This is a genomic window from Pararobbsia silviterrae (assembly GCF_003628125.1).
Lineage (GTDB): Bacteria > Pseudomonadota > Gammaproteobacteria > Burkholderiales > Burkholderiaceae > Pararobbsia > Pararobbsia silviterrae.
Genome location: NZ_RBZU01000008.1, coordinates 1 through 57671, shown reverse-complemented (window position 1 = coordinate 57671; position 57671 = coordinate 1). Strand labels below are relative to the sequence as shown.

At 62.8% G+C, this 57671-nt stretch carries 47 protein-coding genes (1 of these 47 running past the window's edge); 21 read left to right on the top strand and 26 right to left on the bottom strand.

The genetic code is table 11. The annotated features are described in order from the left end of the window. Positions 1-152, bottom strand: partial view of an iron-containing redox enzyme family protein gene (locus tag D7S86_RS17645; protein WP_147432378.1) — the beginning only. 679 nt of this gene lie to the left of the window's left edge; only the first 152 of its 831 coding nucleotides appear in the window; its start codon is at positions 150-152; its stop codon lies off the left edge, out of view. Between the two features lie 229 nt (positions 153-381). Here D7S86_RS17645 and D7S86_RS17640 point away from each other — a divergent pair, with 229 nt between their 5' ends. The 7 genes from D7S86_RS17640 to D7S86_RS17610 all read left to right on the top strand — a co-directional run bounded on the left by D7S86_RS17640 (position 382) and on the right by D7S86_RS17610 (position 8768). Continuing rightward, complete coding sequence (locus tag D7S86_RS17640; RefSeq protein ID WP_121088188.1) at positions 382-1368, top strand: helix-turn-helix domain-containing protein; 987 nt, start codon at positions 382-384, stop codon at positions 1366-1368. 221 nt (positions 1369-1589) lie between these two features. Beyond that, entirely contained in the window at positions 1590-2324 is a 735-nt protein-coding gene (locus D7S86_RS17635; protein WP_121088187.1) for a FadR/GntR family transcriptional regulator, read from the top strand. Positions 2325-2964: 640 nt separating this feature from the next. Next, a complete protein-coding gene (locus D7S86_RS17630; protein WP_121088186.1) occupies positions 2965-4062 on the top strand; it encodes a BMP family ABC transporter substrate-binding protein in 1098 nt (365 codons plus the stop codon). A gap of 70 nt (positions 4063-4132) precedes the next feature. Further along, a complete protein-coding gene (locus tag D7S86_RS17625; RefSeq protein WP_121088185.1) occupies positions 4133-5248 on the top strand; it encodes an ABC transporter permease in 1116 nt (371 codons plus the stop codon). Beyond that, positions 5241-6167, top strand: coding sequence for an ABC transporter permease (locus tag D7S86_RS17620; protein WP_121088184.1), 927 nt, complete (start codon positions 5241-5243; stop codon positions 6165-6167). Before D7S86_RS17625 ends, D7S86_RS17620 begins: the two co-directional genes overlap by 8 nt. A gap of 121 nt (positions 6168-6288) precedes the next feature. Continuing rightward, on the top strand, positions 6289-7893 hold the full coding sequence (locus D7S86_RS17615) for an ABC transporter ATP-binding protein (RefSeq protein ID WP_166444138.1): 1605 nt from the start codon (positions 6289-6291) through the stop codon (positions 7891-7893). Positions 7894-8006: 113 nt separating this feature from the next. Continuing rightward, complete coding sequence (locus tag D7S86_RS17610; RefSeq protein WP_121088182.1) at positions 8007-8768, top strand: GntR family transcriptional regulator; 762 nt, start codon at positions 8007-8009, stop codon at positions 8766-8768. Between the two features lie 17 nt (positions 8769-8785). Here the strand turns inward: D7S86_RS17610 and D7S86_RS17605 are convergent, their stop codons facing one another. Beyond that, positions 8786-10645 carry a beta-propeller fold lactonase family protein gene (locus D7S86_RS17605; RefSeq protein ID WP_158602013.1) on the bottom strand — a complete coding sequence of 620 codons (1860 nt, stop codon included), beginning with the start codon at positions 10643-10645 and terminating at the stop codon, positions 8786-8788. 754 nt (positions 10646-11399) lie between these two features. Here D7S86_RS17605 and D7S86_RS17595 point away from each other — a divergent pair. Continuing rightward, positions 11400-12209, top strand: coding sequence for an alpha/beta fold hydrolase (locus D7S86_RS17595; RefSeq protein ID WP_121088368.1), 810 nt, complete (start codon positions 11400-11402; stop codon positions 12207-12209). A 38-nt stretch (positions 12210-12247) separates the two neighbouring features. Here D7S86_RS17595 and D7S86_RS17590 read toward each other — a convergent pair whose 3' ends face one another. Continuing rightward, positions 12248-13630 carry a tetratricopeptide repeat protein gene (locus tag D7S86_RS17590; protein WP_158602012.1) on the bottom strand — a complete coding sequence of 461 codons (1383 nt, stop codon included), beginning with the start codon at positions 13628-13630 and terminating at the stop codon, positions 12248-12250. Between the two features lie 1108 nt (positions 13631-14738). On the opposite strand from D7S86_RS17590, the gene D7S86_RS17585 reads away from it, so the two are divergent. Further along, positions 14739-15359 (top strand): TIR domain-containing protein, encoded by a 621-nt coding sequence (locus D7S86_RS17585; protein WP_158602011.1) that lies wholly within the window; start codon positions 14739-14741, stop codon positions 15357-15359. A 26-nt stretch (positions 15360-15385) separates the two neighbouring features. Next, positions 15386-15676 carry a hypothetical protein gene (locus tag D7S86_RS17580; protein ID WP_121088177.1) on the top strand — a complete coding sequence of 97 codons (291 nt, stop codon included), beginning with the start codon at positions 15386-15388 and terminating at the stop codon, positions 15674-15676. Positions 15677-15722: 46 nt separating this feature from the next. Here D7S86_RS17580 and D7S86_RS17575 read toward each other — a convergent pair whose 3' ends face one another. Then, positions 15723-16127, bottom strand: coding sequence for a helix-turn-helix domain-containing protein (locus D7S86_RS17575; protein WP_121088367.1), 405 nt, complete (start codon positions 16125-16127; stop codon positions 15723-15725). 297 nt (positions 16128-16424) lie between these two features. On the opposite strand from D7S86_RS17575, the gene D7S86_RS17570 reads away from it, so the two are divergent. Next, the gene (locus D7S86_RS17570; RefSeq protein WP_121088176.1) at positions 16425-16712 is read left to right on the top strand and encodes a hypothetical protein; all 288 of its coding nucleotides are present in this window, start codon (positions 16425-16427) and stop codon (positions 16710-16712) included. 31 nt (positions 16713-16743) lie between these two features. On the opposite strand, the gene yfiB is transcribed toward D7S86_RS17570, so the two are convergent. The 4 genes from yfiB to D7S86_RS17545 all read right to left on the bottom strand — a co-directional run bounded on the left by yfiB (position 16744) and on the right by D7S86_RS17545 (position 20344). Further along, a complete protein-coding gene (gene yfiB, locus D7S86_RS17565; protein ID WP_121088175.1) occupies positions 16744-17277 on the bottom strand; it encodes an outer membrane lipoprotein YfiB in 534 nt (177 codons plus the stop codon). A gap of 130 nt (positions 17278-17407) precedes the next feature. After that, complete coding sequence (gene dgcN / locus D7S86_RS17560) at positions 17408-18697, bottom strand: diguanylate cyclase DgcN/YfiN (RefSeq protein ID WP_121088174.1); 1290 nt, start codon at positions 18695-18697, stop codon at positions 17408-17410. Next, positions 18694-19239 carry a regulatory sequestration protein YfiR gene (gene yfiR, locus D7S86_RS17555; protein WP_158602010.1) on the bottom strand — a complete coding sequence of 182 codons (546 nt, stop codon included), beginning with the start codon at positions 19237-19239 and terminating at the stop codon, positions 18694-18696. The genes dgcN and yfiR overlap by 4 nt, the downstream gene beginning before the upstream one ends. A gap of 505 nt (positions 19240-19744) precedes the next feature. Then, a complete protein-coding gene (locus D7S86_RS17545; RefSeq protein WP_121088171.1) occupies positions 19745-20344 on the bottom strand; it encodes a transglycosylase SLT domain-containing protein in 600 nt (199 codons plus the stop codon). Positions 20345-20656: 312 nt separating this feature from the next. On the opposite strand from D7S86_RS17545, the gene trhA reads away from it, so the two are divergent. Further along, the gene (trhA, locus tag D7S86_RS17540; protein WP_121088170.1) at positions 20657-21319 is read left to right on the top strand and encodes a PAQR family membrane homeostasis protein TrhA; all 663 of its coding nucleotides are present in this window, start codon (positions 20657-20659) and stop codon (positions 21317-21319) included. 64 nt (positions 21320-21383) lie between these two features. Here trhA and D7S86_RS17535 read toward each other — a convergent pair whose 3' ends face one another. The 3 genes from D7S86_RS17535 to D7S86_RS17525 all read right to left on the bottom strand — a co-directional run bounded on the left by D7S86_RS17535 (position 21384) and on the right by D7S86_RS17525 (position 28046). Beyond that, positions 21384-22622, bottom strand: coding sequence for an MFS transporter (locus D7S86_RS17535; RefSeq protein WP_121088169.1), 1239 nt, complete (start codon positions 22620-22622; stop codon positions 21384-21386). Positions 22623-22625: 3 nt separating this feature from the next. After that, on the bottom strand, positions 22626-23579 hold the full coding sequence (locus tag D7S86_RS17530) for a PRC-barrel domain-containing protein (RefSeq protein WP_240648247.1): 954 nt from the start codon (positions 23577-23579) through the stop codon (positions 22626-22628). A gap of 435 nt (positions 23580-24014) precedes the next feature. Then, on the bottom strand, positions 24015-28046 hold the full coding sequence (locus D7S86_RS17525; RefSeq protein WP_147432377.1) for an autotransporter outer membrane beta-barrel domain-containing protein: 4032 nt from the start codon (positions 28044-28046) through the stop codon (positions 24015-24017). Positions 28047-29156: 1110 nt separating this feature from the next. Between D7S86_RS17525 and D7S86_RS17520 the strand changes: the two genes are divergently transcribed. From D7S86_RS17520 to D7S86_RS17495, 6 genes are read left to right on the top strand one after another with little or no spacing between them, the layout of a single operon-like run. Further along, positions 29157-30590: an LLM class flavin-dependent oxidoreductase gene (locus tag D7S86_RS17520; protein ID WP_121088166.1), complete on the top strand. Its 1434-nt coding sequence runs from the start codon at positions 29157-29159 to the stop codon at positions 30588-30590. 9 nt (positions 30591-30599) lie between these two features. Then, entirely contained in the window at positions 30600-31370 is a 771-nt protein-coding gene (locus D7S86_RS17515; protein ID WP_121088165.1) for an ABC transporter ATP-binding protein, read from the top strand. A gap of 13 nt (positions 31371-31383) precedes the next feature. Next, the gene (locus D7S86_RS17510) at positions 31384-32265 is read left to right on the top strand and encodes a branched-chain amino acid ABC transporter permease (RefSeq protein ID WP_121088164.1); all 882 of its coding nucleotides are present in this window, start codon (positions 31384-31386) and stop codon (positions 32263-32265) included. Position 32266: 1 nt separating this feature from the next. Then, positions 32267-33391 carry a branched-chain amino acid ABC transporter permease gene (locus D7S86_RS17505; RefSeq protein WP_121088163.1) on the top strand — a complete coding sequence of 375 codons (1125 nt, stop codon included), beginning with the start codon at positions 32267-32269 and terminating at the stop codon, positions 33389-33391. Continuing rightward, positions 33388-34731 carry an ABC transporter substrate-binding protein gene (locus tag D7S86_RS17500; RefSeq protein WP_121088162.1) on the top strand — a complete coding sequence of 448 codons (1344 nt, stop codon included), beginning with the start codon at positions 33388-33390 and terminating at the stop codon, positions 34729-34731. Before D7S86_RS17505 ends, D7S86_RS17500 begins: the two co-directional genes overlap by 4 nt. Before the next feature lie 31 nt (positions 34732-34762). Then, entirely contained in the window at positions 34763-35596 is an 834-nt protein-coding gene (locus tag D7S86_RS17495; protein WP_121088161.1) for an ABC transporter ATP-binding protein, read from the top strand. 69 nt (positions 35597-35665) lie between these two features. Here the strand turns inward: D7S86_RS17495 and D7S86_RS17490 are convergent, their stop codons facing one another. Both D7S86_RS17490 and D7S86_RS17485 read right to left on the bottom strand, forming a co-directional pair. After that, positions 35666-39157, bottom strand: a complete 3492-nt coding sequence (locus D7S86_RS17490) for an ATP-binding protein (protein WP_121088160.1) — start codon at positions 39155-39157, stop codon at positions 35666-35668. A 13-nt stretch (positions 39158-39170) separates the two neighbouring features. Beyond that, a complete protein-coding gene (locus tag D7S86_RS17485; RefSeq protein ID WP_276313478.1) occupies positions 39171-39692 on the bottom strand; it encodes a response regulator transcription factor in 522 nt (173 codons plus the stop codon). A 1639-nt stretch (positions 39693-41331) separates the two neighbouring features. Between D7S86_RS17485 and D7S86_RS17480 the strand changes: the two genes are divergently transcribed. Further along, complete coding sequence (locus D7S86_RS17480; RefSeq protein ID WP_121088158.1) at positions 41332-41718, top strand: helix-turn-helix domain-containing protein; 387 nt, start codon at positions 41332-41334, stop codon at positions 41716-41718. Between the two features lie 306 nt (positions 41719-42024). Here the strand turns inward: D7S86_RS17480 and D7S86_RS17475 are convergent, their stop codons facing one another. From D7S86_RS17475 to D7S86_RS17420, 12 genes are all read right to left on the bottom strand, one after another. Beyond that, positions 42025-42948: a LysR family transcriptional regulator gene (locus D7S86_RS17475; RefSeq protein WP_121088157.1), complete on the bottom strand. Its 924-nt coding sequence runs from the start codon at positions 42946-42948 to the stop codon at positions 42025-42027. Positions 42949-43002: 54 nt separating this feature from the next. After that, on the bottom strand, positions 43003-43755 hold the full coding sequence (locus D7S86_RS17470; RefSeq protein ID WP_240648245.1) for an ABC transporter ATP-binding protein: 753 nt from the start codon (positions 43753-43755) through the stop codon (positions 43003-43005). Further along, positions 43718-44473: an ABC transporter ATP-binding protein gene (locus D7S86_RS17465; RefSeq protein WP_121088155.1), complete on the bottom strand. Its 756-nt coding sequence runs from the start codon at positions 44471-44473 to the stop codon at positions 43718-43720. The genes D7S86_RS17470 and D7S86_RS17465 overlap by 38 nt, the downstream gene beginning before the upstream one ends. Continuing rightward, the gene (locus D7S86_RS17460) at positions 44463-45464 is read right to left on the bottom strand and encodes a branched-chain amino acid ABC transporter permease (protein ID WP_205962837.1); all 1002 of its coding nucleotides are present in this window, start codon (positions 45462-45464) and stop codon (positions 44463-44465) included. Before D7S86_RS17460 ends, D7S86_RS17465 begins: the two co-directional genes overlap by 11 nt. A gap of 8 nt (positions 45465-45472) precedes the next feature. Further along, complete coding sequence (locus D7S86_RS17455; protein ID WP_240648244.1) at positions 45473-46330, bottom strand: branched-chain amino acid ABC transporter permease; 858 nt, start codon at positions 46328-46330, stop codon at positions 45473-45475. Positions 46331-46369: 39 nt separating this feature from the next. Then, positions 46370-47557, bottom strand: a complete 1188-nt coding sequence (locus D7S86_RS17450; protein WP_158602009.1) for an ABC transporter substrate-binding protein — start codon at positions 47555-47557, stop codon at positions 46370-46372. 107 nt (positions 47558-47664) lie between these two features. Continuing rightward, the gene (locus tag D7S86_RS17445; RefSeq protein ID WP_121088152.1) at positions 47665-48525 is read right to left on the bottom strand and encodes an SDR family NAD(P)-dependent oxidoreductase; all 861 of its coding nucleotides are present in this window, start codon (positions 48523-48525) and stop codon (positions 47665-47667) included. Beyond that, positions 48522-49478, bottom strand: coding sequence for an SMP-30/gluconolactonase/LRE family protein (locus D7S86_RS17440; RefSeq protein WP_121088151.1), 957 nt, complete (start codon positions 49476-49478; stop codon positions 48522-48524). The genes D7S86_RS17445 and D7S86_RS17440 overlap by 4 nt, the downstream gene beginning before the upstream one ends. Positions 49479-49491: 13 nt before the next feature. Beyond that, entirely contained in the window at positions 49492-51186 is a 1695-nt protein-coding gene (gene ilvD, locus D7S86_RS17435) for a dihydroxy-acid dehydratase (protein ID WP_121088150.1), read from the bottom strand. Positions 51187-51211: 25 nt separating this feature from the next. Then, on the bottom strand, positions 51212-52564 hold the full coding sequence (locus D7S86_RS17430; protein ID WP_121088149.1) for an FAD-dependent oxidoreductase: 1353 nt from the start codon (positions 52562-52564) through the stop codon (positions 51212-51214). 30 nt (positions 52565-52594) lie between these two features. Continuing rightward, the gene (locus tag D7S86_RS17425; protein ID WP_121088148.1) at positions 52595-54202 is read right to left on the bottom strand and encodes a GMC family oxidoreductase; all 1608 of its coding nucleotides are present in this window, start codon (positions 54200-54202) and stop codon (positions 52595-52597) included. Between the two features lie 395 nt (positions 54203-54597). Then, on the bottom strand, positions 54598-55275 hold the full coding sequence (locus D7S86_RS17420; protein WP_121088147.1) for a DUF3313 domain-containing protein: 678 nt from the start codon (positions 55273-55275) through the stop codon (positions 54598-54600). A gap of 358 nt (positions 55276-55633) precedes the next feature. Between D7S86_RS17420 and D7S86_RS17415 the strand changes: the two genes are divergently transcribed. Then, positions 55634-56218: a TetR/AcrR family transcriptional regulator gene (locus D7S86_RS17415; protein ID WP_121088146.1), complete on the top strand. Its 585-nt coding sequence runs from the start codon at positions 55634-55636 to the stop codon at positions 56216-56218. A 282-nt stretch (positions 56219-56500) separates the two neighbouring features. Continuing rightward, a complete protein-coding gene (locus tag D7S86_RS17410; RefSeq protein WP_121088145.1) occupies positions 56501-57169 on the top strand; it encodes a DUF3313 domain-containing protein in 669 nt (222 codons plus the stop codon). 109 nt (positions 57170-57278) lie between these two features. Here the strand turns inward: D7S86_RS17410 and D7S86_RS29205 are convergent, their stop codons facing one another. After that, the gene (locus D7S86_RS29205; RefSeq protein WP_147432375.1) at positions 57279-57554 is read right to left on the bottom strand and encodes a hypothetical protein; all 276 of its coding nucleotides are present in this window, start codon (positions 57552-57554) and stop codon (positions 57279-57281) included. Between the last annotated feature and the right edge of the window lie 117 nt (positions 57555-57671).

Sequence of the window (57671 nt, the reverse complement as noted above, 5' to 3'; positions counted from 1 at the left end):
CGCGTAATCAATTCCTCACGCAGTTTCAACAGGGCGAGCGTGTTGGCCGGGAGCGCCGGGCCGGCCGCGGGAGCCGCGGTGGACGCCGACGCGGCGGACGCGGCAGCGCGCATTTCGATATCTGACGGCCGGTTCAGGGCAAGGGTAGTCAAAATCTTCTCCTCGAAAAGCGAATCAGTAATGCCGGGCCAAAAAAAATCCGGCGGCCATGGAACAATGCTTGCAAATCGGCATTAAACCGCCGTTTGAAAGTGTTCAGTTCCAGCTTATCTATTCCGTTGCACCCTGATTTGCCTGAGCGTGCAGGCAATTGTTTTCTGACGCTGAAACCCATTCGCCATCCGTTTGAAATCGGGAGAGGCTGAATTTCGGGGGAATCCGATGGCTGAATCCGATACGAACGTCGTACCCGGATTACCCGAGTATCTGCGCGAGCGCTCGACCGACCTCGCGAGTTGGCAGTCTTTGTTGACCGATTCGATGCTGCCGGGTCACGTGCAGACATCGACCGCGCTAGCGATCGGCGAGCTCGGCGTTTCGCGCCTGCTCGGCGGCGGCGCGATCGCGTTTCTGTCGGTCGCGCCCCAGGAGATCGTGCATCGGCACGATCATCTGCCGCGCGACAAGCAGGAAGGCCTGTTGATTCATATCGTGCTCGACGGCATCGGCGAGATCGAACAGGACGGCGTACGCCTGCGTTTCGGGCCCGGCGACATTTCGTTCCGGAGCACGGCGCGGCCGTCGAGCGTGCGGTTCGACGAAGCCGCGCGCCTCGTCGCGCTGCGCGTGCCGCGCGAGCGGCTCGACGGACAGATGGGCATCATCGGCGCGATCGGTCCGCGCGTGTGCGCGCACGATTCGCGATTCGCGCGCGTCGTTCACACATTTGTCGAACAGCTCGTGCCATGCTTCTTCGAAGCGTCGTTCGAGCCGGTCGCGGCGCTCGAACAATCGCTGCTGATGTTGCTCGCGACGACGTATTGCGTGACGCGCGCGCCGGCGCTTCCCGCCGCGCCACGACGGCTCGCGACGGAGCGGCGCTGGCAAACGCTCGTTGCGCATATCGACGCGCAGCTCTCGCAGACCGAACTGTCGCCCGCGAGTTGCGCGCGCGCGCTGAACCTGTCCACTCGGTCCGTTTACGCTTTATTCGCCGAGCGGCAACTGCGTTTCTCGCATTACGTGCTCGACAAGCGCCTCGAACTCGGACGCATGCAGCTCGAAGACGCGCGGCTGGCGCGGATGAGCATCGCGGCGCTCGCGTACCGGTGCGGGTTCGCCAACGCGGCGCATTTCAGTCGCGTGTTTACACATCGATACGGAATGCCGCCGGGGCAATGGCGGAGAATGTCGCGCGCCGGCACCTAGTGCGCAAACACCTTGCGCACGATACTCGTGACATGCACAATCCGGCGGGTTCTCGAACAACACGATCCCGGATCGTTCAAGTCGGGCGTTTACCCTTCTAAGGCTCAGGAGCGTTGACGACCGCTGGCGCGCACGATTGAATGGACGCCATGGGGAACACAGTTGGCATCGCCTTAAGCGAGACTGCATTGCATCGCTCGAATTTAGTGATCGTTTAAACAATGACTCCGTACTCCGAAGCGCCTTCAACGCACCGCGTCGAACGGCCCGCCTCGCTCGTCGAACAGACCGTTCAGCGGCTAGCACGCAACATTGTCTCGGGTCTCTACTCGGGCGAGACCCTACCGACGCAGGACGAACTCGCACGCGACTTCGATGTCAGCCGAACGGTCATGCGCGAAGCGCTTTCGATGCTCGTGTCGCGCGGCATGCTCGACGTCAGGACCAAAACCGGCACGCGCGCGCGCCCGATGCGCGAATGGCAGGTGCTCAATCGCGACGTCGTCGAGTGGCGCTTCCTGCGCACGCCCGAAGACGCGTTCATGCGCGATCTCGTCGACTTCCGGATCGAGATCGAGGTCCGCGCCGCGCGGCTCGCGGCCGAACGCGCGACCGAAGAGGGTCTCAACCTGATTCGCGAAGCGTATGCGATCTACTCGCAGTGCTCGATCGACGATCCGCAGTTCATGGTGCTCGACGAGCAACTGCACATGGCGATCCTCAAGGCGAGCAACAACCGCTTCTTCGATCAGATGGCGCCGATCGTGCGCGCCGCGCTGTCGCTCGTCACGAAAGCCCAGCGCGCCTTGCCCCTGATGCGCGATCAGGTCATCGACGCGCACCGCAAGGTCGTCGACGCGATCCTCGAACGCAATGCGGATACCGCCGAACTCGCGATGCGCACGCTGCTCTCGCATATGGCCGACGACGTCGAATATCTGATCGCGAACCGCTGACGCGGTCGCGTCCGGCGCGCTTTACGCCTCGTTTTGCGGTTTGTTTTACGCCTTATTTCGCGCCTCGTCCGCACACCCTGCCTCTTCCTTCCGCGCGACGCCGGAATCGATTCCGACGCATAAGCCGAGCTCCCTGCACACGCATCTCCCGTCTCCCTCCTCCAGACTCCGGCACCGTCACTCACTGATTCATTAAGCACGCTTATGATTCTTCCGCGAATCGTATGCGTCACAGACACGATTCCGGCGTCTCGATCGCAAGCGACGTGATCCGACCCTGACTGACCGATCGGTTCGCACCCGCATCGCTGTCCATCGCCGCTCATCGACGCCCTGTTCTGGGGATCGATGCACAACCATCCATCACGCGCCGCCTGACGCTTGCGCGTCCGTCTCCGCAGTGCGACACGCCCCGAACACGCGCAAAGGCGCGCCGGACAACGCGGACAGACCTAGTCGGCGCGATCGGCGCGCGGGTTGGCATTCGTTGTGCTTTGAGCGTCGCATCTTGTATTCAAGATTGAACGCATCGGTGCACGCCTCGCGCGCGCCGTGGATCGTGTCGTGCCCGCGATTCGCAAGCCGTCGTCCGCGGACCCGTCGCACCCGTTCCCCACTCACTGACCATACGGATCTCGCCATGACGAATCGCCGCAATTTCCTCAAGCAAGCAGGATGGTTGACGCTCGGAACGGCCCTGCCGTTCGAGTCGTTATTCGCCGCAACGCCGCTGACGGTCGGCGTGATCTACGTCGGCGCGCGCAGCGACTACGGCTACAACCAGGCGCAGGCCGCCGCCGCGAACGTCATCAAGAAGCTGCCGGGCGTCAAGGTCGTCGAGGAAGAAAATGTGCCCGAGACGATTGCAGTTCAGAAAACGATGGAAGCCATGATCGAGCAGGACGGCGCGACACTGATCTTCGCGACGTCGTTCGGCTATTTCGATCCGCACGTGCTCAAGATGGCCGCGAAGTATCCGAACGTGCGCTTCGCGCATTGCGGCGGCCTGTGGAAACAGGGCAATCCGTCGAATATCGCGAGCTATTTCGGCTATATCGACGAATGCCAGTATCTGAACGGCGTCGTCGCGGGCCATGCGAGCAAGACCAAGAAACTCGGCTTCGTCGCAGCCAAACCGATTCCCCAGGTCCTGCGCAATATCAACTCGTTCACGCTCGGCGCGCAATCCGTCGACCCGTCGATCACGACACACGTGATTTTCACGGGCGACTGGTCGATGCCGGTCAAGGAAGCCGAAGCGACGAACAGCCTCGTCGATCAAGGGTGCGATGTGCTGACCTGCCATGTCGACGGTCCGAAGGTCGTCATCGAAACCGCCGAGAAACGCGGCGTGATGAGCTGCGGTTATCACGCGAGCCAGGCCGTGCTTGCGCCCAACGGGTATCTGACCGGCGCCGAATGGGACTGGGCGACGCCGTACAAGGAACTGGTCGCCGATGCGCAATCGGGCCAGCCGCAACCGAACGTCCTGCGCGGGGGCCTCAAGGAAGGCTTCGTCAAGATGTCGCCGTACGGAGCGAAGGTCAGCGCGGACGCGAAGGCAAGCGCCGATGCGATCAAGGCGAAGATGATCGCGGGCGACTTCGTGATCTTCAAGGGCCCGCTCAAGGACAACAAGGGCGGCATCGCGATCGCGAGCGGCACGACCCATGTGCAGACCGATTTCACGCTCGAAAGCATGAACTATCTCGTCGACGGCGTCGTCGGGCAGATCTGATCGTGCCTGATCGGGCGCCGCGCGATGCGTGCGGCGCGTCGTCGCGAAGTCCATTCGTCAAGGAGTCGCCATGCGTCCTGGCCCCACCACCGCGCGCTTGATCCTCGGCGTGCTGCCCGCGGTGCCGACCGTTCTCGCGCTCGCGGGCACATTGCTGCTGTTCTCGATCTTTCCGCTGCTGCAGGGCGCGTCGGCGACCGACGCGATCGGTCTGATCTTCAAGGGTGCGTTCGGCTCGTCGTTCGCCTGGCAGAGCACGCTGTTGCGCGCGGCGCCGCTCATGCTGACCGCGCTCTGCGTCGCTCTGCCCGCGCAGGTCGGCCTCATCGTGATCGGCGGCGAGGGTGCGCTCGCGCTCGGCGGCCTCGCGGCGGCCGTCGTGCCGCAACTGTTGCCTTCGGGCGTCTCGTGGCTCGTCGCGACGCCGTTGATGGCTATTGCCGGCATCGTCGCGGGCGCGGTCTGGATCGGCGCGGTCGGCGCGCTGCGTCAGTTCCGCGGCGTCAACGAGACGATCAGCAGCTTGCTGATGTCGTATATCGCGATCGCGCTGTTCAAGCATCTCGTCGAAGGTCCGTTGCGCGATCCCGCGAGTCTGAACAAGCCCTCGACGCTGCCGGTTCCCGATGCGCTGACGATCGGTCCGCTGCCGGGCCTCGAAATGCATTGGGGCTTGTTCTGGGGCGTGCTGACCTGCATCGCCGCATGGGTCTTCGTGCGTCACAGCACGCGCGGGTTCGCGATGCGCATCGTCGGCGGCAATGCGCGCGCCGCGCGGCTCGTCGGTCTGCCCGTGAGCCGGCTCGCGCTGCTCGCGTGCGCGCTCGGCGGCGGCGCGGCCGGGCTCTCCGGCATGTTCGAAGTCGCCGCCGTACAAGGCAGCGCGAACGCATCGCTGCTCGCCGGCTACGGCTACAGCGGGATTCTCGTCGCGTTCGCGGCGCGCCAGAATCCGCTCGCGATCATTGTCTGCGCGGTCATCATCGGCGGCATCGAAGCCAGCGGCAGCCTGCTCCAGCGTCGGCTCGGCCTGCCCGATGCGACGACGCTCGTGCTGCAGGGATTGCTGTTCGCGAACCTGCTCGCCTGGGAAGCGCTCGGCGGCCGCATCGCCGCATGGCGCATCCGGCTCCAGGCCATCGCCGCGACGGCGATGCCGATCCAGTTGGAGAAGACTCATGCCTGATATGCAATCGCCGCTCGTCGTGCTCGTGCTCTCGTTGTTCGCGGGTGCGATCCGCGTGAGCACACCCTATCTGTTCGTGAGCCTAGGCGAATGTCTGACCGAGAAAGGCGGCCGCGTGAACCTCGGCCTCGAAGGCATCCTCGTATCGGGCGCGATGACCGGGTATGCAGCGAGTTATCTGCTCGGCTCGCCCTGGCTCGGCGTCCTCGCGGCCGGCTTCGCGGGCCTGCTGTTCGGATGCCTGCATGGGCTCGTGTGCTCGTTGCCGCGCGTATCGGATATCGCGTTCGGCATCGCATTGATGCTGCTCGGCACGGGCATCGCATTCTTTCTCGGCAAGCCGTTCATCGAACCGCAAGCGCCGATGCTGACGTCGATCGACCTCGGCGCCTGGTCGAGTTCGCCGCAGCTTCATAACGCGCTGCATATCAACCCGCTGTTCGTGATCGGCATCGTGCTCGCGATCGCGCTGCAATGGGGACTGCGCAGCACGCGCTGGGGCATGACGCTGCGGCTCGTCGGCGATCACGCCGAGACTGCGCGCGCGATGGGCTATCCGCTCACGAAGATCCGCATCGCGGCGACGGCCGTCGGCGGCTTTTTCGCGGGCGTCGGCGGTGCGTATCTGTCGCTCGTCTATCCGGGCAGCTGGAACGAGGGACTCTCGAGCGGCCAGGGCCTCATGGCCGTCGCGCTCGTGATCTTCGCGCGCTGGCAACCGATCCGCTGCCTCTACGCGGCGCTGCTGTTCGGCGCGGCGGGCGCGTTGGGTCCCGCGCTGCAGGCGATCGGCGTCACGCATGGCTACTACCTGTACAACGCGGCGCCGTATGTGCTGACCCTCGCGCTCATGATCGTCAACTGCCGTCCCGACCGCACGCTCGCGGGCGCACCCGGCGAATTGAGCCTGACTCGCTGAGAGGAACCTCATCATGTCGACTGTCGCATCCGAATCCTCGTCGAATCCCGCATCCGCGGCACCGGTCGCAGGCCCATCCGTCGACGCCTCGGCGCGCGGCGGCCCGGACACGCCGCGCGCATTGCGCGCTTTGGGCATCGAAGTGTTCGGCGCCACCAAGCGCTTCGGCACGTTCACCGCGCTCGACAACGTGACGTTCAAGGTCGCGCCTGGCACGATCCACGCCCTGCTCGGCGAGAACGGCGCGGGCAAGAGCACGCTCGTCAAGGGCCTCGTCGGCTATGGCCTGCTCGATGAAGGTCAGATCACGGCCGACAAGCGCGAGGTGCACATCCATTCGCCTCGCGACGCGCAAGCGCTCGGCATCGGCATGGTCTATCAGCACTTCACGCTCGCGACGGGCTTGTCGGTCGAAGAGAATCTGCTGCTCACGCGCGGCACGTTGCCCTGGCGAATCGACTGGGCGGCCGAACGCAAGGCGTTGACGGAATTCATGACGCGCATGCCGTTCAGACTGCCGCTCGACGTCCCCGTCTCGACGCTCGCGGCGGGCGAGAAGCAGAAACTCGAAATTCTCAAGCAGCTCTATCTGCAGCAGCGCTTCCTGATTCTCGACGAACCGACATCCGTGCTGACGCCGCAGGAAGCCGACGAAGTTCTCGGCCTCATGCGCGACCTGACATCGCGCGGCGAGCTGACCGTGCTCATGATCACGCACAAATTTCGCGAAGTCATGGAATATGCCGACGGCGTGACCGTGCTCCGTAAAGGCCGGCATGTCGGAACGACGACCGTCGCACAGACCGATCGGCATGAACTCGCGAGCTGGATGATGGGCACCGCGAGCGCCGATGCGCAACCGGCGACCGCCGTGCTCGCGGAAGTCGCATCCGAGCGCGCCGCGCGTCGCGCGTTCGATCCCTCGGCCCCCGTGCGACTCGCGCTCGAAGACGTGTCGATCGAGGACGATCGCGGACACACCGCGGTCAAGCATGCGTCGCTGACGGTGCGGTCCGGCGAGATCGTCGGACTCGCGGGCGTCTCCGGCAACGGACAGAAGGAGCTCGTCGAGGCGATCGTCGGACAGCGCAAGCTCGCGGGCGGCGCGATGCGCGTCGCGGGCGCGCCCTACCACGCCACGCGTGCCGAGATGACCGCGCGCAAGTTGTTCGCGATCCCCGAAGAACCGCTGCGCAATGCATGCGTCGCGAGCATGAGCGTCGCGGAGAACATGGCGCTGCGCGACTTCGATCTCGCGCCGGCGCGGGCGGGCGGATGGCGGCTCGATCGCCGCGCGATCAAGGCGCGCGCCGTCGGGTTGATTCGCGACTTCAATGTCAGGCCGCCCGTTCCCGAGCGCGCGATCGGCACGCTCTCGGGCGGCAACGTCCAGCGTGCGGTGCTCGCGCGCGAACTCGGCCAGCCCGTCGATGTGCTCGTCGTCGCGAACCCGGTGTTCGGACTCGATTTCGCCTCGGTCGCCGATATCCACGCGCGGCTCGTCGCCGCGCGTGACGCGGGCGCCGCCGTGTTGCTCGTCAGCGAGGACCTCGATGAAATCCTCGAGCTCGCCGATCGCGTGCTCGTGATCGCCGAAGGGCGCATCGTCTTCGAGACCGCGGCCGAGCGCGCCGAACGCGCCGTGCTCGGACGACATATGGCCGGACACGGCGAAGACACGTCCGAACGCGAACATCATGCGGAGCCCGTCGGCACGCCTGCATAGCGCGGCCGCGCGCTACGCGTCACAGCGCGTCGCGCACATTCGAATGCGGTACGCGAGGACGACCACCACAACGACATCTACAACGACATCGACATCAGACCAGGGACCGATCCATGAGCCCAACCGATCTCGCCGAAGACGAGACAGGCGACACCCGACTCGGCGCGGCAGCGCTCTCGTCGACGTTGTCGAACCCGGCGAATCCGCTTGCCGAACAGGTCTATCAGCAGCTCAAGAACGACATCTTCAGCTTCCGGCTGCTACCCGGCGATCGATTCTCGGAAAACGGCATCGCGCAGCACTACGGCGTGTCGCGCACGCCGATGCGCGACGGTCTGTTTCGCCTGCAGCGCGAGGGCTATCTCGAAGTCGGTTTCCGGCGCGGCTGGAAGGTCTCGCAGATCAACTTCGACCAACTCGATCAGCTCTACGATCTGCGCATCGTGCTCGAACTCGCGGCATTCGACCGCATCGCGGCCGGCGACGCGCCGCATGCCGCGATCGACACGCTCAAGACGATCTGGTGCGTCGAGCCCGGCCTGCGCGAGAGCGATCCGGTCACGATGTTCGGCATGGACGAGAATTTCCATCGGCAACTCGTCGCCGCGACGGGCAACAACGAGATGCTGCGCGTTCATAACGAAGTGACCGAGCGGATCCGCATCGTGCGTCGGCTCGACTTCGTCAAACCGCATCGCACGAGCGCGACCTACGACGAGCACGCGAAGATGCTCTATCTGCTCGAACGCAGCCGGCTTCATGAAGCCGGCATCCTGCTGCGCGCGCATATCACGCAGAGCAAACTCGAAGTCCGCCGGATCACGCTGTCGATGCTCGCGGCCGCGCGAGACCGCAAGCTGCCGTTCGTTTCCTAGCAGGCGACGATCAAGGTCTAGTCATGCACATTGGACAGCGCGATGTCCGTGATCGCGCCTTCGGTACGCATCTCGCCCGCGTTCGCGAATGCCCGCGTGATCGGATCGATCGCAAAGATGCGGATCACATTGCGCTCCGTCGCGACGTAAGCAAAGGTCTGCGATGCGTTGATGACGGTCTTCATGGGCACGACACCCGTCCAGAACGGCGCCCCCGCAACGGGCGTCAAGGCCCCGTTTGAGGGATCGATGCGATAGGCGTCGATCTCGAACGAGCGTTCGGAGCCGAAATAGACGACCTCGCCGTCGTGGCTCATCGTGATCTTGCTCAACGGATCGTTGATCTCGAACGGGCTGCCTTCGACCGGACTCAGGATGCCGTGATCGTCAATGCGAAACACGTGCACGAAATTCTGGAAGCGATGTGTGGCGAACAGCAGCGTGCCTTGCGGATTGATTTCGATGTCGGCGAGATACGCGTCGAGTCCCGTGACGTTGAAGGTCTGCTCGAACGGCGAGAAGCGCCCGCTATTGCGATCGATGCTGAAGCTCAGGAGCTTGTACCCCGTGATGTTGTTGCACACCAATTGATAGGCATGGCGTCCGTCCGGCGTGATGCGCAAGGCTTCGAGGCCCTCGCGCGGCTGATGCCCGAACGGCGCGAACGGGCCCGCCATGCATTGATCGCTATTGCGCCCGATCCATGCGTCGAATTGCGGGATCGCCATCTCCAGGAGACTGAAGTTGCTCGACGTCGGGACCCCGCTTACCACGCCGTGCCGCCCCGATTGTTCGACGACGAAGAAGCGATCGGCGGTCGGATCCAGCACATAGTCGAACGGCCGGCTCCTCACCTGCCAGTTGGCGCCCGTCACGCGCAGAAGCGCGCCCGTCGACCGATCGACACGAAACGTTCGCACGCCCTCGCCCAGGCCCAGGTTCGTCGCCCGTTCATGCAGAAACGATCCGATGTAGTAGCCGCCTTCTCCGTTTCGCGTCATCCGCAGATGACGCGCGGGACGGTCGAGCTCGAAGCGCCCGCTCGGGGTCACGTTCATCGCGCCCGTCTCGGCATCGAGCGTGAACGACATGAATCCATCCGGATGGATGAGTGCCGTGATCGCGACATCCTTGCTCCGCATGCACTGGACGGTCACAGAAGGCCGAGGTGTGTTCCGCAGATCGCCCGTTCCGCCTGCCACATGACAGACCTGCCCGCGCGGCTGAACGGCGACGGACACGTGGTACGCGTTGTCCTTGAACTCGGATGGGTCGAATTCGAAGTCGCCGTTCGAGCGGATCGTCAGCAACTGACGGCGTCGATTGAAAAGCTTGAGCGTGGTACGAACGGCAAGGCCCTCGACGGTACCCCGGACGCGCGGCGTCCCGCCCGAATCCGCCGTGACGTGCGCGGGGTCCTTGCCGGTCGATCCGAACCCGGGCGGCATGCTGATCTCTGCGTTCGAACCTGGTTTCGAGTCCGTGTGTCCGCCGGCGCTTGAACCACCGCTGACATCACCGCTTGCGGCGTGCGTTGCGTCGTGGTTCGAGCCATGGTCCGAAATGGTGTTGGGTCCGGTTTCCTGCGTGTCGCTCAAGGCATTGCCTGGAACATGGCTTGAACCGTTGTTCGTGCCGGTGTTCGAGGGATGGCGCGCGCCAGTGCCTGCAACGTCGCTTAAGCCGTTATCCGGCGCCGTATGCGCACTTCCATCGAGCCCGCTGCCCGCGGTGCCGTCCACGTGCTGGCCCGCGCCGTCGATCGGCGCGAGGTTCGTGTTGCCGCTCGGAATCGGCGCGCCGCTGCCGCCGTTCGACTCGCCATGCGCGGGGTCGTTCGAACCGCCGTTGGTCTGACCGCCCGTCGCGACGTTCAAGCCCCCACCCGACACATCGACAGCGATGCCCGGCCCGGCACCGGAACCCGTGCCCCCCGCGTGGCCCGAATCGGCACCTGCGCCGTGGCTCGCGCTTCCGCTCGAATCGGCGTCTTGGCCCGGACTTGCGACATCATGCGTCGGCGCAGAGACGGCGGCGTCATTGGATTTCGCAGGCGAAGATTCGCCCTCGCCGCCGCATGCGGAAACGACACCGGCGATCCACCACACCATCCAATAACATCGGAAGCGTTTGCTCATTGAACTGTCCTCGTTTGCGAAAACGAACGCCGTCGATCGCCGCTCGACGACGCGTGCGTTCGTGGGAGTGAATCGAATGGAGCGCGGACTTCGCGACGCGCAAACATCGCGATGCGGATCGATCGTCATGCAACGGCACGGCGATCGAACGGACGATCGAAGTCGATCTGTATCGACGGCGGATACTATGAAGATCGATTCGAAATGGCAACGCAAAAAAAGACTCGGCCGACGATTTCAGATCTATCCGAAATGGAACCCATGACAACTCCGTCGGATTTACACGCCGTCATTCGGCGCGATGACGCGCGACCTGATGCACGTCGCACATCGCGTTTGAATCAGGGTGCCGCCGCGCATACGAAGGCGATGGAAATCTTCATGCACAAGCATTTGAACTATGATTTGAAGCACGCTCGGCACGCGCGACGTGCATGACATGGCGCAGACGCCGAACGGCTCCATCCTCGCCTCGATCGATCCGGTGACCCCCATGCTTATCGATGACGACGACCTGACCCATTTCGAAGCGCACGGACTCGCGTTGCCCGACGACGTCGAGCGCGGCCACGTCGACACCGACGGCGCGCGGATCGCCTACGCCGCGACGGGGTCGGGCGCATCGGTCATCCTGCTTCACGGCGGCCTCGGACACGGCGGCAACTGGGGCAAGCAAGTGCCCGCGCTGCGCGATGCAGGGTACCGGCCGATCGTCATCGACAGCCGCGGACATGGACGCAGTACGCGCGACGCGCGCCCCTATCGTTATGAACACATGGGCGACGACGTGCTCGCCGTCATGAATGCGCTGGGCATCGCAGCCGCGCCGATCATCGGATGGAGCGACGGCGCATGCACGGGCTTGATCCTCGCCGATCGACACCCCGCACGCGTGACACGCGTGCTCTATTTCGGCTGCAATATGGATTCGAGCGGGACGCTGGACATCACGTGGCCGAACGCGCTACTCGAACGCTGCTTCGCGCGTCACAAGCGCGACTATGCGGCGCTGTCCGCGACGCCGGACGAATTCGAGGCATTCGTCGAAGCCGTATCCTTGATGGAACGCACACAGCCCGAGTACAGCGCCGACGCTCTTGCGAACATCGACGTACCCGTGCTCGTCGTGCACAGCGAACATGACGAATTCATCAAGCACGCGCACGCAGCGTATCTCGCGCGGACGTTGCCACGCGCGCGGCTCGCGGTCCTACCCGGCGTCAGTCATTTCGCCCCGCTGCAGCGACCCGCGCTCTTCAATCGTCATGTCCTGGATTTTCTGTCCGGCGCGTCGATTCCGTGATGCGGCTCGAGCAGCCGCGCGACTCAAACTGACAGGACTCAAGCGGCGCGAGTGCGCACGGCCTTGCGTTCGAGCATCGCGTGAAACGCGAGCCGGATGCGCTCGACCGCTTCATGCTTATACGGAAACTCGGCATTTTGCCCATGCACGAGCATGCTCGCGTTGACTTCGAAGACGACGACGCGTCCCTCGCGATCGATCCCGCAATCGACGCCAAAATAATCGAGACCGATACGCGCTTGAATCTCGCGAAGCGCGCCGAGTTGAGCATCGTCGAAAACGTGCCGCGGATCGGCGAGAAACGCGCGTTCCTCGTCGCGCATCCACGCATGATCGGCCATGTCGGTCGTCGCGTGATGGACCTTCCAGGCATTGCCGATCGCGAGGTGATACGGCAGCACCTCGCCATCGACGAACAGGAAGCGGTACTTGCGGAAATAGCCGTCCGGCGAGCGATAGTCGACGAACTGCGTCACGTAGTAGTTCGGCGCATCCGTATGCCGGAGCACGCCTTCGAGGTGCTGGGCATCGAGCACCTTGTAGAAGTCTTTTCCGCCGTGCTTGCCGGTCGGCCGCACGAGACAGGGAAATCGGACGTCGGCGACACTCGACGCCGTGCGCGCCGCCCTGAGTCCATCGGTCGACACGCGTCGAACCCGCGGGACGATGCATCCGGCGATGCCGTCAAGACGCCGCGCAATGCTCTCGCGATCCGTCGGCACGATCCGATCCGGATGATTGACGACCGGACGTCCGATACGCTCGGCGATATGCGCCGCGTTCGGCAACGCCGTCTCGCCGAGATCGACATCGGACACGAGGTTGACGACGACGTCGGTCATCCCGCCGAGGCGCTCGAAGTCATGTTCCGTACCGGACACGACGCTGAGAATCATCGTTTCGAACGACGCGCCGGAGATCAAAAACTCGAACGGCGTGTTGCCCGCGCCGGGCGCGAACAGCATCAGCACGCGGAAGTCCGGCGGATTGCGGCTCGCCGCAATCGGAAACACGGGCTGCAATCGGTGTAAGCGCCTGAACGTGTCGTGCGCCTCGTCGGTCAGTCCCAGTTCCTGTTGAAGATTCGCGACGATCTGAAGCGTCGCGATATCGTCGGGCGCGTGCTCGAGGATTTTGCAAAAGGCGTCGAGCGCGCGCGCATGTTGCTTCGAACTCGCATAGGCGAGTCCGAGAAATCGATAGGTCTCGACATCGCCGGGCGCGTATTCGGCAGCCCATTTGAGCCAGCGAATCGCGTCCTCGAATCCGCCGCGCCGCATCAGCAAGCGTGCGAGGTTGACGCAGGTCGCCGAATGCGTCGGACACGCTTCGATGACCTCGCGATACAGCATTTCCGCGGCATCCAGTCGCCCTTCGCGATGGTGAGTCCGCGCGGCGCTCAACAATGCTTCCATATCCATCCAGCAAGATTCCGATTGCCTCCGGCGCGACGACGCAAACCGGACCACGCCCGGCGCCCCGACATCGCATTGCACGACCGGGCCCCGGATCAAGATGTGGCCACCATAACAGCGCGCGCGACGCGCGAAGCCGCACTCAACGCACATAAAGGTTACGTTGAGTTAATTGAAAGAATCTCGACAGGTCACGCCCCGCAAACACGGCCTTTCGAGATTTCCGCGCCTTTCAACGGTGACGCGCGGTAAGGAGATCGATGCGGCCGGCAACCGAAACCGCGATCACCGAATCGATCGTACGTCCCGACGTCCCGCTCGGCGCTGTCGACCCTGTCAGCCCTTCGAGCGTCGCGATGCGCCCGGCCACCCCGTGCGCCCGGCTGGCACCGGACTGCGTGGTTAAACGTTCGTCTCTATTATCGAACGTGCGATCCAGATTCGATCGATAACTAATACGATGGTATGCAATATCCCCGGAGTTCTGAAATCGGCGTTGAGTCATATCCGAAGTTCGTAAATCACCATTGATCCGTCCTATTTCGGAACGCCTAAAACCACAATCGCAACGATCCAAATATTGAAAAATCGACGATGTCGCCCCGATAAATTCGCTTCAATATGACACATCAACAAATTCGAGACAGATCAAATTTGAAACATTTACAAAATACAAGGAAGTTAGCAAACGCTTTGCAGATCGCCTATATTGCTGAACGCGCGGCCGGTTTTTGCGCAGCATCTGACCACCCTCAATCGATTTCGGAGAAATTTTTTGACTGACGAATCGTGTTCGATGCCATGAAACTCAATGCCGCCCTTTTTTAATTCACAAGTCGTTAGCGCGCACTCGAACACCGTTTTTTTATGGCAATTGTTCTGTTGATTTGTTGTCAAGCATCTCGTTAGATAACATGCATCCCATTCGTTAGCGCACTGACAAACACTTGTATCAACCGGTCGTTGTGTGATTAGACTAAATAAGCGCGTGACGACTCGCTTGGACAGAGTGAATTCATTCGATAAGCGAAATGAACTTGGGCCGTCGATTCGGAAGCCGATATGCGCCACGACATCGCGCGAACCGAACCGCGGAATGACTATGGAGCGCACAATGCACACAGCAATCCAGTTGATATTCGATCCGCAACACGACACGCATCGGGCGCAGGAGGTCGAGCGCGTGTGGCGCATGAAAACCGGCGGCGGTGACGGCACGCAGACCCAGGGCGCATTAGGCTTGCGGCACAGCGACGACAAGGTGCTCGTGCTGCTCAACGGCCCGCACACCGCCTCGCAGCGCTGGATTCAATTCGAAGTCATGCGCGCTTTTATTCGGGGTACGCCAATCGTTGTCGTCGACGTCAGTTGCCTGCGCGACGAACGCAAGCTGCGCGCCATGCGCGGACGCAACCCCCTCGACCTGCTCTCCGCCGAGGCCGAAGCGCAAACGCTATGGCTCAAGGAATTCAATCCCGTCACGCTCAAGTGGCAAGCGGCGCGCGCGTCGTCGTCGGTACCGCGCTACGCGGTGCCGTATCCGATGGACGGTAACGGGCCGTGGCTGCTCTCGTCGATTTTCCCGATCTACCGCTGGACCGAAGATTGGGGCGAACGCAACCTGCTCGCCTGGATCGATGAGGCGCTCTCGGCGACCCAGAGCGCCGCACAGGACGCCCCGCCCGCGCTCGTCGCCGCGGCGGCCTCGTCCCCTGCGCGCTTCGCGGTCGCGTGACCGGAATACTCAAACGGAGTCCAGAGATGAAAGTTCAGATCGCATCCGCCGTGCTGCTCGCATGCAGCGCGCTATCGAATGTCGCGTGGTCCCAGGCCGCATCGGATACGGCCGCGGCGCCGAGCAACGACCCGTTTGTCCAGCGGCGCGATGCCATTGCCGCCGCGAACGACGCGTACAAACAAAAGGTCGCCGCCGCCCGTGACGTTTACAACCAGAAGGTCGACGCGGCAAGCGACGTACTCGACCAGAAGGTCGCACAAGCCGAGGACGAGCGCAAGAAAGCGATCAAGGCCGCGCGAGGCGGCGGAGGCTGACCCTGCGATGCGCGCCACGGCGGTGCGCATCAGACGCGCGTGGCGCTCACCGCTTCGATTTGGTCAGGCAGTGCCCGAGCCCGAGATTGGTCGCGATCTGCCATATGTACACGCGGGAGTAACGCACACCGAATTGGGCTTCGATCACGGCGCGCAGACGCGCATTCGTCCACGCATCGGTATCGAACCCATGAACGCGCGCCGATCCGGTCAGCGCCGCCGCGATCCAGTCGAGCGCATCGCGATCGAGCGCCGATACGCGACCGCCGACGCCAAGCAGTTTCAGCGCGTCGAGACCGCCGGCCTGGACGATGACTTGATACCGGCGCACGGTGCCTGGCGAGATGTGCAGCGCGGCGGCGACATCCCTGACCGTCGCGCCCGCAAGCAGCATGCGGCCCGCTTCCATGCGTCGAACCACGGTGGGCAATTCGTCTGCCGCGTGGGCCATGTGCGTCTCCTTGAGTCGCGCAACGCGTCCGATGCCACGCGATCCATTTGCGTCGATCGCGTCGACCGACGCGGCACATCGCGATCGCCGCGCACGCGCGGCTTGGCGTACACCCATAAAATTTCATGCGGGGTCCGGAATATCAACGGCTTTCTTTCGCAGATGCAAGGGTTCGTTAGCGCGCTTTGAGAAACGGCATCGATTCGAAGAAAACGATTTCTGCAATATCGATCGACCCGCGACAATCCAGGCGCATGAGCATCGATATCGATTCACACGGTCGAGGAGGATCGTCAAATGAGACACGCAGTCTTTACGGCACTCGCACTCGGCGCGACGTATCTCGCGCTTCCGGGCTCGATCCCGCTCGCGTATGCAGCCGACGCAAGCGCGAATGCAGACCCGTTCGTCACGCAACGCAACGCGATCCAGGCCGCGAATCAGGCATACCGGAAGGAAGTCGCGGTCGCCCAGCATGAGTTCGACCGCATCGAGAGCGCGGCCGACGCCGACTACAAGAAAGCCGTGGCACAGGCAAAAGCCGAGCGCAACAGGACCATCGCGCACATCAAGTCAAAAGGCTGATCGTGCGCGCGGTCCGCGTGCGCGATCGGTCTCAGGGTGTCGGGATCACGATCGCCACGCGGCGGTTTTGCGCGCGCCCCTCGGGCGTGCCGTTGTCCGCAACGGGATTGCGCTTGCCTTCGCCGAACGTCGTGATGCCTTCGCGAGGCATGCCGACTTCGGCGAGCGTATCGCCGACCGCGTCGGCACGACGTTTCGATAGCTTGTCGTTGTACTCGTCGCCGCCTGTCGCGTCCGTGTAGCCATAGACACGCACATGCGTGAGATCGACCTTGAGCAGGCTCTGCCCGACACGCTCGATCGTCGCCTTCGCGTCGCTACGCAGTTCGAACTTGTCCGAATCGAACAGCACGCGATCGTTGAGGCCGAGCGCCCATCCGTCGTCGGTCTGACGGAAACCCGCTTGTTCGAGCGCCGCGAGCTGGCTCTGCGACAACCCGACGCGCGGCGGCGCTGTCTGGCACCCCGCGAGCGCGCAGGCAACGAGCACCGCGCCGAACAGCGCACGGCTTGAGAAGCGCCGGATCGCGCAGCGTCCGGACGGCAATACTGAATGCGTGTACATGGTCTTCCCCGCTTGGACGTATCCGCCCCACTCCCGATCGAGACCCGCAATGCTTATCGCATACCGGGGACTCGATCCTCCCCCACCCTCACCACCTTCCCCACCTTCACAACAGGCCCTGCCGACGCGTCTATGCCGCGTCTTCGATATCCACGACACGCCACGCGCCGTCGCCCGCGCGCTTCGCGCGATACATCGCCGTATCGGCCGCACGCAGCAGGCTTGCCACATCGCCGCCGTGATCCGGAAACCACGCGATGCCCAGGCTGATCGACGTCGCGACCGATGAACCGTCGGGCAGCGGAATCGGCGCGCGCGTCGCATCGAGCAGCGCCTTCGCGACGTCGAACGCCGCCGTGCCGTCCTGCATATCGTCGAGCATCACGGCGAATTCGTCGCCGCCCAAACGCGCGACGACATCGCCCCTTCGCAAAGGCCCCCGAAGCCGCATCGCGGTCGCGACGAGCACGGCGTCGCCCGCGTCGTGACCCAGCGTGTCGTTGATCTCCTTGAAGCGATTGCTGTCGATGTAGAGCACGGCGATCTTGCGGTTTCCGGCACGCGCTTTCTCGATCGCGTCGTGCAGAAGAAACTCGAAGTACGCGCGATTGGGCAGGCCGGTCAATGCGTCATGATTGGCCTGATGACTCAGCGTCGCGTTCTGTTCGCGCAGCGAGTGCTGCCAAATCTCCAACTCGTCGAGCAACGCGTTGAAGTCGTCTCCGAGCTCGCGCAATTCGACGATCGGCGTCGGCCCCACGCGTCGGTCGAACGAGCGCTCGCGACGCACCGCGTACGCGACGTCGGCAAGCTCACGCAACGGCGCGACGATGTCGCCATGCATGCGTTTCGCGATCAGGCCGCCGACGCAGATGGTCACGAGCACGCATCCGAGCACGCCCGCGACGCCGCCCCAGACGAACAATGCAAACTGCCGTCCGCGGCCGTGTACCTCGAGATACCCGACCACGGCACCGCCGTGCGTGATCGGCAAAACGACGGGCGGCGGCAGGGCAAGCGACGCGAGGCGCGTCAGAAACGGAATCGAGCCACGCGACGTATCGTCCCATTGCGCGAGCGGGCGGTGATGCAGATCGGTCACGCGGACATGATCGACATCTTCGAGCGGCGCGATCTGCGCGATCGCATCGTGCGCGGCGGCGTTGTCGCCGAACACGACCGCGGCCTCGGCCGTATACGCAAGCGAGCGTGCCACGAGATGCAAGTTGTCGTCCGCATACGCACGCAACGCCATCCATGCGACGAGAATCAGCGGAATCGCCGCCGTGGAAATCGCGAGCACGGCGAAGCGCGCGTAGGTCCGCCGCAACACGCCGCGCAGGGACGTATCGCGTCCTTGCTCAGCGGGGACGGAGCCGCCCTGCCGCAGAACGGAAGCCGATGTCGTGTCCTGATTCATGGCGTGCCCAGCTTGCGCGCGAGTTCCAACACTCTCGGGCTCACGCGGACGCCGCCTCGCGAGATGCTGTCGAGATTGATATCGAACGACACGCGCACGTCGTCGACATGAATGCAGAACATCGCGCCCTTCGTGCAGGCGCGATCGTTTTCATCGATCGTCAGGATCGGGTGGCCTGCGATGCGCGCGAACAGATCGCCGCGCTCGGCGTCGGACAGCGCACCGACATACACCGCATCGCACTGCGTCGGCAAAGCGTCGTCCGTGACAAGGCGTGCCTTGATCGAGGTCGGAGGCGCAAACGGCAGCGTCGTATCGCTCGCCGCGGTCGTCCAGTCGTGCGGCGTCCCGACGACGCACAACCGGACGTTCGACAAGCCGCTCGGCCAGTGCGTATAGCTGACGATCCCCGATACCGCGCGGCGCACCGCGCCATTCGCGTCGTTCGGCGTCGCGGCGTCGGGAGGATTTGGAGAATTGGGCGGCGTCTGTGCGAAAGCGCACGTTGCCGACACGAGCGTCATCGCGAGCGCTGCTCGCACCACCCGCTCAAACGATGCTTTCAAACCGCTGGCAGGGACCCCGTCCGTGATCGCTTTCGACGTTTTCATATTTATGGCGACGCATGAAGCCTGACGATCCGCGCATCCGATGCGTCTTCGATCCGATCGTCGTGCCATTCATCTCAATATGACTTCGGCGCGAGTATAACAGTCGGTCCCTTACGTTTTGGTGTCCAACGTCGAGACGTTGCGTGACGGGATGACGTGTCGGGGCATGACCGAAACACGACGGGGCGCAACGGGATGCGGACGATACGGCGTCGGCCGCGGAGATCCGTTTGCACGCGCCGAACGACGCCTCGAACACACTCATCGAGGCAGTCGACACGCGCACGACATTCGCACGTCATGCACGCTCGGCATCCGATCGGCATCTGTTGTTATGGCAGTTTCAGATACGAGGCAGCAACGATCGTCGCGCGGCTCGATGGTACGTGCGATGCGAACGCTGCGGGCGCTATCGCGCCGGGGACTGCATGAAACGTTAGTGGATATCGATCGAGACGGGCGAACCGACGGTCAACGGCGACGACGTATCGCCCTGGCTGCCCACGGCATCGGGGCTCGACGCTTGCTGCGTTTCACCGAGATTCGCCTCGAAAACCTTGGCCTGATTACTGACCTTCGTCGAGTACTTCTTGCCGCCGCCATAGCTGCGCAAACCCGCCTCGACATCGCCGCCGGCCGAGTCGACGTAGCCGCTCAGGATCTCGGAGCCCGTCTCGATGTTGGTCGTCGGTTCAGTGAGGTCCTTGCCCTTGACCAGTTGCCGATGCGACGACGGAACGATCTGCATGAGTCCCGTCGCGCCATTCGCGCCGTGCGCCTTTTCCCGGAAACGCGATTCGATGGTGATCACGGCAAGCAGCAGCGAGGGCGGGAGCGAATACTTGGACGCCGATTTCATCACTGCATCGGCAATCTCGTCGGCCTTCGCGCGCGCCACGCCGAACCGCTCGGCGAGCAGCGCCGATACCTTCTCGGTTTTCGCGGCCAACGACGATTCGACCGGCTCGGGTTGATCCGCGAGCGCAATCTGATTCAGTCCAAGCGCGAGGGCCATCAGGCAAAGGATGCGTCGCATGACTCGGCGTAGTCCTATGGAGCCGCGATTATAGCGGCATCAATAAATGCCGACACCCGGGGGCGTCCCGAGCCCCAAACGCCCATTAAATGGGACGTTTGTTTGCACACACCCAAACCGGAATCCCTTTGAACAGCGGGCGTCCGCGTGGTATTCACGATCAGGGTCGGTCGATTTGACCGCTCATACCCGACTCTTAAGCAAGGTTATTGAGCCGGCTTGCGTGCGTCCCTGTACTGACAAGCGTACGCGGCTTGGCGACAATTGAGCCCTTACGAATTCGATTCAGACGCACGTTTGACATACCGCACCATGGCTCGCGCACTCCCCCGCCCCCAAACCCGCGGCGAAGAACTCGCCAACAGCATCAGTCACGGCGCAGGTTGCCTGATTGGGATCATCGGACTCGTGCGCGTCGTCTTCGACGACCGCCATGCCGGAACGACGGCCGATCTCGTCGGCCTCGTCATCTATGCGATCACGATGTCGGCGCTCTACATGACGTCGGCGATCTATCACGGACTCGCGGACGGGCGCGCGAAGCAGATTTTCATGAAGCTCGACTACTGCGCGATCTATCTGTTTATCGCGGGCACCTACACGCCGTTCACGCTCGGCGTGCTGCACGGCGACTGGGGATGGGCATTGCTCGTCGCGGTCTGGGCGCTTGCGCTGATCGGCGTCGTCATGCGGGGCTTCGACGTCCTCTCGCATCCGTACATCACGACGGCGCTCTACCTGCTCATGGGCTGGCTTGTGTTGTTCGCGATCCGACCTTTGCTCGCGCATGTGCCGGCGGCCGGCATTGCGTGGCTCGTGGCCGGCGGCGTGGCCTACACGGTCGGCGTCGTGTTCTATCTGCTCGACAGCCGATTCAAGTTCGCCCACCTCGTCTGGCATCTATTCGTCATCGCGGGCTCGGTCTGTCACTTCGCCGCGGTCGCGGGGTATGCATCGATCACGCCGCTGGCGTGATCGATGTTCGCTTGATCGATGCTCGATGCTCGATGCTCGATGCGACTGAAGCGCCCGCGGCGCGTCAGTTCTCAATGGCGGGGTCGGTCTCGGGTGTTTTGATGCCGTTGCCGTTACCGTCGCGCGTCTCGGGCATCGCGGCCCAGACAAGCAGCACGGCCAGCGCACCCGCCGCGGCGAGCCCCATGAACGCCATCCGGTCGCCGAACCGATCGGCCGCGAAGCCCGCGAGCGAGGTGCTCAGCGTGGCGCCGATGCCGGCCGCCAGTCCGAATACGCCGATACAGAGGTTGTAATGCCCGCGCTCGCCGCCGACGTCGACGGCGATCAGCGGGAGCATCACGCCGAACACCGCCGCGCTCAAGCCGTCGAGGAGTTGGACCGGCACGAGCAGATACGGCGTGCTGACCCCCGCGAACAACAGGGCCCGCAACGGCAGCGCGGAAAAGCCGAGCAGCAGGATCGGCCGGCGTCCCCATTTCTGCGCGGAGCGACCGACCCACGGCGACAGCGCGGCGACGACCATCTGCGGCACGATGATGCACGCAGCGATCACGAGCTGCACGTTGTCGCCCATATGGGCAGTCACGTCGCCGGCCGCGAGATTCAGCATCGCCGCGTTCGACAGGTGAAACAGGATCACGCAGAGCGCAAAGACCAGCAGCCGCTTGTCACGCAGAAGTTCGCGCAATGTGTCCCGCGCGGTATGACGCTTTGCATCGGCGGGGTCCTTGGCTGCGGGGATCGGCGCGCGCGCGGGTTCGATCATGGTCAGCGCGATGAGCGCCGGCACGGCGAGCGCGGCCGTAAGCCAGAAGATCGAGCGGATCGACACATACTGTCCGAACAATCCCATGAGCGTCGCGGCGATCGCGCTGCCGATCGATGCGAAGCGCGCATTGCGTCCGAGCCGGTCGCCGAGATTCATGCGGCCGACGAGGGCGAATGAAATTGCCGCGATGGCCGGCGTGATCATGCAACTCGCGAACCCGTGGAAGATTTCGGCGGTCAGCACAGGCAGCCACGTCGGGCTGATGCCGAGCAGCAATGCGCAGAAGATCAGCGCGAGAATCGCGACACCGGCCGCGCCGCGCTTGCCGGGAAGCGCATCGATGAGGATCCCCGCGGGGATCTGACTCGCCATGGCGGTCACGGTGCCGACGCTGAGCATCAGTCCGATTTCGCCTTGCGTCCATTTCTTGGAGGCGAGGTACGACGCGATGAAAGGTCCAAAGCCCGTTTGTACGTCGGCAATGAAGAAATTCAGCCAGTCGAGCGCTCGCAGACTACGTGCATTAGCCATGTTTTATTTAGGCGAGCGTGTTGAGGAAGCCGTATCGACCGCGGAGGCGCCTGCCGGCGGCGCGGCCGCGCTTGCGGGCTGGGCCACGGGCGTGACGGCGTCGACCGGTTTGTCGGCCTGATACGAGGGCGAAGCCTTGATCTGCGCGTCGCTCATATCGAGCCGCAGCGACAGTTCGTGATCCTTATCGACAAACATCAGGGCAGACCACGAGACGGCAATGTTCCTGACGTCATGACCGATCGAATTGCTGACGTCGAGGATGACGGCCTGCGGCTGCGCGGCGCCGTCGATAAGGACATCGACGACACGGCCGACGCGGTCGCCGTCCTTTCGGAGCGCCTTCGAGTCGGACATCGTGAGCGCAAGCGGTCCGGGAGCCTCGGCTTGCGCCTTCGGCTTCGCCTCGGCCGCCGAGGGGGGCGCGCCCGACGGCAGCGTCAGCGTGATCGGCACTTTGCGCGCGACGGTTCCGTTGAACCGGAACGCGGCGAGCGGGAAATTCATCTTGCGGTCGCCGACCCCGAGGAAACCGTTCAAATTGACGACGATCTGATCGGGTTGCCCCTTCGCGTTGACGACCATATCGATGACGCGGCCGATCACCTTGCCGTCAGGACGCTGGACTTCGGTGTCGAGCACGCCGTGCGACTGTTCGGGAGCGAGACGTTTGACGGTCACGAGCGGCGGCGGAGGCGGTGGCGCGGGCGCGACGACGGGCGGCGGAGGCGCCGGTGCCGGTTGCGGCTTGGGCGCGACGCGTCGCGGCTTGCGGGGGTGCTGCGGCGATTCCGGCGGCTCTTCGGACTCGGGGGGCGGCTCGACGACCGCGACGGGCTCGGATGCGGGTTCGGGGACGGTCTCGACGCAGGCGTCCGATGCCGGACATGGCGGCACTTCGACGATCGGTGCGGACGGATGCTCGAACAGGCCGCACCCGGCGAGGACAAACACCATCAGGCACGCCGGGACACACCATCGCGCGACCAGACGCGCTAAACCACCAGTCATCGAAACACACTCCCAATGTCGAGGGCATGCTCTGGATGCCGGCGCGCCGGCATCCAGATGCGGGGGCCGGGCCGGCCGAACGGCGAGCGTGCCGCGCACGCCTCCCATCCTCGTAGCGCGCCGATGGCGCGGAACCGCCAGCAGGCCGCGTGCCACTGCGGCCTGTTCGTTCGCTTCGAACCCCGCATGGTATTCGATTCCGTAGTGACGGCGCTAGTTTGGGGCCGGCCGGCGCAAGGCGAGATCGGACCATTGACGATCCGCCGCATGCCGAACGACGACCCTTATCGCTGTCATCAAGCCCCTGCATGCGAAACGCATCTCATCGAGGGGTTCGGGATATTGGCCGTTAGTTGCGAATATTGAGATAGCCGACTGCGTTCAGAAGCGCCATTGAACGCCCGCGCCGGCTCGCGCGCCCGAGAAACCCCGGCCGAACGCCCGGTTGAATTCGATATCCACATTGAGCAGCGTGAACGCGCCGATGCGCCCCGAGATCCCGAATCCGGCGTTCCAGCCGCTGCCCGCCGGCGACGTCGAATACTGCGTATCGCCGATACGGTGAGCCATCGGCGGACCGCCGCCGATCGTCACGCCCGCCAGCACGTAGGGGACGAGCGTCGTACGCCCGGGTTCGAACGTCTGCGTCGCGCGAACGCTGAAGCGCGCGGCAACCGCGCGCTCGGCCGCAAAACGGCAGGGGTTGCCGTCGCTATCGACTGTGTCGATCATTCGGACATCGACATAGGTCGCCGTGAGTGCGGGCATCAATGTCACGCCATAGGGCAGCGCGAACGACACCCCCGTTTCGGCAAGCATCGACAGGCCCGCACCGCCCGTTGACGCGACCTCCTGCCGCGCGTTCCGCACATCGAAATTCAGAGTGTCGAACTTAACGAGACCGCGCTCGTACAAGCCCTGGAGACTGTCGTCGTGCCGATGCAGGATCTGGAATCCGAGCCCGGCCGTGCGCACGCGCGCGCGATCGCCTCCCCCCGGCGAGACGCCGCTCACGGTGGCCTCGGCGATATCAAAGCCGACGTCGAGGCGTGTCGAGCCGCCCGCCCGCCGCACTTCGACAAGGGGCAGACCGATCAGAACGCCGCGCTCTGTCGTTCTGAAGCCGTAGACGCGGCCCGCATCGCCGACGTCGCCGTGAAAGCGCGCGAGCCCGCCGAAGATCGTCGCGAATCCGCGCGGGCCGGCCGGGGGCATCGCGGCGTCGAGTCGCGACGTCAACGCCACGGACGTGCCCCAATTGAGCAACGCCGAGCGCAGCACGTTCGTTGCGGCCTCAGGCAACGACATGTATGTCATCGCATGAGGCGACTCGGGACGCACGGGCGGTGTAGCCGGCGACGCGACCGATTCGATCGCTTGATCGGCACGCGCATTTTCGGTCGAGCCAAGCTGGGGCTGGGTCTTATCGGCGTTGCCGAGATCATCCTTGGCCGGACGGTCCTCAGTCGATCCGGCCTCGGCCACGCCATCGCTCGTTGGACTCCGATGGACGGGGCGATCGTTTATCGGGCTGTCGTTCGTTGAACCAGCGTGGGTCAGGGCGTCGTTCGCCGAGCTGTCGTTTTTCAGGCTGTCGTTTGCCGGGCCCTCGTTTGCCGGGCTGCCGTTTGTCGAACTGTTGTTTGTCGAGCTGTCGTTCGGCGTGTTGACACTCGCCGGGTCGTCGCTTGCCGGACTGCCGCTCGCTGGACTGTCGTTCGTGGTGCTGTTATTTGCCGAGACCGCCGTGGCATGGTCGTCCTTGGCGAAATCTTTCACCGCAGCGCCATCATGGGTCTCGCCGGCGTCGGACCGCCCCTTCGCCGTCGCCGAAGCGACATGGATGGGCGTGCCACTGGCCGGACCGCCCACGTTCCGGCCATCCTCGGCAGTTTGAGCCCGCGTGTCGTCGATACGCACGTCAACGCCGTCATCGAGATCACGTCTCGGACGCGCCTGCTCGCCCTCCGACGCGCCCTGGCCCGCTTGAGTCTTCGTGCCCTCCGCACTACCGAGCGCATCGGCCGAAAGCACGTCGAACACGGGCCCTTCGGACTTGGACGGCACCGCCTTGGCCGTCGCGTCCGTCGGCATCCCCTCCTCCGTTGACGGATCGATCGACGAATCCTTCCGCTGCGCATCCACCGGTACAGGGCCTTCCAGCGGATCGATCGTCGGCGATGCATCGTGCTGAAGCGCATCCGCGGGACCCGGGATCCTCGCGGGCGCATTGATCGTCACCGCATCCGGCTTCGACAACAGCGTCTCGCCCGTCGATACCTCATCGAGCCCCGCGTTCTTCGGAGGCAACGCTTCGGTCGATACTTCCTTCGGCGGCTGATCCTTCGTTGCCGGATTGTCCGGCGACTCGTCCTTCGGCGAGACATCTTCGGATCGCACAGCATCCTTCGATGACCCATCCTCCGCGTTATTCATCGACGTCCGCGTATCGACGAGACGGTCATCCGGCAAGGTCGTATCGACGACCGGGGCGGCCGGCGGTGTCACGCTCGGATCGGGCGCCTTGCGCGTCGCGAGCCGAAAATCCCAGAATCCTTCGTCGCCGGCCACGAGTCGCTGCTTGCGATCGCTGGTGCCCGGCGCGAACGCCATCAGCTCGTACTGATACTTGGCGCCTGTCAGTGCATGGCCGGCCAGCACGAAACTGCGCGGCGTCGCGCGGCCGCCGACCTGCACGAGCGAAATCCCTTCGTCGGGCTGAATCTCACCGTCCCCGTTGCGATCGGTCTGCGCGCCCAGTTCGATCGGCACGACCTCGATCACGTGAACGCCCGTCACATCGCCCGTGACCAACACACGATCGGTACGTTGGGCATCGAGCGCTCCGCCCTCGTTGATAACCGTGCGCAAACGCAGCGTCGCGACATCCTTGAGGGGCGGCACGTTCTCCGACACGCGGGGCTCGACCTCGTTGGATCCGACGTCATTGGACGCAACGTCATTGGCCTCCGGCCCCGGCTCGTACGTGACCGAATCCACGTCCAAAGGCGTCGACGCCGCGCCGCTTGTCAGGCCCGTACCGGCATGCGAGCTTGCGGCGGCGGGCGACGCGTGCGTGCCGTCGGCGGATTGAACCGGCTCCACCGAGTCACGCTTCGCCGACGCGTCGCGCCCTGCCGCGCCCTCGGCGCCGGCCGCGACCGGCGCCTGTTCGACGTCCGCGTCTCGTCCGGCCACCGCGCCGTCGACGACCAGGATCTGTCCGACACGCGAAGCCGAATTGAACTCGACCACACCTCGATTGTTCAAGGCCGCAATCCGCATCGAACCCTCGAAGGCCGTTCGCGCCTGCACGCCGACATCGAACGAAGCCCGTACGCGTACGGCGTCGACCGATCCTGCCCCCGACGCTGCGCCACCCGCGGTCCGAAATCCTCCGCGGAACACACCGTGGTCGCGCAATTCGAGCCGCACATAGGAATGCGGATCGATACGGATGTCGCCCTCAACCGTCGAATGATCCGAAATGATGATGCGCGCGCCCACCGGTCCCTGCGGCGTGGGCAAAACATTGATCGCGACGGGTGAATGAAGCCGCGCATGCCGCGTCACGATCAGCGTCGAATCCGAATCGACCTCGATCGCAGGTTCGGGCCGTTGTCCCCAATCGAGGTTCATGTCGACGATTTCGAGGACGGAGCCATTGCGAACGGAGACAAGCGATGTTCCCGGCGCTTCGGCCTCCAACGTCGTATCGGTCAGCGACGCGCGCGCATGCTCGAGACGCAGCGCGACCGAGCCCGATCCGATCGTTCGGATATCGACGCCGTGTGCGACGAGTGTCGCGTCGCTCTTCAGGAGTACACCCGGCGTCTGCGCGGCGCGCGTCTCGATCCGCGCACGCTCGCGTGTCCCGTCGGACAAGACGACATCGCCGATATCGAGTGCGCCGTCCTTCATCGCCAATGCGCCGTTTGCTCGTTCGCCGATCGTCGAGACCGTACCGCCTCGGAATGCGAGCGTACCCGACCGTCTGACATGGATTCCGATCGCTTCGTCGCCGTGCGTCTTGACGACACTGCTGTCGGCGCGCAGCGTCGCCGCGTCGCTCACCATGCCGTACGCGCTGGGCTCCAGCGTCACCACCCGAATCCGATGCGCGTCGGCGACCGCGGCGTCGCGCACGTATAGCGCGTAGGCCCGCGCAAAATAGACATACAGTTCGGCGTCGGCAAGGTCGAACACCGCGTCGCGGCCCGCTACCCGGATCGCCGAATGCCCCGGGTCTCGAGCGTCCGAGAAATACCGCCCGCCGCTCTTGCGCAGATTGCCGGCATGCAACATATCGATGAACGGGATCGGCCACGGCGGCAGCTTCGGTAGCGCGTCATCCGCGCGCGAATCGAAAACGAACGCAGCGCTCAGCACGACGGCCACGATTTTCCGACGCATGCGCGGCACATACGCTCGCACACGCGCGGATTGACACGCCCGCGTCGGCGCGTCGACCGGCGTCGGTCGAACAGCCCCTTTGCGGATCCCCTGCACACGCTCTGGCATCGATTGAACCTCGTTCGGATGGCGTCCACCATGTAGATGAATCCTCTGGCGACCGAACGAAATGTGCCAAATCGAGATACATATCTATATCGCTTAACTACGTTGCATTCGTAGGACTTTCCTGAATTATGCGAAACATCCGTCCGTGCTCACGCCTACCCAAAGGCGCGCTTAACGGTCTTTCAAGAAAACGGCACGACCATCAGACGAACGAGTGCCGAAGCCGGCGTCTTCACCCGAGCGCGTGATGCGCCCGCTTCGGACTTCGGCTCAATATCCGTCACACCGGCTTCCGCTTTCCCGAGACGATGAAAGTTCGCACCCTTTCCGGCTCCATTGCTGCTGCACCGTCTGATTCACGTATGCGGCACACACGGCACAACCGAAACGGCTGATATGCCCGTATCGATGCGACAGATCACACCGCACGCCACCGCTTCGATGACGGCCCCTCTCGCGCTCAAAACACATCCCGTTAGCGTCGATTGCCGCTCACCGCTCGTCGACAAGACAATTATTTTCATTAAAAACAAAGACTTGATTTGAAATCAAGAAAACATCATTAGCAAGTGACGATTCGGTTGTAGTCGTGTATCGATCGGCTTGCTTTAATGCCTCACCCTGCGTGCCGTCAGCACGCTCGATCCGTACCGTTCTCTATCAAGGATGCGTGGATGATTTCATTTCGAAGTGATGCCGGGCTCTTGTTTGCTACGCACTACGAAACGCTTACGCATCGTTTTCAAAAGGCATTCGCACGAGTTTCAGAAGATGCGAAAGCGCCGCGTGGTGCGCTAAGTGCCTGCCCAGCGCCCTTATCGCTTCTGCGACGCGCATGACTCACGCGTTCGATCGTCGTTGATTCAAATCACACGGCGCGGCATGCCGCATTCGGCCAGACGACACCGGGAGCGTGATCCTCGGCCGGATGATCGACGTGGCCGACGCCTCGTATGTCCGGCAGATCAATACCGGACTCTCTCGCGATGAAAAGTGACTGCCATGAGCAAACACATTCGCTTTAACGCCTTTGAAATGAATTGCGTGGGTCATCAATCGCCGGGCTTATGGGCCCATCCGCGCGATCGTTCCTGGCAATACAAAGACCTCGATTACTGGACCGATCTCGCACAGGTGCTGGAAAAAGGGATCTTCGACGGCATTTTCATCGCTGACGTCGTCGGCTACTACGACGTCTATAAGGGCAGCAACTACCACGCGATTCATCAGGCGGCGCAAATTCCCGTCAACGATCCGCTGCAGCTCGCGGCGCCGATCGCCATGGTGACCCGACATCTCGGGATCGGCATCACGGCATCGACGACCTTCGAGCATCCGTACACGTTCGCGCGGCGGATATCGACCGCCGACCACCACACCAAGGGACGCGTCGCCTGGAATATCGTCACGTCCTATCTGGAGAGCGGTGCAAAAAATATCAGCGAAGGCGGGTTGCGCGATCACAGCAACCGCTATGAGGTCGCCACCGAATACGTCGAGGTGCTCTACAAGCTGTTCGAGGGCAGTTGGGAAGACGGCGCCGTCGTCCGCGACCGGCATGATCGTGTCTTCACAAACCCCGACAAGGTTCACGAAATCGGCCACAAGGGAAAGTTCTTCGAGGTGCCCGGTTATCACTTATGCGAGCCGTCGCCGCAACGCACGCCCGTCCTGTTTCAGGCGGGCGCATCCGGTCCCGGCAAAGCATTTGCCGCGCGACATGCCGAGTGCGTGTTCGTCGCCGCGCCGACACAGTCGGTGCTCAAGAACTACGTGGCCGATGTGCGCCGCCAAGCCGCCGAAGCCGGACGCGATCCGCGCAAGATCCTGATCTATAACCTCGTCACGGTCATCGTCGACGAGACGGACGCGAAAGCACACGCGAAGTTCGAAGACTACAAACGCTACGTGTCCTACGACGGTTCGCTCGTGTTCATGTCCGGTTGGACGGGGATCGACTTCGGTCAATACGCGCCCACCGATCTCGTCAAGCGCGTGGAGACCAACGCCATCGTATCGGCGGTCGAGCATCTCGCCGGCGGCGACAAAGCCTGGACCATCGAAGAACTCGCGACGTGGGGCGGCATCGGGGGATTGGGGCCCGTGTTTGTCGGCTCGGCGACGACGGTCGCCGACATTCTTCAGCAATGGGTCGAGGCGACGGACGTGGACGGCTTCAACCTCGCCTACGCGGTCGCGCACGAGACCTTCGAAGACGTGGTTCACCATCTCGTTCCCGAGTTACAGCGGCGCGGCGTGTATCCGAGCGCCTATCAGCCGGGAACGCTGCGCGAAAAACTATTCGGCTCGGGTCCATTGTTGCCGCCTGAACACCCTGGGGCGCAGTTTCGCGACATCGAACGCGTCAAGCGTGAAGCCGCCGCCCAGTCCGAGGATATCCCGGCAACGCCGCGCGAATTCGAAACAATCAAGTGAGACGCGACCATGACGAGTGCCTTGCTGAGCCTGCATAACGTTTCACTGTCGTTCGAGGGCGTCCATGCGATTTCGAATATTGGCTTCGAGGTCGCCCAAGGCGAGATCTGTGCATTGATCGGACCGAATGGCGCCGGCAAGAGCTCGTTGTTGAACGTCATCAATGGCATCTACCGCGCCGACGCCGGCGACATTGTCTTCGACGGCACGCACTTCAAGCGAATCTATCCGCGTAAGGCCGCGTTGCTCGGCATCGGACGGACCTTCCAGCACAACGCGCTGTTCGACAGGCTGTCGGTACTCGATAACGTGCTGGCGGGCTTGACACGGCACAGCCGGACCGGCTTCCTCGAGCACGCCTTCCGCGTGGGACGCGACCCTCGCGAGCGGCATGATTTTCGAGCGCGGGCCGACGCGATGATCAGCTTTCTCGAACTGGACGCTTATCGCAACGCGCGTGTCTCGACGTTGCCCTATGGCGTTCAAAAGCGTGTCGATCTCGCCCGCGCGCTTGTCGGTCAACCGAAACTCCTTCTGCTCGATGAACCGATGGCCGGGATGAACCAGCACGAAAAAACGGTGATGAGCCGCTTCATCGCCGCCATCAATCGCCAGTTCGGCACCACCGTCATTCTGATCGAGCACGACATCGGTGTCGTGATGGGTCTGTCGAATCACGTCGTGGTACTCGACTACGGGCGCAAGGTGGGCGACGGCACACCCGATGAAGTGCGGCACAACCCCGAAGTCATCAAGGCCTACCTCGGCACCGTTCACTAAAGCGCGGGCATCCATGAACCTGTTTCTTCAAACGCTTATCGGCGGACTGCTGGCCGGCGTGATGTATTCGCTGGTCGCCATCGGCTTTGTACTCATTTACAAGGCATCGGGCGTATTCAACTACGCACAGGGGGCGATTCTATTGTTCGGCGCACTGAGTTTCGTGACGCTCACGGAACACGGCGCGCCCTTCTGGCTCGCGTTGCCCATCACCGGTGCGGCGATCATCGTCGCCTCGATCCTGATCGAGCGGCTCGTGCTGAGACCGCTGATCAATCGCGATCCGTTGACGCTCTTCATGGCGACACTGGGCCTGAGTTTCGTGATCTACGGACTGGTTCAGCTCTTTTTCGGTTCCGACGTGCACATGCTCGATCTCGGCATCGACGACGTACCGCTCGCGATCGGCGGCATCTCCGTGAGTCAGTTCGATCTCGTGGCGTCGGGCGCGGCGGTCACGCTCGTGCTGGTCCTGTCGATCGCGTTCAGCAAGACGCGCATGGGCATCTCGCTACGCGCGGTCGCCAACGACACGCTCGCCGCACAGTCGATCGGCATTCAACTGCCGCATATCTGGCGCATCGTCTGGAGCGTCGCGGGGCTCGTCTCGCTTGTGGCGGGGCTGCTCTGGGGCGCGCGTCAGGGTGTCCAGTATTCGTTGTCGCTGATCGCGCTCAAGGCCTTGCCGGTGCTGATCATCGGCGGCTTCTCGTCGGTCGGCGGTGCGATCGTGGCGGGCCTCCTCGTCGGCGCCACGGAAAGTCTCGCCGACATCTATATCGGCCCGCTCGTGAACGGCAGCGTATCGACCTGGTTTGCGTACATCCTCTCGGTCGGTTTTCTGCTCGTTCGTCCGACGGGACTCTTTGGCGATCGCGCGATCGAACGGGTGTGACATGACCAGACAAACACAAGGTGCCGAGTTGACGTCGATCCGTCCAATCACGGCGATTCCAGACAGTCCTAGAGACAAGCGCCCTCTTCTACTGTTCTGCGGCTTCGTCGTGCTGGCACTCGTGCCGTTGGCGGCCGGCGACTACCTGCTGAGCTCGATCCTGATTCCCACCGTCGTGATGGCGCTGGCGGCGGTCGGTTTGAATCTGGTCATGGGGTATGCGGGTCTCGTCTCATTGGGCTCGGCGGCCTTCATGTCGATCGGCGCGTTCTCCGCTTACAACTTGTTGCTGCGCGTGCCGATCCTGCCTTTGCCTGTCGTCATCGTGCTCGCGGGGCTGATCTCGGCTGCGGGCGGAGTCGTATTCGGTTTGCCCAGCCTGCGTATCAAGGGCTTTTATCTCGCGGCCTCGACGCTCGGCGCGCAGTTCTTCGTCGAGTGGCTGTTCACCAATTTCAATTGGTTTTCCAACGGCAGCCAGACGCTCACCATCTCGGCCCCGCGCCTCGAACTGTTCGGCCGCGATCTGAGTTCGCCGCAAGGCCGCTATCTGCTGGTGCTCGCAACCACGGCACTGCTGCTCTGGCTTGCGCACAATATCGTGCGCAGCCGCATCGGCCGCGACTGGACGGCCATTCGCGACATGGACACCGCCGCCGCCGTGCTCGGCGTGCAGATCGCGCCCCGAAAGCTGCAGGCTTATGGCGTGAGTTCGTTTATCTGCGGCATCGCCGGAACGCTCTGGGCCTTCGCGTACCTGGGCACGGCCGACGCGCACGCGTTCAGCCTCGACAAATCGTTCGAGGTGCTCTTCATCGTTCTGATCGGCGGCACCGCGAGCCTCGCCGGCAACTTTCTCGGCGCGGTTCTGATCGTTCTGCTGCCCATCGGACTCGAACGGCTCGTGGAAGCAACCGGCTTGGCAGACACCGTGAACATGGGGGCGTTGTCGAACCTGCAAAGCGTCGTGTTCGGCCTCGTGATCATTGTTCTCCTCATCAAGGAACCCGATGGGCTGATCGGACTGTCTCGACGCCTCTTTCGCTCCGCGACGGCGCGTGCCCATCGCGCAAGCCCCGACACGGCCTCAGTTGTCTCATCAAACCTCGAAAAGGATGATTCATGAATATCTCGTTCTCGAAGCGATTGCAGCGAACCGCCGGATTGCTGCTCGCCTGCGCACTGGGCGTCTCCTCGGTCGCCATGGCAGACGGCCATAGCGGCCAGCAACTGGCGCCCATATTCACGTATCGAACCGGACCTTATGCGCCCTCCGGCATTCCCTTCCTGGGCGGCAACCTCGACTACATCCGTTACGTCAATGAGGTCGAAGGCGGCGTGGACGGCGTGAAGATTTATGTTCAGGAATGCGAGACCGCGTATGAGATCGAGCGCGGCATCGAATGCTACGAGCACTACAAGAAGGGATACGACGGAGCGCCGACGGCAGCGATCTTTCCCCATTCCAGCGGATTGGATGTCGCGCTGACCGATCGCTCGCGCGCCGACAAGGTACCGATCGTCTCGCCGGGCGGCGGCCAAAATGTCGCCACCGACGGCCACGTGTTTCCGTATCTCTTTCCGTTACAGTTCGACTACTGGAGCGAAGCGCAAATCGTCGTCGACTATGTCGCGAAACAGGTCGGCGGTTACGACAAGCTGAAGGGCGTCAAGATCGCCACGCTCTATCACGATTCCGGCTATGGGCGCGACACGATCCAACCGCTCGACATCCTGTCGAAGAAGTATGGTTTCGTCGATATCCAGATCCCCGTGCCCCCGCCCGGAGAACAGCAGCAAGCGCAATGGGAAAAGATCAAGCAAGCCAACGCCGATTGGGTCTTCCTGCGCGGCTGGGGCGTCATGACGCCGGTGGCGATCAAGACCGCGGCGCGCGTCGGCTTCCCGGCCAACCGCATCATCGGCGATATCTGGAGCGGTTCCGAGGATGACGTCCGCCCGGCCGGCAGCGCCGCGAAGAATTATCTTTCGGTCTCGTTGTTTCCGTCGGGTACCGACTACCCGCTTCTTCAGGCACTGAAGACGCACATTCTCGACACGGGCAAATCGGACCTGAAGGACAAGAGCAAGTTCGGCTCCGTCTACTACAACTACGGCGTGATCGAAGCCGTCATCTTCGTGGAAGCGCTGCGCACCGGTCACAAGAAATTCGGCAATCGACCGCTCACCACGGAAGAAGGGCAATGGGCGCTCGAACATTTGAACATCGACGAAGCACGCATCAAGGAACTCGGCGCCGAGGGTCTGCTGAGTCCTTTGAAGACCTCCGTCGACAATCACAAGGGCGACGTGGCGGGCAAAATCATCCAGTGGGACGGCACGAAGTGGGTCGCGCAGACCGACTGGATCAAACCGGATCCCGCGCTATTCCACGACATTGTGTTTGCCAAGGCCGCGGCTTACGCGAAGGAAAAGGGCTTGACCGTCGGCTCGGCATCCAATTGAGACGTCAGGTCGCGATCCAACGGAGCACCTCATGAGTGAAACGGTACAGCCTCCCCTGCTCGAGGTCGATGACATCCATGCCCACTACGGTCAGGCAATCGAAGCCGTGCGCGGTGTGTCGCTGACCGTTCCTCAGGCAGGCATCGTCGCCCTGCTCGGCGCGAACGGCGCAGGCAAGACAACCACGCTCAAGGCCATCTCGAACCTACTTGGCCCCGAGCGCGGCACGGTCGGGCGGGGTCGAATTCTGTGGCGCGGCGAACCGGCCAACCGTCTGTCCGCGTCCGATCTCGTCAAACGCGGCATCGTGCAGGTACTTGAGGGGCGACGCTGCTTCGCGCAATTGACGGTCGAGGAGAATCTCCGGAGCGGGGGTTTTCTGCGCAGGCCGTCGTCACAGAAGCTCAAAGCGGATCTCGAACGCGTCTACACCTGGTTTCCGCGCCTGCGCGACAAACGCGCCACGCGGGCCGGGCTCACGTCCGGCGGCGAACAGCAGATGGTCGCCATCGGACGGGCGCTGATGACGCGCCCCTCGCTCGTGCTGCTCGACGAGCCTTCGATGGGCCTCGCGCCCATCATCGTCCAGGAGATATTCGAGATCATCGATGCGCTGCGCCGCGAGCAAGGCGTGAGCTTTCTGATCGCGGAGCAAAACGCGAATCTCGCGTTGCACTACGCCGATCATGGCTACGTGCTCGAGAACGGCGTGGTCGCCACTTCGGGCCGCGCGGCCGATCTGCGATTGCGCGACGACGTGACGGACTTCTATCTCGGCGCGCGCCGCGACCCTCAGGAGAAACCACACGAGCCGCCTCGCGTGCATCTCCCCGCCGGTGTCGCGACGCACGCATTGCCAGGCTGAGCGATACGACGTGCACGGTGGCGACGGCCTTCTCTCGAGCGATGTGCCTGGTTCACCGCGCGCTTACGATCACGCCTCCCGCGCCTCGACAATACTGACTTCGAGATCCGCCTGGAACACGTCGAACTCCGCGCAAAACGTCGCATAGGCGCTTCGGATCGCATCGATCTCGACCGGACGCTTCGAACACGCGGTCTCAAGCGCGGTGCACGCGTCGACAAGCCGCGCTCCCCCGACGAGACGTACTGCCCCTTTGATGCGATGCGCGAGCGCCGCGAGCGCGCGATCGTCCGATCGACTCAGGGCCGCATCCGCGGCGACTTTGTCTTCGATGTTCGTGCCGCGCAACGAACTCAGGAACGGCACGCGTTGCATGCCGAATCGCGCCACCTTCACGCAATCGATTGCCGATTCGATCTTGTGTCGACCCGAGGTCCAAGCGTGCTCGCGCACGTCCGCTCTGCGCGCGAGCAATAACACGCGCACCAGCGTCGGGATATCGACGGGCTTGACCAGACATTCGTCCATGCCCGCGCCCAGGGCACGCTGCCGCGCTTCCGGTTGCGCGTTCGCCGTCGCACCGATGATGACGCACCGATGCGGGGATCCGCCCTCGGCATTTGGATCGATATCCCGCGGCGCGAGCGTGCGCGGCCCTGAGCGCGCCTCGCGCTCGCGAATCTTCGCCGACAATTCCTCGCCGCTCATCAACGGCATCGAACAATCCGTGAGCACGACATCGAACCGCCGCTTCGACCACCGGCCGAGCGCATCACGACCATCGCTCGCCACCGCCGCGACACAGCCGAGCAACTCGACCTGCTGCCGCATGACGAGTCGATTGGCCGGATGATCGTCGACGATCAGTACGCGCAGTCCCGCGAGCGTCGCGCGCGCGAATTCGATATCGAACGGCGTCCCATCCTCTTCCGCGCCACGGTCACGCTCCGGCACGCGTGTGTCTTGCACCGCAAGCGACGCCGCCTCGCCTTCGTCGGTCTCGATGCTTTGCGCGACCGGAACAGCACGCGCAAGCGTCAACGCGATCGTCACACGCGTACCCTTGCCCGGCGTGCTGTCGAGATCAAGCGTCCCATCCATCAGATCGACAAGGCGCTTGCAGATCGACAAGCCGAGACCCGTTCCGCCATACGTGCCGCGCTGCGCGTCGCCGACCTGCGAGAAAGGTTCGAACAGGATCGTCTGATCCGCATGGGCAATACCGACACCGGTATCGAACACGGTCATCGACACGTCGAACACTTCATCTGTACGTTCGACGATTTCATATTCGATGCCGACCGAACCCTGCCTCGTGAACTTGACCGCGTTCGACAGCAGATTTGCGATGATCTGTCGCAATCGCACAGGGTCCGCCATGACGTCGGCACGCGCGCGACGCGTCCCCTTCTCGACAAGCCGGAACGCCAGGCCCCGTTGCGCGGCGAGGTTCTCGTAAAGACGCGCAAGTCCTTCGATCCACGCGTAGAAATCGATGGCTTGCGGCGCGAGTTCAAGTTTGTCCGCGTCCATCTTCGATACGTCGAGCACGTTATCGATCAGCGCGAGCAGATCGTGCGCGGCCTGTTGAATGACCCCGAGGGACGCGCTCCGACGCTGCGCGAGCGTCGACCGTTGAAGCTCGAGTTCGATCAGACCGAGTATCGCGTTCATCGGAGTGCGGATCTCGTGACTCATCGTCGCAAGGAAACTCGACTTCGCGCGATTCGCGGCTTCGGCCTGGTCATGCGCGCGCCGCAATGCATCGAGCAGGGTCAGTTGGAAGGCGAGCTGCTCTTCCAGCGTGCGCTCGGCCACGACACGGCGCCGGATCTGCACACGCATCGACACGCCCCAAACGACGAGCAACACGATCCCGACCCCACCCGCGATCGCCGCAAAGATGATGCGCGGCCGGATTTGTTGCCACTTGGGCTCGGGACTGCCCGCAAGCAGCCAACGGCGTCGGATCGCGTCGATCTCGCCGGGCGGCAGATGCGCAATGACCTTGTCGAGAATCGACGCGAGTTCGGGCTGATCGGCCCGTACGCCGAGATGCACGGGAATCGGCGCGCCGCCGACGGTGCCCGTGATCGAGAACATCCCCTTCGGATACAGGCTCAGCGCGTAATGGGCGACCGAGATTTCCATCAGCGTCGCATCGACGTCGTGATCGCGTACGGCATCGAATGCGCTGAGAACGGATGTCGCGCCGACGAGCTGGACACCGGGCCCGGCGCGCGACAACTGTGCCCAAAGCGCGCTATCCGGCAGCAAGGCCACTTTTTTTCCGGCGAGCGCGTCGATGCTTCGCAACGGCGAACTCGACGTACGCATGACGATGACCCAGAGCGAGCGCATATAAGGAATCCGCGTCGTCATCGCGTGCCGATAGTCTTCGGCATCGGCCATCACGGGCGTCAACAACGCGCGCCCGCTCGCGATATCCTGCACGACCTCCGCGACGTTCGGCCGCAGCACGCCCGAAAACGTCAGCCCGGTTTCGAGCGCGATCGCCTCGAGCACGTCGACGCCGATCCCGGCAGGCTCGCCGCGCGAGTCGGAAAACACGAGCGGGGCGAGATCCGCCAGCGACGTGTACGGCACGATCGGATGGGTACGGATCCACGCGCGCTCGCTCTCGGTAAGGTCAAGCGGCCGGACGAAGCCCGGTTCGCCGACATCGTGCGCCCAGCGGCCTCGGACACCTGTCGCAAACGACGTCGGCAGACTCGCAAGTCCGCGATCGATGAGCTTCACAAGCTCGGACTCGTCGGGACGGAGCGCAAAATCGAATCCGCCGTCCTCGATGGGCGCATAGCCGCTCGGCGCGAGATTGTGCAGTTGCAGCTGGTCGATGAGATAGCTCGCGACAAGCAGATTTCCGATAGCCGCATCAGCCTCGCCGAACGAGACGCCTTCGAGGGCTTCGAGCATGCCCGGAAACGCGACCGGCACGGAATCCGGATAGGCCAGCGCGATGTCATGCGCGCGGCGCGCTTGTCCGATGCCGCCGACGTATGCGATGCGCCGCGGCACGACACCGACGTCGGCATCGCGCGCACGCCGCTCGATCATCGCCATCTGATTCGCGACGTAGGGCCGGCTATGCAGCAGCCCCGGCCCGTCCGCGAACGTCGACGTGGTCATCAGATCGATCCGATGCTCGCGTAACGCCTCGATCATCGTCGCGCGATCGTCGAACGCGCGCCATTGAATCGGCACGCCGAGCCGCGCACCGACCGCCTCGACGAAATCGACCGACATACCGTATACGCCGCCGCGCACATCGGACGCATCGAGCGGAGGAGACAGACTGGGCACGATACCGACGACCAGATGATCGGCGTGGGCCGCGAGCGCGGCGCGTTCCATCGTGTCGAGCGAGAGCGCCGGCAGCGTTGCCGGCGCGCTCCATTCGGAGACGACGGCACGCCCTTCGAATGCGTCCGCGCGTGTCGCCTGACCGGGCGGCGGCGCGGACGCGCACGAAAACGCGGCGCACCCTAAGGTCCCGGTCAGCACGGCGAGATGACAGAACCACTTCGTGATGCGCCGCATCGTCTCGGCCTTGTCAGTCGATCAGGCGATGGGCTTTCGCGAACTCGACCAGATCCACGAGCGTTGCGAGATTGAGCTTGCGAAGCATGCGCGTCTTGTGCGTGCTCACTGTCTTCGGACTCAAATACAAGGTGTCGGCGAGCTGCTTGTTGCTTGCCCCCGCGACGAGCCCCTTGAGAATAGTCAGTTCGCGCGGCGACAATTGTCCGAGCCGGTCGGTCGAAGCGTCGGTCCCCGCGTCGGCAAAGCAGTTATAACCGGCCAGCACGAGACGCGCGGCTGTCACGATGTCGCTGATGTCGCGATCCTTCCCGACAAAACCGTGACCGCCGGCATCACGCGCAGGCCCCGCATGCATGCGCTCGTCCTGCGACGAGAACACGAGAACGCGCGTGGCCGACGCCGCGCGACGCATTTGCCGAATCAGCTCGATCCCGTCGATATCGGGTAGTTTGAGATCCACGATGACGAGTGACGGAGGCGAGCGTCGCACCAACGCCAGGCCCTTTTCTCCGGTACCCGCCTCGCCGACGATTTCGAATTCCCCGGTGTCTGCCAGCTATTGATTGTTATGTATTAATAATCAATAGCTTACGAAAAAACTAAAATTTGCAGCCCGCCATTTGGCCCGCCATTAAAATAGACATTCCTCGACGCAACGGGATCGCGTGCGACGCGTCGCTCTGCAGCGTCACAACCTCTTTCGTTCCTCGACTCTTGATCGGTACCTCGTCGACGCGTGATCGATCGTTCGACCTATCTGATAGGGAAACGAACAGCGGCCATTGAGCGCCGAAGTGCCACCGTCCGTGCATATCGCCGTGGCACGACCTGAAACCATCAAGCAGTACTGGCGCTCGTGACTCGCAGCTTGCCGCGCCTCAACACCAATTCTGAATTCATCCAATGTGATCTCGTCCGAGTGGGAAATAAGCGGGGGCGAGATTTCCATCATAGGACGGAAGCGCACCGTCTCACCGCAGGAGATTCTCAAGAGGGTCGCGCCCGACTTGCTCAAAAAATGGAGCGCCTTTATTCCCAAACGATAGCGTTGCGAGCCGCCGACTCCGGCCCTATCGTACGGACCGCAACCGTGCATTGGGACCTCGCGCGCACCAACCCGTGAGAAAGCGAGATCGAAAGAATCGCAAATTGCTCGGACTTTGCTCGGTTCAGTAATCAATCGCAGGAGTCAACGATCGAGTTCGCGTGCGGCCTTGATCGTTGGAGGTTCCACATGGGAAACACTCACCAACGATCGAAATCCGGCACCGATCGAGATCTCACGTCGTGCTCGTCTCTTCCGAATTCGACTCAAGCGCTTGGCCCGATCGCGCGATACCAAATTCCCCACGCACAAGAATGATCTGCAGCAGCGTCCTCAAGCCCGCTCGTTGTTAATTAGTACCCCCTCCCCCACCGTCACCTCCCGTCGACAACACCCAGCTCTCCCCTCAATTTCTGCACTTTTTTACGTCGTATCTGGGGTTTTTCGCTCCGCCTCCGTCACCCAAGGATCTGCAAATTTTATACAGCGATCCCAGCAGTAAATAAAGAGTAGACCCACAACCTTGAGACGAATATGACAGCCCCATCACGCCTTCCAACTGCAGCAGCAAACACCATCAAAACCATCCTCCATTCAGTAGCCTATTTTGACCTCGTCCACATCCGCTTCGAAGATCCATCGCCGCGTCTCGCGGTCCTCGTCCACGTTATATCGCGTGCAGAACTCACGCACGGATGATCGACGAAGTTGTGCGCGATGTTCAATCAAAAATCGATTCCGGAATCCCCGCGTCCGAGATCGCGATTCTGACGCGGACCAACGCACAGGAGTGAGCCGACGAGCCAGAGCAACCACGCCCAAAAGCCACCAAGAAAGAGAAACCAGACCGCGTTACCAAGCGTGCGCATACCTTCAACTCCGTCCGTTTGAACGATCGATCGCCTACCGTGCGTTGAGCGAGTGGCCTCGACCTTTGCCTATGTCAGTCGCCGATATCTGTGTATACGGTCGATTTTATATCAATCTTTATAGTTGATACACAACTTTATACATCTATTTACTGGATTCATATAGTTGACTTTCAACTATTAAATGTGTTACGAGAAAACAGTTGATAGCCGACCATCTACGTCGTCAAATCAGACGCGTATGGGAGAGGTCGAGCGTGGCTCCATCGAGGCAGGAAGAGCTTGTTAGCCGGAAGATTGGCAAGACGATTGCCAAGAAGCGCAAGGCTGCGGGTTACACCCAGGAGCAAGTGGCCGAACATTTAGGTATCGGCAACGAGGCGTTCTCCCGGATTGAACGAGGGCTTGTGAGTCCGGGGATCTTCAAACTCTACGAACTAGCCGAATTGTTCCAATGCGGCGTCGAAACGTTCCTAATCGAAGGATCAGGACGACCGACCGATCAGGCCGAGCACCTGCAGCTGCTGATGTCTAGGTTGTCAGGCCCCGACAGACAGATGATCGTCGGAATTGTCGAGCGATTGTCCGCCCGGTTGGGGAAAGAACCGAGGAAATCCAAATCCGACGCAGATCTTTCTCCTTAAAACTCAACGCCTGCAATGCTCGGTGAGCATTCGACTTTTGCCAATTTTCCGCAGGCGCTCGGTCCAATCGAGATCATCTCGACGAGCAACAACGTTGCCGAACGCGCCTCGATAAAGCAACCGCAAACACCGAAAATGCAATCCTCGCCGAGGACAGTTCGCCGAGTTCGACGCATCGGAATCATTTCAACGCCGATTGGATCGCCATTCCACGAGATATGGGACAACAAGTGCTGCGAGATGACGTGTAAGCGTGCATCCGCCGGCTCTTGCGATAGCGGACGTCGCCGACAATGCACGCCGTGTCTATTGCTCGATGCGCCCAATCGACGAGGTCGGCAGTACATCGAGCGATGCCTGCTCGGCGCCAACCCGCGATTGAACTAACTCCATCAGGGCCCGAGCGCCGTCTGACAACGGCACGTCCGGGCGACGCAGAATGCCGATAATTCGCATGACGCTCGGCTCGACGAGGTCAAGCACGGCCAAACCGCTGCCGGGCCCGACGGGCAGTCCGATCGACGGCACGATCGTCGCGCCCATGCCGAGCCGCGCCATTTCTATCGCCGTCGAGACATTCTCAGCCTCGTATCGCCAATTGATGATCTCGCCGCTACTGACGAGCACCTCCGCCGAAATGACATTGCGGATCAGACTATGGTGATTCAAGGACGCGAGGGACACCTCGCGTTCGCCCGCGAGCGGATTGTCATCGCGACAGACGACAACGAACCGGTCTTCGAGCAGCGGCTTGAAACTCAGATGCGAATGCGTGGCTCGGCGAATCGTCAAGCCGAATTCGAGTTCGCCGCTGTTGACCTGTTCGGCGATCAGCGATGCATAGCCGTCGAAAACGCGAACCCGATGCTCGGGATGCATCTGCGCAAACTCGGCAAGAATCGGCGTCAACATTGCCACCGCGAGCGTCGGTACACAACCCACTTCAATCTTCGGCTGACGCAACATGCCTTGCATCCGAATGTCATGAAGCGACGTATGCAGTTCGTGAATCAGACGCCGCGCACGTGGCAGGAGCGAAAATCCCTCGCGTGTCAGTGCCACGGTTCTCGTCGTACGCGTGAATAGCGGCACACCGAGCTCCGCCTCGAGCTTGCTCACGCGATGGCTCAACGCGGTCTGCGACAGATGGATCGCATCGGCGGCGGCCTGGAACCCGCCATGATCCGCGACGGCAATAAAGGCTTGCAGGCCCAGAATATCTAAACGCAAGAGACACGCCCCGTCTTCTTCGAAAGCTCGTCCGATGCGGTGCTCAGGCGCCGCTCATCCGGCTAATGCGATTTTCGAAAGCCCGATGGTCTGTTCGAGCACATCGGGCCGCGCGCGCAACGCATCGGTCGTCCCATCGAACTGAATGGTGCCCCGCTCGAGAATCACGATGCGGTCCGCGAAATCCATCACGACATCGACATCCTGCTCGACGACGACGCATCCAATGCCGGTTTCGTCGACGAGCGCGCGAATCGCGTCCATGACTTCATCGCGCAACTGAGGCGCAAGGCCTTCGAGCGGCTCGTCGAGCAGCAGGAGCTTGGGACGCGTCACGAGTGTTCTCGCGATCGCGAGCATCTGTTGCTCTCCACCGGACAACTGATCGCCATAGTTGTTGCGACGCTCTTCAAGCCGCGGAAACAGCTTTGCGATGAGCGCCCATTTTACGTCGTCGCGCCCGTTGCAGAGTGCCGAGCGCAAATTCTCGGCAACGGTCAGCGTCGGAAAGATATCGCGCGTCTGCGGCACGAGTCCGATCCCCATGCGCGCGCGCCGATAAGTCGGCATCGCATCGAGCGATCGGCCGCCGAACGAGATCGACCCCGCAATCTGATGCGTGAGACCGACGATCGTCGAAAGCAACGTCGTCTTGCCCGCACCGTTTCGCCCGATGAGGCCGACGCGCTCGCCTTCACTGATACGAAGCGCGATGTTCTCGAGGATGACGGTACTGCCGTAACCCGCGACCACGTCCTTCAGAATCAGGTCATTGCCCATGCTTGCCTCGCCCGAAATAGACTTCACGCACGCGCTCGTTGCGCGCGATCTCGCTCGCCGGGCCGCTCGCGATGAGCGCACCCGAGGCCAGGACGTGGATGTCGCTCGCAAAGCGAAACACAAGATCCATATCGTGCTCGATGAGCAGCACGGCAAGGTCTTTGGGCAGCCGTTCGATCGTCCCGATGATGATTTCACTCTCGCCTTTCGGCACGCCCGCTGCGGGTTCATCGAGCAATAGCACCTTGGGTTGCAGCGCGAGCGCCATCGCGATTTCGAGCAGCCGTTGTTCTCCATAGGCCAGATGACGCACGCGCGTGCCCGCGCGATCCGCGATGCCGAGTTGCGCCAGGATCCGAATGACGGCTTCCTGAATCCCGTCATCGACCGCGCGTCGGCCGATCAACTGGTGCGCCCTGCCCTGTTGCTGAATCACGGCGATGCGCAGGTTCTCCTCGACCGACAAGTCCCGGAACAAACGGTTGATCTGGAACGTCCGTCCGATGCCCTCCTTGACGCGCCGGTCCTGATTGAAACGCACGACATCCCTGCCGTCGATCCGGATCGAACCCGACGAAGGACGCAGAACACCCGAGATCAGATTGATCAACGTCGTCTTGCCTGCGCCGTTCGGGCCGATGAGCGCCGTGCGCGCCCCCGCCGCCAGCGATAGCGACACATCGTTCGTGACCTTCAATGCGCCGAATGCGAGGCTGACGTTGCGCAGTTCGAGCTTAGGCTGCATGGGACCGCCCTCCGCGATTCGAAACACGCGTCCGTCCTGCTTCGACAAGCCCCCAGACACCTTCAGGCAAATAGAGCACACAGACGATCAGCAACGCGCCAACCAGGAACTGCCAGTGATACGGATTGATCGCGGCCGCATAGTAGTGCACGAGCATGAAGAGCACCGTGCCGACGATGGCACCGGGCAGTCTGCGGCTGCCGCCGACGACGAGCATGACCATCGCATCGCCCGACGTCGTGAAGCTCAGGCTCGACATGCCGACCACTTGCGCCGTCTGCGCGCTCAATGCACCCGCCAGGCCCGCAACGAGTCCGCCGATGCAGTACGCGATCAACTGTTCCTTGTAGACACTGCTGCCCAGCGCTTGCATGCGGCGCGGATCCGAGCGGATGCCGCGCAGCGTCGCGCCGAATGGGGACTGCGTCAGCTTGCGCATGACGAAGAACACGATGACAAGCACCGTGACGGCGTAGATGAATGCCGTGCGCCCGCTGAAATCGAACGCGATTGCACCGAAAATCGGTCCGACCGAGATGCCGGACAGCCCATCGTCGCCGCCCGTGATACTCGTGGCGGTATTCGCGATTTCATAAGCGATCTGGGCCACGGCAATCGTCAGCATCAGAAACGTCAGTCCGCGCGTGCGCAACAGCACGAGCCCCGTGAGCAAGGCGAGCAGTCCCGCCACGACGCCGCCCACGAGCAGACCGAGCAACGGATCCGCATTCAGACGCATCGCGAACAACCCCGCCGCATACGCGCCCGTGCCGAAGAACACCGCATGACCGAGCGTCGGCATGCCGCCCTGGCCGAGCACGAGCGACAGCGAGAGCACGAAGAGCGCCATGACGACGATCTCCGTCATCAACGCAAAGTTCGACGAGAACAGGCATGCCGCAAGCGCGGCCGCTGCGGCCATCAAGCCTTCGGGAAGCAGCATCGGGCCCTTGCGCGTCGAAGCCGAGCCGGACGCGATCGATAGATTCATGGGTGACCTCACGTCAGACTCCTTCCGAACAGTCCCTGCGGCCGCACGATGAGCACCGCGAACATGACGAGATAGAACGCCGTGGCCGCGGCATCGGGCAACAGGTATTTCGCGGCCGTGTCGACGACCCCGAGCAGGACCGCGGCGGCAAACGTTCCGCCGATTTTTCCGAGGCCGCCGACCGTGACGACGGCGAGCACGATGACGAGATAGTTCAACGCGTACGAGGGCTCCATCGGCATCAACGCCGAACCGAGAATCCCGCCGAACGCGGCGAGCCCCGAGCCGAACGCAAACGCGCTTGTATAGAGAAACGACGTGTTGATGCCGAGCGTCTGCGCGGTCGATGTGTTGTCGACGGCCGCGCGAACTTTGAGGCCATAGTCGCTGCGCTCGAGGATGAGCCAGATCAGACCGGCGAGCGCGGCACCAGCCACGATGAGCACGAGCCGATACCGTTGGAACACGAGGCCCAGCAGCGTCCACGGACCCGTCATGTAAGCGGGCAACGGCAGCTCGGTCACGCGCTCGCCGTGCAGCAGATTGCATCCCGCGATGAGCACATAGACAAGCCCGAGCGTCAGCAACGCCTGGTCGAGCTCGCTGCGGCCGTACACGCGACGCAACAGCACGCGTTCGAGCGGCACCGAAATCGCGGCCGTCGCGAGAACGGCCAGCACGACGGCGAGCTCGAAACGCACGCCCGCTCCGATAAATGCCGCGCACGCGAAGCCGCCCATCATCGCGAAGCCGCAATGCGCGAGATTCACGACCCGGATCAGACCCATCGTGATCGACATGCCGACGGCGATCACGAAGAGCACCATGCCGTACGCGACGCCGTCGATCATGATGGCAAGCGCCATGTTCATAGCTTCCTGTCCTCCTTCAAGCGAGAGCGAACCTCATTTCGGCGCGTCGAGACCACCCTCGGGCACCGCCGTATAGGTCTTGTATTCGCGATTGACCAGCAAGCCACTCGTCTTGTCACGTTCGACGCGGCGCATATAGACATTCTGGATAAAGCCCTTCGTGGTCGGATCGATTTTCAGGGGGCCGCGAATCCCTTCCCACGACATGCCCTTGACGGCCGCGATCGCTGCGTCGCCGTCGTGTTCGCCCTTGGTCGCTTCGATCATCTTCGCGATCATGGCCATCGCGTCATACGCCTCGGCGTGCGGAAGACTCAGCACCGCGTTCGGGTATTTCGCCTTGAGCGCGGCCGCGTACTGCCGATTGAGATCGCTGTCGTGCGCGGCCGAATAGATGAATCCGGTCTCGAGCCCGATCACGCCGTCGCCCATCGCCTGAAGATCGAATTCCTGCGTTTCACCCGTGCCGAGATACCGGATGCCGCTCTTCGGCATGCCCGAGTCGATATACGCTTTCATGTACGAGTACGTGGCAGGGCCGCCCGGAAGAATCGCGTAGATCACATCGGGCTTGGCGAGCCGCGCGCGTTGCAGGAAGGGCCCAAAGTCGGTCGTCGACAACGGCATCCGGATTTTTTCGAGGACCTTGCCACCGCGCTTCTCAAAGCTCGACAAGAACGATTCCTCTGCCTCGCGGCCCGAGATGAAGTCCGTGACCATCGTGACCGCGGTCTTCGCGTGCTGGTTCGCGGCAAAGTCACCGATTGCCGAGACGTTCTGCGCCATCGTAAAGCCCGCGCGCAACATGTATTTCGAACTCGAAATCACGTTCGCCGAACCCGCATTGAGCGCGATCGTCGGAATCTTGGCCTGCTCGATCGCACTCGCGACCGACAACGCATCGGCCGACGTATCGAAGCCCATCAGATAGTCGACCTTGTCGTGAACGATCAACTGAACCGCGAGCGCGCGTGCCTCCTTCGGATCGGGAGCAGGCAGATCGCGATAGATGAACTCGATATGATTGCCCGCGATCGCGTTGCCGTGCTGATCCATGTAGATCGTGATGGCCTGTTGCCAGCCCGTACCGTATAGGCTTTGCGGGCCCGAGAACGGACCGATGACCCCGATCCGGATGTCCTTGGCCATCGCGGCCGCGCTCACGAGCATCAGGGCCGATACGGCCGCGCCTCGCGCCACTCCCAAAAGCTTGGCTTTCACCTTGTCTCCTCCAATTGAATATGTTTTCTGACGTCCGATATCCGACTTCGAGGACCGGCGTCGTATCGCCGGCTCCCGCATGCCCGGCTCGTATTGCCCTTCGTCGATCAGCCTTCGCCGCGCGATACACGATCGCGGCCGTCGGGCACGGCCACGGGTCCCAGATGCGTACCGCCGTCGACCGTGATTTCGGTGCCGGTGATGTAGTCGCCTGCGCGCGAGGCCAGCAGCAGCGCCACGCCCTGGATGTCCTGCGGCGAGGCGATGCGTCCAAGCGGCGCGAAGCGGCCGAGCACGTCTTGCATCGCGGCGTCCTGCAGACGGCCGCCGGCGATCTGCGTGGCGGTCGGGCCGGGGCAGATCGCATTGACGAGAATCCCGTACCCCGCAAGTTCATGCGCCAGCTGTCGCACGAGCATGCCGACGGCACCCTTCGACGCGACATAGGCGGAGCCGACCATAAGCTCGGTCTTGCTCGCCGAGATCGAACTCGTCACGACGATGCGGCCCTGACCCGCTGCCTTCATGAGCGGCACGACCGCCTGCGCGCTATGAAAAACCGAACCCACGTTGACGCTCAAGGTGCGTTCGAGCACGCCCGGATCGATCGCTTCGAATCGGTTCGCTTCGACGCGTGCGCCGTCTGCGCCGAGAAACCCCGGTCCGCCGCTGATGCCCGCATTTGCGAACAACACATCGAGACCGCCGAGCACGCGATGCAAGCCTTCGAGCGACGCACGCGCCTCGTCCGGATTCGCCAGATTCGCGCACGCGAGCTCAGGACGCCGTCCGATTTGAGCGAGGCGTTGCGCGGCTGCCTCCATCCGCTCGGCGGACATATCGACGATGCCGACGAGCGCGCCGTTCATCGTCATCGCTTCCGCGATCGCATAGCCGATGCCGCTCGCGCCGCCCGTGACGACAATCCGCTTGCCCTCGACCGAAAACAGGTCGTTGATGCGTGTCATGGCGTCTCCGATGCGATCGATGCAATCGACGCGGTCGATGTCGTTGACGCAACCGATGTGGTCAACGCCCCTGGTGCCATAAAGCGCGGTTCGGACAATCCGCGCGTCGCCGTGTCGATCCGGAACAGGCGGCCCGCAAGCGGCCACTGCGCGCGCAGCGGTTCGTCGATGCCGATCGATGCCGTCGTAATGTAGAGATCACTCAAACCTTCGCCTCCGAAACCTGGACATGTGACGTTGGGACAGGGCAGCGCAACGATCCGGTCGACCTGACCTTCGGGCGAGTACCGCACGATGCGCGCGCCGTTGAACTCCGCGCTCCAGACGTAGCCTTCCCAATCGACCGTGCATCCGTCGGGACGTCCCGGCGCGCCGCGCAGATCGACGAAGATGCGCCGGTTATCGAGCGTCATGCGATCCCGCGCGAGATCGAACGACCAGATGATCTGCTCGGGTGTATCGGCGAAATACAGACGTGTACCGTCGGGACTCGATGCGAGGGCATTCGGTACGCGAATCCCTTCGAGGTGCGTCACGAGCGATACGCCGTCGAACGAATGGAGCGCGCCGACCGGGGTGAACGCCGTACCGCTCGACATGCTGCCGAACCACAGGCGTCCCGCGCGATCGCAGACGAGTTCGTTGAGCCGGCGCGCATCGTCGTCGAGCACGCGCACGAGCAGGCGGCGCGGCCGGCCCGGTTGCCAAAGATAGAGCGCATCGTCCTGCGCGAGCACGAATTCGGGTGTCGTGCCGTCGCAGCCCGCACTGAGCGCGAGGCCGCCCACCGTCTTGCCCTCGAGCCGATAGGACTCGAATTGCTCCTGGGCCGGGTCGTAGCTATGGATGCCGGGACCCTGCACGTCGAGCCACCAGAGACGTCGCGAGCGGTCACACCAGAGCGGCCGTTCCGCGAGCCGCTGCGACGTCAGGGTAATGGGTTCGAGTGCCATCACGCCGCGCGCCTCATTGACCCGCGAGCGGACGGCCGCCCGGCGACAGCACCGCCCCCTGATGGACCGGAGACACGTTGCGCTGATACACGTTGAGCCAGCCTGTCTCGATACGGGCGCCGAATTCGCGATGCTGCTTGCGGCGTTCGGCCAGCACCTCTTCGGGGACGAGCAAATCGACGCGCGCCTGCTCGACATCGATCTCGATCTCGTCGCCTTCGTCGAGCAGTGCGAGCGGACCGCCCGCCGCCGCTTCCGGGGTCGCTTCGCCGACCACGAGCCCCTTGTTGACGAGCCCCGACAACTGCCCTTCGGTGATCACGGCGACCTTGTTGATGAGGTCCGCGCCGTCGATCGCGAACACGACGGCCGACGTCATCGCGAGGCCCGGGCCGCCCTGCACGCCGAGCCCTCGCAACACGACGACATGGCCGGGTTTGACTTCGCCGTTCGCGATGCCTTTGATCGCCTCGTCGCGTGCGTGATAGATGATCGCCTTGCCGCGGAAACGCATCGTGCGCTCGCCCGTACCGCCGATCCGGATGATGCCGCCGCCCGGGATCAGGCTGCCCTTGACGATATTGAGCGTTGGGCGCGTCGAGACCGGATTGTCGAGCGGCTGGATGACGGTCGTGTCGGTCGGCGGCGCCTCGTCGAGAATCTGCGCGAGCGTCTTGCCCGAGACCGTCATGACGTCGGTTTCGAGGATCGGACGCAACTGATCGAGCAGCCCGCGCGCGCCACCGGCATCGTCGAAGGCTTCGGTCAGCGTGTCGCCGCTCGGACGCACGGCACACAGCAGCGGCACCTTGCGGCCATACTCGGCAAACACATCCATGACGTTGATATCAAGGCCCGCTTCAATCGCGATGGCCTGCAAATGCTTGACGCAGTTGATCGAGCCGCTGACCGCAATGACCGCACGCGCTGCATTGCGCACCGACGCGTCGGTGATGATGTCGCGCGGCCGCAGGTCTTCATCGATCATCTCGACGATCCGGCGTCCAGCCGCGCGCGCGTTGTCGAGCATGCGCGGGCTCACGGCACGCACGGGCGCGCTGCCGGGAATCGTCATGCCGAGCGCTTCGCTCAGCACGTGCATCGAATTGGCTGTCCCCATCCCCGCGCAAACGCCCGGGCTTCGGATCGCCACCTTCGCCATCTCGCCGAGTTCTTCGACCGTCGTCTTACCCGTCGCGACGTGGGACGAATGCAGAAACACGTCCTCGATGTCCGTGTGCTTGCCCTTGTATTCGCCCGATGCCTGATAACCGCAGATGACAACGATCGTGGGCACGTTGATGCGACCCGCGGCCATCAGTTGGCCTGGCGCGGATTTGTCGCACGAGGCGAGGCAGACCATGCCGTCGAGCAAGGCGCCTTCGACCTGCACCTCGATATCGCTTGCGATGAGATCCCGCGTGGCGAGCACGTATGCGCCGAATTTCCCTGCGTTCGTGATGAAGTCGCTCGACGCGGCCGTACGGATCTCGAACGGAATGCCGCCCGCCTCGCGAATCGCCTTCTTGACTTCGGCGGCCACGTCGTCGAGATGATTGAAGCACATGGCCAGCTCGGACGACGTATTGATGATCGCGATCTTGGGCTTGAGCATGTCCTCCTCGCTGAGGCCCATCGCCATGAAGTGCGCGCGGCGGCCGGCCCAGATCGCCGTGCCCGGTGTCACATTGCTTCGATACTTCGTCATTGAGGTCTCCGAGTATTTCCGAGTGTTATTTGCGGGCGTCGCCGAGGAACACGCCGTTCGCGCGCAGGCGATCCTGAAGGCGCCAGATATCGACGCCGCGTGGTGTGGTGCCGTCGGCGAGCGCGAGATCAGCGGCGATACCCGCGGCTTCGCCCATCGAGAAACAGGGGCCGCTCACGCGCGCCGACGATTGCCCGTCGTGCGTCATCGACGCGCAGCGGCCGACGACGAACAGGTTTTCGATCTGCTTGGGCACAATCGTCCGGTAAGGGATCTGGTTGTATCCGCGAGATCCGTTGGGCGCGAACACGATTTTCACGTCGCCCGACACATGCGCTTCGACGGGCCAGCCGTTCACGCCAATGCTGTCGTCGAAATCGCGGCAGCCGAGGATATCGTCCTGGCTGAGCTGGTAGTCGCCGACGATGCGTCGCGTTTCACGAATGCCGAGTTGCGGGGCGATTTCGACGATGTAGGCGTCCTCGAAACCCGGCACCGAGCGACGAATGAAATCGAACGCGTCCCAGCTCTGACGACGGCCCTGGATTTCGCCCTTCGAGAATTGACGCGCATCGATGCCGCTGACGGGCGACCCATCGTCGTTCTTGACCTGCGTCAGATTGCTGCGCCATTCGATCGGATTGCGCTGGGGCCGCACGATCGGATGCTTGCGCGGGAACGGCACGCCCGAGCGCGCTTCCTCTTCGGCCATGAGCTTCGGAATCAGCTCCCATGCGGCGCCCGCCTTGACCGGATCGACGCCGTTGATTCGGAACATCGTCGACGGATAGAGTGTGTAACCGTGCTCGTCACCAATCTCGATCGGAACGCCGCTCCAGTGAGCAAGATCAGCATCGCCCGTCGCGTCGACGAAGATCCGGGCGGTGATCGCGAAGCGGCCTTCCTTCGTCTCGACAAACAGCGCGCGAATTCGATGGTCCCCTTCCTTGACGAGCCCTGCGGCGAAGGCGTGATAGAGGATCTCAACGCCCGCGTCCGCGAGCAGATCCTCGGCTGCGATCTTGTACGCGGAGATGTCGTACGCCTGGGCCTGGATCCGTTGTCCGAGCGAGAGATGCGGTTTGCTCAAGGCATCCATCGCGTCGAGGCGATCGAGAATGTCGTCGACGAGGCCGCGTGTGGTCCGCGTATGCGTGCCATACACGTTCGAATGCAGACCGCAGAACGTCGACAGCCCCGCCGCCGTTCCGGCGCCGCCAAGGAAACCGTATCGTTCGATCAGCAACGTCCTGCGGCCGGTACGACCGGCCGCGAGCGCCGCGGCGATACCCGCCGGTCCGCCGCCCGCGACGACGACGTCGAAATCGCCATATATCTCGAGGCTGCGCTGCGGTTCGATGATTCGCTGTTCATGCATGGTCAAGACTGTGTCTCCGAAAATGTCGCGTCAGTGCCGGCCGTGCCGGCGTGCTTGCAGCATCAGATCCGCGGCGCGCTCGGCGATCATCACGACGGGCGCGGCCGTGTTGCCGGACGTGATCGTTGGCATGATCGAAGCGTCCGCAATGCGCAGCCCTTCGACGCCATGAACGCGGAGCTCGGGCGTGACGACGGCATGCGCGTCATGGCCCATGCGGCACGTACCGACCGGATGGAACACGGTGCCGAGCACTTCGCGCGCGTGTTGAAGAATCGCTTCGTCGGTCTCGATCGCGAGCGTCGGCGACATCTCCCGCGCGCGATATCGGGCCATCGCGGGCTGGCGCATGATGTTGCGCACGAGCCGCACGGCGTGCACCGCGACGTCGCGGTCTTCCTCGGTGTCGAGGAAGTTGTTGAGGATCGTCGGCGCTTCGATTGCCGCGTTCGACCGGATATGGACCCAGCCCCGGCTCGTCGGACGCAGATTGCCCGTCGATGCGGTGATCCCCGCGTACTTTTCGAGCGGTCCGCCGACGCGGTCGTAACTTGCGGCTGCGACATGGATCTGGAGATCGGGCGCGGGCAGGTCTTTCCGCGAGCGTGCGAATGTCGCAAGCAGCGTCGGCTGCCCCGCGAGCGGACCGCGATGCGTGAGCATGTATTGAAGTCCGAGTCCGGCCTGCCCCAGCAAGCTGCTGCCGCGATTATTGAGCGTGCGCGTACCGTGCAGCTTGTACTGGACGCGGATCTGCCAGTGATCCTGAAGGTTCTCGCCGACGCCAGGCAGATCGCGGACGACCGCAATGCCCAGTTGCGCAAGTCGCGCCGCCTGGCCGATCCCGGAGCGCTCCAGCAATGCCGGCGTGCCGAACGCGCCGGCCGACACCACGACCTCGCTGCGCGCCGTCGCGATGCACGTGGTCTGACCGACGCGATAGCGCAAGCCGGTTGCGCGATTCGCCTTGAACGTCAGCGATTCGACGAGCGCATGCGTGACAATCTTGAGGTTCGGGCGATCCTCGACGGGACGCAGAAACGCGTATTCGGTCGACGCGCGCCGGCCGCGCTCGATGCTGGCCTCGAAATAGGCCGCGCCCTCGTTCTCGCCGTCGTTGTAGGCGGTGTTATGCGGAAGCCCGAATTGTTGCGCGGCCTCGATAAACGAATCGAGCGCGGGCCAGGTGACGCGCGTGCGGCTCACGGGCCACTCGCCTCGGCCGCCGTGCGCATCGTTGCCGCCGCTGAAATGCCGCTCCGACTTCTTGAACCACGGCAACACGTCGCGCCAGCCCCAACCTGCGTTGCCCTGTTGTTCCCAGTGATCGTAGTCGTACGCGTGACCGCGGACATAGACCATGCCGTTGATCGCGGAACATCCGCCTAGCATGCGGCCGCGCGGCAGCGCGATACTGCGCGCATTGAGATGGGGCTCGGGCTCGCTCGAATACATCCAGTCGTATTCGGGTCTGCCGAGCAGAAATCGCATGCCGAGCGGCATGGACACCCACGGCCCGCGACCGTTGCCGCCCGCCTCAAGCAACAACACAGTGACGCTCGGATCGGCGCTCAGCCGATTCGCGAGTACGCAACCGGCCGTCCCCCCGCCAACGATGATGTAATCGAACTCGTCCATGGCCTCGAACTCATGCGCTCCACAACGGAGCGATCAGCGCGACACAGAGATCGATGCAGGGTTAACCAGAGCGTGCTGCTCCGATGCATTCCGCGTCGTCCGTCGTGCGCATTCGCTAGGTGCCTTGTGGCATCAGCGCGATGCGAAGATTCCCACGACGGATTGCGTAAGGCCAGTGCAAGATTTTGGGGAATTGATTCACTATTTTCACGAATCGATGTCGGAGTTGACCGTGAATTGGGCCATTCCCACGGCCATGCGGATCATCAGACCGTCCTGCGTCGATCACAGGATGGTGCTGCGGCAAAACCCGCCGGGGGAACGCTTCGGAAGCCAGCGCAGACATGTCGTCTGCTCCACCGAACGATCGATATCGTTCTTTCTCGGTACATGTGTCACCGAAAACTCGCCAACAGCGCCTCGGCCGCCTTGTCGATACCCGCTTTCGGTGCACCCAGATGGTCGAATACTGCGCGGACATTGAACGGGCTCGGATATTGTTCGGCCACGTACGCAACAAGCAAGCGGTTCGTCGAAGCATCGTAGAGTTCCACGGCATAACTGACTGATCCCGAGAACGCAGCCTGCCCTCCGTTCAACGCCTGAAGCCCGTTGTATCCCCCCCCGGCAACGTCGATCCATGCCAAGGCACTCGCAATGCGCGCGCTGTTCTCGGCACCTGCGAGTATCAGCCTGAGTTGCAAGCAAGACGAATCGTCGCACTTGGAGGTGAGTTCGAAGCGACGAGCAAGCGTAGTTGCAAATCGCCTCCGCATGTACGTCGCGAGTTGCCTTCGCCCGCGCTCGTCGATACCGACAAACTGACTGTCTGCGCCGCCATATACCTCCACGGGATCGATGACGAGACGATCGTACTTGAACCAGTCAATCGGTGTCAGTTCGCGCAATGGAATTCGACTTGCGTCCGCATAGGCGTGGGTGCTCGACACCGAATTTACCGTCGCGCCGATTCCTGAATATACGTTTGGTGGCCGTACGTTCGACAGCACGGGAAATAGCGAGAACGACGCGATGATGATCAGACGGCGTACGCGCCTTCGCATCGAATGCATGAGAATTCCTCGATCGGGATGACTTACGCAGCACGGAGTGGTCTCGACATACAGACAAGGCACCCTGACTCAACGGTGGTGAGCGTATCACGACCCAGAAATTTTACAAACCATCTGGACGGTTTATTGTAGAATGCCGCAGCGAATCGGGTTCGCTGACTTGTGATGACGGTGCCATCGGCCTGTAGATACATCAAATGCATACATCACCAGCCGACGAGTGGTCCGATCGCAATGCGTCGACGGCTTGGTAGAATGCCGGCTACCCGAAAATGGTAGAGCTCGATATGGCGCAGGCTGCTAGCCGATCGCCGATTCAGCATCGATGCATCTTCATCCCTGCCTTTGCCCGCTCATCATGGACAACGCCTCCCGCTCCGAACGCTCGCGCAATATCGCCATCCAAGCTGCCTTGGTCATCCTGACGCGCGACGGTCCCGGAGGATTGACGTTTGACGCGCTGGCGCGTGAAAGCGGCATCAGCAAAGGCGGCTTACTGCACCAGTTCCGCAGCAAGGCTGGGGTACTGACCGCATTGCTTCAATATCAACGCGAGATGTATGGCCGGTTCGCAACGGACTATTTGGTCAAAGCAGGTGCAAAAAAACGCGAACGGACCCTGGCGGCGCAAATATCCGTGCTGAGAGAGTCGATCAATCAGCCACATTCCGTCGCTCGCGCGGTGCTCGCAGCACTCGTGGAAGATGCCAATCTGCTCGAAGACATCAAGAACGCAGACGACACCCACAGCAAGATCATCAAAAAGGAAGCCGCTGATCCCGATATGGCCATGCTGCGTCTGGCTGCTGCGCGCGGACTCGCGTACAACGCCCTGCTCGGCCTGTGTCCGATGAGCAGCAAGCAACGCGATCGACTCTTTGAACGCTTGCTCGACGAAGACTACTGGTCCAAAACCGGCAGCGGCGGCGCATCGATCGATTGAGACACGCCGTCGGAAGTGTCACGGTACTCGCCACGAAGCGAAGCATGACGCGAGCCGAAGATACCGGTTCAAGGCACACATCGAACGCTTGAGCCAGGCTGAAGCGCGATCGGCGCCACGCTGTTCTTGTCCTTGACAGACTCGCTACGACTTTAAAACGTCCGACTTCATTTGCAAACCATCTGGACGGTTTACATCAAATAACGTCGATGCTACTCTTCGGTCCGAACGTGCCTGGAGCGCTCGCGCGCCCTGGACACCTTTTCTGAACACGGAGATCACATGACTCAAACTACTTATCTGCGAGCGTGCGTGGTCGCGATGCTCTGCACTCTGTTCGTCGGCTGTGCATCGGTGCAACCCATGCCTTACTCGGAACTCTCGTCGTCGAACTATCTGCACAGAAACATGCAATCGGATGCCGATCATGTGCCGTTTCGTTACACGATCGCGCGTAACTGGAGCGCATATAGCAAGCTCATTCTCGACCCCGTCGTCATTTATCGCGGCGCCGATCAACAGTTTGGCGACATGAGCGATGCCGACAAAGCAGCGTTGGCGACCTACATGCAGTCGACGTTTTCGAGCAAGCTGGCCTCACGATTCACGTTGGCCCACCAAGCCGAACCCGGTGCCTTGCGCATGACGTTGACACTGACCGGCGCGACGACCACGACTCCGGTACTCGGTGCGGCGACTCACTTTGATATTGGCGGCAATCTCTACAATGCCGTTCAGGCCATGCGAGGTCAGAAGGCGCTATTCGGCGGCTCAGTCACCTACGCGGTCGAGATACATGACGCGGCGACCAATGAATTGCTCTATGCGGATGTGACGCAACAATACCCCAACGCCATGAACATGGGTGCTGCGTTTGGTGCTTTGAGCGCGGCTCGCACAGGCATCGACAAAGGCGCAGACGCGCTTGTCGTCGTACTTGGCGGCTCGTAGGGCCGCGCATCAACACGGGTACGTTGTCGAGTGCCGGCGTCTGCAAACGAGTTCCACTAACCGCGGTCGCCGGCCAGCATCGAAAATGGACTGCAAAAGATGCAGCACATCAAGCAGATCCGTCAAATCCGTTCTCTGAGAACTCATGAGACGTCGTGTTGTTTCTTCGAGTTTTGCGGTTATTTTCTCTCGCTTCAAACCTCCTCAAATCTTCCTCATAAAAGAATTGCCGTCCTTTTCGCAGTTGCCGCTCCCCTGCTAGGACGATCTCTACTGCGATATCGATCAAACGATCTTCGACCTTTTCACATGGCGCGTCGCACCACATAAGACATTCCGCAGATGGTCCTCGCTTCCAGCAGGCGATCTCGAGTTCGACTGCCATCGGCACGCCTCCCTCCCTACGAGGTAAGCGAGTCGCGAGCGCCGTCTTGACGACGGCGTCGTGATCGTCAGTGGCCGGCGCGAAGCTGTTCCGCCACGACCCACGGCGTCAATTCTT

Bases quoted from the DNA above. Each gene is read 5' to 3' on its own strand.
- D7S86_RS17640 (WP_121088188.1), top strand. From the start codon at position 382: ATGGCTGAATCCGATACGAACGTCGTACCCGGATTACCCGAGTATCTG.
- D7S86_RS17635 (WP_121088187.1), top strand. From the start codon at position 1,590: ATGACTCCGTACTCCGAAGCGCCTTCAACGCACCGCGTCGAACGGCCC.
- D7S86_RS17630 (WP_121088186.1), top strand. From the start codon at position 2,965: ATGACGAATCGCCGCAATTTCCTCAAGCAAGCAGGATGGTTGACGCTC.
- D7S86_RS17625 (WP_121088185.1), top strand. From the start codon at position 4,133: ATGCGTCCTGGCCCCACCACCGCGCGCTTGATCCTCGGCGTGCTGCCC.
- D7S86_RS17620 (WP_121088184.1), top strand. From the start codon at position 5,241: ATGCCTGATATGCAATCGCCGCTCGTCGTGCTCGTGCTCTCGTTGTTC.
- D7S86_RS17610 (WP_121088182.1), top strand. From the start codon at position 8,007: ATGAGCCCAACCGATCTCGCCGAAGACGAGACAGGCGACACCCGACTC.
- D7S86_RS17595 (WP_121088368.1), top strand. From the start codon at position 11,400: ATGCTTATCGATGACGACGACCTGACCCATTTCGAAGCGCACGGACTC.
- D7S86_RS17590 (WP_158602012.1), bottom strand. From the start codon at position 13,630: ATGGATATGGAAGCATTGTTGAGCGCCGCGCGGACTCACCATCGCGAA.
- D7S86_RS17585 (WP_158602011.1), top strand. From the start codon at position 14,739: ATGCACACAGCAATCCAGTTGATATTCGATCCGCAACACGACACGCAT.
- D7S86_RS17580 (WP_121088177.1), top strand. From the start codon at position 15,386: ATGAAAGTTCAGATCGCATCCGCCGTGCTGCTCGCATGCAGCGCGCTA.
- D7S86_RS17575 (WP_121088367.1), bottom strand. From the start codon at position 16,127: ATGGCCCACGCGGCAGACGAATTGCCCACCGTGGTTCGACGCATGGAA.
- D7S86_RS17570 (WP_121088176.1), top strand. From the start codon at position 16,425: ATGAGACACGCAGTCTTTACGGCACTCGCACTCGGCGCGACGTATCTC.
- yfiB (WP_121088175.1), bottom strand. From the start codon at position 17,277: ATGTACACGCATTCAGTATTGCCGTCCGGACGCTGCGCGATCCGGCGC.
- dgcN (WP_121088174.1), bottom strand. From the start codon at position 18,697: ATGAATCAGGACACGACATCGGCTTCCGTTCTGCGGCAGGGCGGCTCC.
- D7S86_RS17545 (WP_121088171.1), bottom strand. From the start codon at position 20,344: ATGCGACGCATCCTTTGCCTGATGGCCCTCGCGCTTGGACTGAATCAG.
- trhA (WP_121088170.1), top strand. From the start codon at position 20,657: ATGGCTCGCGCACTCCCCCGCCCCCAAACCCGCGGCGAAGAACTCGCC.
- D7S86_RS17535 (WP_121088169.1), bottom strand. From the start codon at position 22,622: ATGGCTAATGCACGTAGTCTGCGAGCGCTCGACTGGCTGAATTTCTTC.
- D7S86_RS17530 (WP_240648247.1), bottom strand. From the start codon at position 23,579: ATGGTGTTTGTCCTCGCCGGGTGCGGCCTGTTCGAGCATCCGTCCGCA.
- D7S86_RS17525 (WP_147432377.1), bottom strand. From the start codon at position 28,046: ATGCGTCGGAAAATCGTGGCCGTCGTGCTGAGCGCTGCGTTCGTTTTC.
- D7S86_RS17520 (WP_121088166.1), top strand. From the start codon at position 29,157: ATGAGCAAACACATTCGCTTTAACGCCTTTGAAATGAATTGCGTGGGT.
- D7S86_RS17515 (WP_121088165.1), top strand. From the start codon at position 30,600: ATGACGAGTGCCTTGCTGAGCCTGCATAACGTTTCACTGTCGTTCGAG.
- D7S86_RS17510 (WP_121088164.1), top strand. From the start codon at position 31,384: ATGAACCTGTTTCTTCAAACGCTTATCGGCGGACTGCTGGCCGGCGTG.
- D7S86_RS17505 (WP_121088163.1), top strand. From the start codon at position 32,267: ATGACCAGACAAACACAAGGTGCCGAGTTGACGTCGATCCGTCCAATC.
- D7S86_RS17500 (WP_121088162.1), top strand. From the start codon at position 33,388: ATGAATATCTCGTTCTCGAAGCGATTGCAGCGAACCGCCGGATTGCTG.
- D7S86_RS17495 (WP_121088161.1), top strand. From the start codon at position 34,763: ATGAGTGAAACGGTACAGCCTCCCCTGCTCGAGGTCGATGACATCCAT.
- D7S86_RS17490 (WP_121088160.1), bottom strand. From the start codon at position 39,157: ATGCGGCGCATCACGAAGTGGTTCTGTCATCTCGCCGTGCTGACCGGG.
- D7S86_RS17465 (WP_121088155.1), bottom strand. From the start codon at position 44,473: ATGCAGCCTAAGCTCGAACTGCGCAACGTCAGCCTCGCATTCGGCGCA.
- D7S86_RS17460 (WP_205962837.1), bottom strand. From the start codon at position 45,464: ATGAATCTATCGATCGCGTCCGGCTCGGCTTCGACGCGCAAGGGCCCG.
- D7S86_RS17455 (WP_240648244.1), bottom strand. From the start codon at position 46,330: ATGGCGCTTGCCATCATGATCGACGGCGTCGCGTACGGCATGGTGCTC.
- D7S86_RS17445 (WP_121088152.1), bottom strand. From the start codon at position 48,525: ATGACACGCATCAACGACCTGTTTTCGGTCGAGGGCAAGCGGATTGTC.
- D7S86_RS17440 (WP_121088151.1), bottom strand. From the start codon at position 49,478: ATGGCACTCGAACCCATTACCCTGACGTCGCAGCGGCTCGCGGAACGG.
- ilvD (WP_121088150.1), bottom strand. From the start codon at position 51,186: ATGACGAAGTATCGAAGCAATGTGACACCGGGCACGGCGATCTGGGCC.
- D7S86_RS17430 (WP_121088149.1), bottom strand. From the start codon at position 52,564: ATGCATGAACAGCGAATCATCGAACCGCAGCGCAGCCTCGAGATATAT.
- D7S86_RS17425 (WP_121088148.1), bottom strand. From the start codon at position 54,202: ATGGACGAGTTCGATTACATCATCGTTGGCGGGGGGACGGCCGGTTGC.
- D7S86_RS17420 (WP_121088147.1), bottom strand. From the start codon at position 55,275: ATGCATTCGATGCGAAGGCGCGTACGCCGTCTGATCATCATCGCGTCG.
- D7S86_RS17415 (WP_121088146.1), top strand. From the start codon at position 55,634: ATGGACAACGCCTCCCGCTCCGAACGCTCGCGCAATATCGCCATCCAA.
- D7S86_RS17410 (WP_121088145.1), top strand. From the start codon at position 56,501: ATGACTCAAACTACTTATCTGCGAGCGTGCGTGGTCGCGATGCTCTGC.
- D7S86_RS29205 (WP_147432375.1), bottom strand. From the start codon at position 57,554: ATGGCAGTCGAACTCGAGATCGCCTGCTGGAAGCGAGGACCATCTGCG.